At 70.6% G+C, this 56,387-nt stretch carries 56 protein-coding genes and 1 tRNA gene; 41 read left to right on the top strand and 16 right to left on the bottom strand.

Annotation, left to right across the window (positions count from 1 at the left end; translation table 11 throughout):
- Positions 1–135: 135 nt before the first annotated feature.
- The 10 genes from JK359_RS14150 (at position 136) to JK359_RS14105 (ending at position 11,640) form a co-directional block, all read left to right on the top strand.
- Positions 136–663 (top strand): copper chaperone PCu(A)C, encoded by a 528-nt coding sequence (locus JK359_RS14150; protein WP_201835540.1) that lies wholly within the window; start codon positions 136–138, stop codon positions 661–663.
- Positions 664–782: 119 nt separating this feature from the next.
- Complete coding sequence (locus JK359_RS14145; RefSeq protein WP_201835538.1) at positions 783–1,556, top strand: hypothetical protein; 774 nt, start codon at positions 783–785, stop codon at positions 1,554–1,556.
- A gap of 168 nt (positions 1,557–1,724) precedes the next feature.
- On the top strand, positions 1,725–2,339 hold the full coding sequence (locus tag JK359_RS14140; protein WP_201835536.1) for a sigma-70 family RNA polymerase sigma factor: 615 nt from the start codon (positions 1,725–1,727) through the stop codon (positions 2,337–2,339).
- A gap of 355 nt (positions 2,340–2,694) precedes the next feature.
- Positions 2,695–3,765: an ABC transporter substrate-binding protein gene (locus tag JK359_RS14135; protein ID WP_201835534.1), complete on the top strand. Its 1,071-nt coding sequence runs from the start codon at positions 2,695–2,697 to the stop codon at positions 3,763–3,765.
- Positions 3,766–3,767: 2 nt separating this feature from the next.
- Positions 3,768–4,844 carry a FecCD family ABC transporter permease gene (locus JK359_RS14130; RefSeq protein WP_201835532.1) on the top strand — a complete coding sequence of 359 codons (1,077 nt, stop codon included), beginning with the start codon at positions 3,768–3,770 and terminating at the stop codon, positions 4,842–4,844.
- Complete coding sequence (locus tag JK359_RS14125; RefSeq protein WP_201835530.1) at positions 4,841–5,647, top strand: ABC transporter ATP-binding protein; 807 nt, start codon at positions 4,841–4,843, stop codon at positions 5,645–5,647. Before JK359_RS14130 ends, JK359_RS14125 begins: the two co-directional genes overlap by 4 nt.
- Positions 5,644–7,389 carry an MFS transporter gene (locus tag JK359_RS14120; protein ID WP_236677834.1) on the top strand — a complete coding sequence of 582 codons (1,746 nt, stop codon included), beginning with the start codon at positions 5,644–5,646 and terminating at the stop codon, positions 7,387–7,389. Before JK359_RS14125 ends, JK359_RS14120 begins: the two co-directional genes overlap by 4 nt.
- Positions 7,390–7,403: 14 nt before the next feature.
- Complete coding sequence (gene asnB / locus JK359_RS14115) at positions 7,404–9,230, top strand: asparagine synthase (glutamine-hydrolyzing) (protein ID WP_201835529.1); 1,827 nt, start codon at positions 7,404–7,406, stop codon at positions 9,228–9,230.
- 81 nt (positions 9,231–9,311) lie between these two features.
- A complete protein-coding gene (locus tag JK359_RS14110) occupies positions 9,312–10,550 on the top strand; it encodes a cytochrome P450 family protein (RefSeq protein WP_201836026.1) in 1,239 nt (412 codons plus the stop codon).
- A gap of 136 nt (positions 10,551–10,686) precedes the next feature.
- Positions 10,687–11,640: an L-tyrosine/L-tryptophan isonitrile synthase family protein gene (locus tag JK359_RS14105; protein WP_201835528.1), complete on the top strand. Its 954-nt coding sequence runs from the start codon at positions 10,687–10,689 to the stop codon at positions 11,638–11,640.
- A gap of 7 nt (positions 11,641–11,647) precedes the next feature.
- Here JK359_RS14105 and fxsT read toward each other — a convergent pair whose 3' ends face one another.
- The 3 genes from fxsT to JK359_RS14090 form a co-directional block, all read right to left on the bottom strand.
- On the bottom strand, positions 11,648–14,113 hold the full coding sequence (gene fxsT, locus JK359_RS14100; RefSeq protein WP_201835527.1) for an FxSxx-COOH system tetratricopeptide repeat protein: 2,466 nt from the start codon (positions 14,111–14,113) through the stop codon (positions 11,648–11,650).
- Positions 14,110–14,526: a hypothetical protein gene (locus tag JK359_RS14095; protein WP_201835526.1), complete on the bottom strand. Its 417-nt coding sequence runs from the start codon at positions 14,524–14,526 to the stop codon at positions 14,110–14,112. Before JK359_RS14095 ends, fxsT begins: the two co-directional genes overlap by 4 nt.
- 116 nt (positions 14,527–14,642) lie before the next feature.
- Positions 14,643–16,124: an MFS transporter gene (locus JK359_RS14090; RefSeq protein ID WP_201835525.1), complete on the bottom strand. Its 1,482-nt coding sequence runs from the start codon at positions 16,122–16,124 to the stop codon at positions 14,643–14,645.
- Between the two features lie 486 nt (positions 16,125–16,610).
- Between JK359_RS14090 and JK359_RS14085 the strand changes: the two genes are divergently transcribed.
- From JK359_RS14085 to JK359_RS14065, 5 genes are all read left to right on the top strand, one after another.
- Positions 16,611–17,576, top strand: a complete 966-nt coding sequence (locus tag JK359_RS14085; protein ID WP_201835524.1) for a cyclase family protein — start codon at positions 16,611–16,613, stop codon at positions 17,574–17,576.
- Between the two features lie 111 nt (positions 17,577–17,687).
- Positions 17,688–19,268, top strand: coding sequence for a GMC oxidoreductase (locus tag JK359_RS14080; protein WP_201835523.1), 1,581 nt, complete (start codon positions 17,688–17,690; stop codon positions 19,266–19,268).
- Positions 19,269–19,468: 200 nt separating this feature from the next.
- Positions 19,469–20,308, top strand: coding sequence for an SDR family oxidoreductase (locus JK359_RS14075; protein ID WP_307788103.1), 840 nt, complete (start codon positions 19,469–19,471; stop codon positions 20,306–20,308).
- A gap of 40 nt (positions 20,309–20,348) precedes the next feature.
- Positions 20,349–21,791, top strand: coding sequence for a cytochrome ubiquinol oxidase subunit I (locus JK359_RS14070; protein WP_201835521.1), 1,443 nt, complete (start codon positions 20,349–20,351; stop codon positions 21,789–21,791).
- The gene (locus JK359_RS14065; RefSeq protein WP_201835520.1) at positions 21,788–22,828 is read left to right on the top strand and encodes a cytochrome d ubiquinol oxidase subunit II; all 1,041 of its coding nucleotides are present in this window, start codon (positions 21,788–21,790) and stop codon (positions 22,826–22,828) included. Before JK359_RS14070 ends, JK359_RS14065 begins: the two co-directional genes overlap by 4 nt.
- A gap of 12 nt (positions 22,829–22,840) precedes the next feature.
- On the opposite strand, the gene JK359_RS14060 is transcribed toward JK359_RS14065, so the two are convergent.
- The 5 genes from JK359_RS14060 to JK359_RS14040 all read right to left on the bottom strand — a co-directional run bounded on the left by JK359_RS14060 (position 22,841) and on the right by JK359_RS14040 (position 26,952).
- The gene (locus JK359_RS14060; RefSeq protein ID WP_201835519.1) at positions 22,841–24,679 is read right to left on the bottom strand and encodes a glycoside hydrolase family 15 protein; all 1,839 of its coding nucleotides are present in this window, start codon (positions 24,677–24,679) and stop codon (positions 22,841–22,843) included.
- A 108-nt stretch (positions 24,680–24,787) separates the two neighbouring features.
- Positions 24,788–25,420: an SUKH-4 family immunity protein gene (locus JK359_RS14055; protein ID WP_201835518.1), complete on the bottom strand. Its 633-nt coding sequence runs from the start codon at positions 25,418–25,420 to the stop codon at positions 24,788–24,790.
- 133 nt (positions 25,421–25,553) lie between these two features.
- On the bottom strand, positions 25,554–25,841 hold the full coding sequence (locus tag JK359_RS14050) for an SCO5918 family protein (RefSeq protein WP_201835517.1): 288 nt from the start codon (positions 25,839–25,841) through the stop codon (positions 25,554–25,556).
- 315 nt (positions 25,842–26,156) lie between these two features.
- On the bottom strand, positions 26,157–26,360 hold the full coding sequence (locus tag JK359_RS14045) for a cold-shock protein (protein WP_069779708.1): 204 nt from the start codon (positions 26,358–26,360) through the stop codon (positions 26,157–26,159).
- A 253-nt stretch (positions 26,361–26,613) separates the two neighbouring features.
- Positions 26,614–26,952 carry a MerR family transcriptional regulator gene (locus tag JK359_RS14040; protein ID WP_201835515.1) on the bottom strand — a complete coding sequence of 113 codons (339 nt, stop codon included), beginning with the start codon at positions 26,950–26,952 and terminating at the stop codon, positions 26,614–26,616.
- A 432-nt stretch (positions 26,953–27,384) separates the two neighbouring features.
- On the opposite strand from JK359_RS14040, the gene JK359_RS14035 reads away from it, so the two are divergent.
- The 5 genes from JK359_RS14035 (at position 27,385) to JK359_RS14015 (ending at position 32,957) form a co-directional block, all read left to right on the top strand.
- Positions 27,385–27,738, top strand: coding sequence for a WXG100 family type VII secretion target (locus tag JK359_RS14035; protein ID WP_201835513.1), 354 nt, complete (start codon positions 27,385–27,387; stop codon positions 27,736–27,738).
- Complete coding sequence (locus JK359_RS14030; protein WP_201835511.1) at positions 27,735–29,069, top strand: WXG100-like domain-containing protein; 1,335 nt, start codon at positions 27,735–27,737, stop codon at positions 29,067–29,069. The genes JK359_RS14035 and JK359_RS14030 overlap by 4 nt, the downstream gene beginning before the upstream one ends.
- Positions 29,066–29,944 (top strand): hypothetical protein, encoded by an 879-nt coding sequence (locus JK359_RS14025; protein WP_201835509.1) that lies wholly within the window; start codon positions 29,066–29,068, stop codon positions 29,942–29,944. Before JK359_RS14030 ends, JK359_RS14025 begins: the two co-directional genes overlap by 4 nt.
- A 447-nt stretch (positions 29,945–30,391) precedes the next feature.
- A complete protein-coding gene (locus tag JK359_RS14020; RefSeq protein WP_236677833.1) occupies positions 30,392–30,838 on the top strand; it encodes a hypothetical protein in 447 nt (148 codons plus the stop codon).
- 301 nt (positions 30,839–31,139) lie between these two features.
- On the top strand, positions 31,140–32,957 hold the full coding sequence (locus tag JK359_RS14015; RefSeq protein ID WP_236677832.1) for an NHL repeat-containing protein: 1,818 nt from the start codon (positions 31,140–31,142) through the stop codon (positions 32,955–32,957).
- A gap of 234 nt (positions 32,958–33,191) precedes the next feature.
- Here JK359_RS14015 and JK359_RS39835 read toward each other — a convergent pair whose 3' ends face one another.
- Positions 33,192–34,436 carry an alpha/beta hydrolase family protein gene (locus tag JK359_RS39835; protein ID WP_269139005.1) on the bottom strand — a complete coding sequence of 415 codons (1,245 nt, stop codon included), beginning with the start codon at positions 34,434–34,436 and terminating at the stop codon, positions 33,192–33,194.
- Positions 34,437–34,532: 96 nt separating this feature from the next.
- On the opposite strand from JK359_RS39835, the gene JK359_RS14005 reads away from it, so the two are divergent.
- On the top strand, positions 34,533–35,132 hold the full coding sequence (locus tag JK359_RS14005) for a TetR/AcrR family transcriptional regulator (RefSeq protein ID WP_307788102.1): 600 nt from the start codon (positions 34,533–34,535) through the stop codon (positions 35,130–35,132).
- Between the two features lie 145 nt (positions 35,133–35,277).
- Here the strand turns inward: JK359_RS14005 and JK359_RS14000 are convergent, their stop codons facing one another.
- Positions 35,278–35,820, bottom strand: coding sequence for a DUF4232 domain-containing protein (locus tag JK359_RS14000; RefSeq protein ID WP_201835506.1), 543 nt, complete (start codon positions 35,818–35,820; stop codon positions 35,278–35,280).
- A gap of 353 nt (positions 35,821–36,173) precedes the next feature.
- Here JK359_RS14000 and JK359_RS13995 point away from each other — a divergent pair, with 353 nt between their 5' ends.
- Complete coding sequence (locus tag JK359_RS13995) at positions 36,174–36,467, top strand: helix-turn-helix domain-containing protein (protein ID WP_236677831.1); 294 nt, start codon at positions 36,174–36,176, stop codon at positions 36,465–36,467.
- 246 nt (positions 36,468–36,713) lie between these two features.
- Here JK359_RS13995 and JK359_RS13990 read toward each other — a convergent pair whose 3' ends face one another.
- On the bottom strand, positions 36,714–37,280 hold the full coding sequence (locus JK359_RS13990; RefSeq protein WP_201835505.1) for a Uma2 family endonuclease: 567 nt from the start codon (positions 37,278–37,280) through the stop codon (positions 36,714–36,716).
- 211 nt (positions 37,281–37,491) lie between these two features.
- On the opposite strand from JK359_RS13990, the gene JK359_RS38980 reads away from it, so the two are divergent.
- Together JK359_RS38980 and JK359_RS13980 are read left to right on the top strand one after the other, a co-directional pair.
- Positions 37,492–37,752 carry a WHG domain-containing protein gene (locus tag JK359_RS38980; RefSeq protein WP_307788101.1) on the top strand — a complete coding sequence of 87 codons (261 nt, stop codon included), beginning with the start codon at positions 37,492–37,494 and terminating at the stop codon, positions 37,750–37,752.
- 540 nt (positions 37,753–38,292) lie between these two features.
- On the top strand, positions 38,293–38,880 hold the full coding sequence (locus JK359_RS13980) for a hypothetical protein (protein WP_201835503.1): 588 nt from the start codon (positions 38,293–38,295) through the stop codon (positions 38,878–38,880).
- Positions 38,881–40,014: 1,134 nt separating this feature from the next.
- Here the strand turns inward: JK359_RS13980 and JK359_RS13975 are convergent.
- Positions 40,015–40,755, bottom strand: a complete 741-nt coding sequence (locus JK359_RS13975; protein WP_201835502.1) for a hypothetical protein — start codon at positions 40,753–40,755, stop codon at positions 40,015–40,017.
- A gap of 524 nt (positions 40,756–41,279) precedes the next feature.
- A complete protein-coding gene (locus JK359_RS13970) occupies positions 41,280–42,377 on the bottom strand; it encodes a DUF1152 domain-containing protein (RefSeq protein WP_201835501.1) in 1,098 nt (365 codons plus the stop codon).
- 144 nt (positions 42,378–42,521) lie between these two features.
- On the opposite strand from JK359_RS13970, the gene JK359_RS13965 reads away from it, so the two are divergent.
- From JK359_RS13965 to JK359_RS13905, 13 genes are all read left to right on the top strand, one after another.
- Positions 42,522–43,262 (top strand): GntR family transcriptional regulator, encoded by a 741-nt coding sequence (locus tag JK359_RS13965; RefSeq protein ID WP_201835499.1) that lies wholly within the window; start codon positions 42,522–42,524, stop codon positions 43,260–43,262.
- Positions 43,263–43,537: 275 nt separating this feature from the next.
- Positions 43,538–43,978 carry an ATP-binding protein gene (locus tag JK359_RS13960; protein ID WP_201835497.1) on the top strand — a complete coding sequence of 147 codons (441 nt, stop codon included), beginning with the start codon at positions 43,538–43,540 and terminating at the stop codon, positions 43,976–43,978.
- An 86-nt stretch (positions 43,979–44,064) separates the two neighbouring features.
- Positions 44,065–44,793, top strand: a complete 729-nt coding sequence (locus JK359_RS13955; RefSeq protein WP_201835495.1) for a GntR family transcriptional regulator — start codon at positions 44,065–44,067, stop codon at positions 44,791–44,793.
- Positions 44,794–44,926: 133 nt separating this feature from the next.
- On the top strand, positions 44,927–45,277 hold the full coding sequence (locus tag JK359_RS13950) for an SCO3933 family regulatory protein (RefSeq protein ID WP_201835493.1): 351 nt from the start codon (positions 44,927–44,929) through the stop codon (positions 45,275–45,277).
- Positions 45,278–45,282: 5 nt separating this feature from the next.
- On the top strand, positions 45,283–46,656 hold the full coding sequence (locus JK359_RS13945; RefSeq protein ID WP_201835491.1) for an FtsK/SpoIIIE domain-containing protein: 1,374 nt from the start codon (positions 45,283–45,285) through the stop codon (positions 46,654–46,656).
- Positions 46,657–46,736: 80 nt separating this feature from the next.
- Positions 46,737–47,393 carry a DUF2637 domain-containing protein gene (locus JK359_RS13940; protein ID WP_201835489.1) on the top strand — a complete coding sequence of 219 codons (657 nt, stop codon included), beginning with the start codon at positions 46,737–46,739 and terminating at the stop codon, positions 47,391–47,393.
- An 18-nt stretch (positions 47,394–47,411) separates the two neighbouring features.
- Positions 47,412–47,603 (top strand): RING finger protein, encoded by a 192-nt coding sequence (locus JK359_RS13935; RefSeq protein ID WP_104783024.1) that lies wholly within the window; start codon positions 47,412–47,414, stop codon positions 47,601–47,603.
- Positions 47,603–47,794, top strand: coding sequence for a mobile element transfer protein (locus JK359_RS13930; RefSeq protein WP_201835488.1), 192 nt, complete (start codon positions 47,603–47,605; stop codon positions 47,792–47,794). Before JK359_RS13935 ends, JK359_RS13930 begins: the two co-directional genes overlap by 1 nt.
- Before the next feature lie 9 nt (positions 47,795–47,803).
- A complete protein-coding gene (locus tag JK359_RS13925) occupies positions 47,804–47,998 on the top strand; it encodes a hypothetical protein (RefSeq protein WP_201835487.1) in 195 nt (64 codons plus the stop codon).
- Between the two features lie 26 nt (positions 47,999–48,024).
- On the top strand, positions 48,025–48,282 hold the full coding sequence (locus JK359_RS13920) for a SpdD protein (RefSeq protein ID WP_201835486.1): 258 nt from the start codon (positions 48,025–48,027) through the stop codon (positions 48,280–48,282).
- Positions 48,283–48,412: 130 nt separating this feature from the next.
- On the top strand, positions 48,413–49,714 hold the full coding sequence (locus JK359_RS13915; protein ID WP_201835485.1) for a replication initiator: 1,302 nt from the start codon (positions 48,413–48,415) through the stop codon (positions 49,712–49,714).
- Complete coding sequence (locus tag JK359_RS13910; protein WP_199214848.1) at positions 49,711–49,923, top strand: excisionase family DNA-binding protein; 213 nt, start codon at positions 49,711–49,713, stop codon at positions 49,921–49,923. Before JK359_RS13915 ends, JK359_RS13910 begins: the two co-directional genes overlap by 4 nt.
- Entirely contained in the window at positions 49,923–51,089 is a 1,167-nt protein-coding gene (locus tag JK359_RS13905) for a tyrosine-type recombinase/integrase (RefSeq protein ID WP_201835484.1), read from the top strand. Before JK359_RS13910 ends, JK359_RS13905 begins: the two co-directional genes overlap by 1 nt.
- Before the next feature lie 79 nt (positions 51,090–51,168).
- Here the strand turns inward: JK359_RS13905 and JK359_RS13900 are convergent.
- Positions 51,169–51,242, bottom strand: a tRNA-Gly gene (locus JK359_RS13900).
- A gap of 280 nt (positions 51,243–51,522) precedes the next feature.
- Between JK359_RS13900 and JK359_RS13895 the strand changes: the two genes are divergently transcribed.
- The 3 genes from JK359_RS13895 (at position 51,523) to JK359_RS13885 (ending at position 52,932) form a co-directional block, all read left to right on the top strand.
- Positions 51,523–51,681, top strand: a complete 159-nt coding sequence (locus JK359_RS13895; protein ID WP_201835483.1) for a hypothetical protein — start codon at positions 51,523–51,525, stop codon at positions 51,679–51,681.
- A gap of 164 nt (positions 51,682–51,845) precedes the next feature.
- A complete protein-coding gene (dcd, locus tag JK359_RS13890) occupies positions 51,846–52,421 on the top strand; it encodes a dCTP deaminase (protein WP_201835481.1) in 576 nt (191 codons plus the stop codon).
- 13 nt (positions 52,422–52,434) lie between these two features.
- Positions 52,435–52,932: a phosphoribosyltransferase gene (locus JK359_RS13885; RefSeq protein WP_201835479.1), complete on the top strand. Its 498-nt coding sequence runs from the start codon at positions 52,435–52,437 to the stop codon at positions 52,930–52,932.
- A 93-nt stretch (positions 52,933–53,025) separates the two neighbouring features.
- Here JK359_RS13885 and JK359_RS13880 read toward each other — a convergent pair whose 3' ends face one another.
- Positions 53,026–54,060, bottom strand: a complete 1,035-nt coding sequence (locus JK359_RS13880; protein WP_201835477.1) for a Yip1 family protein — start codon at positions 54,058–54,060, stop codon at positions 53,026–53,028.
- Between the two features lie 130 nt (positions 54,061–54,190).
- Positions 54,191–55,672 carry a VCBS repeat-containing protein gene (locus JK359_RS13875; RefSeq protein WP_201835475.1) on the bottom strand — a complete coding sequence of 494 codons (1,482 nt, stop codon included), beginning with the start codon at positions 55,670–55,672 and terminating at the stop codon, positions 54,191–54,193.
- Positions 55,673–55,969: 297 nt separating this feature from the next.
- Between JK359_RS13875 and JK359_RS13870 the strand changes: the two genes are divergently transcribed.
- The gene (locus JK359_RS13870; RefSeq protein WP_201835473.1) at positions 55,970–56,296 is read left to right on the top strand and encodes an antibiotic biosynthesis monooxygenase family protein; all 327 of its coding nucleotides are present in this window, start codon (positions 55,970–55,972) and stop codon (positions 56,294–56,296) included.
- Positions 56,297–56,387: the final 91 nt, after the last annotated feature.

The following is a 56,387-nucleotide window of genomic DNA, read 5'->3' as shown; positions in this document are numbered from 1 at the left end:
GAGCGGGCGGTCGTGGGCTGAGGACCGTTGCGGAGGCGCGCGTGCCGACCATGCGGAGGCGGACGTGATGAGCGGGCGGTCGTGGTCTGAGGACCGCCCGGGGACGGACGTGACGACCGCCGGGAGGCGCCGCGGATGAGTGAGGAGCAGGGGCTGTGGCGGCCGTCGGGCCGGCGGGTGGCCGAGGCGCTGGTGGCCGCGCTCGTGCCGGTGGCCGCGTGCGGTGTCGCCCTGGGCGGGCTGACGGCCTGGGTGGGGGCGGGGAAGGCGGGCAGTCCGCCGCGGATCGCCGTCTCGTCCGGGCGGGTTCTCCTGCCGTACGGCGACAGCACGCAGACCGCGGCGTTCTTCGACGTCGCCAACGCCGGCGGAGCGGACGACCGGCTGGTCCGGGTCACGTCCACCGCCACGCGCGGCGGGATCGCGCTCAGCCGGCACCGCGCCGCCGGCGGCGGCGCGGCCGCGTACAAGGCCGACGTGGACTCCGTCCCCGTCCCGGCGGGCGGCACCCTGTCCATGTCCCCGCACGGCGCGGACGTGACCCTGCGGGCCGCGGCCGGCTGGCGGGCGGGCGACCTCGTGCCGTTCACACTGCACTTCGAGCACAGCGCGCCGGTCAGGACCTTCGCGGTCGTGGTCCGCCCCGGCGACCGAACCCGGTGACCGGCGCACGGCCGGCCCGGCCCGTGGTCCGGATCACAGCGCGGCACATGAGTGAGACACCCGGTGGATTTGCGTACCCACCCATGACGACCGCGCCCCGAATGCGAGGATGAGGCGCCATGACAGCAGGGTGGTGTGCGCGTACGACACGGGCCGCGGTGTTCGCGGCCGTCTGTGTGCTGCTCGCCGCCCTGGGCCACGTCCTGATGTCCGGCAGCGACGTGCCGGCGTGGGCGCTGGCCGCCGGCGCGGCCGTGACCGGTGCCGCCGGCTGGTGCCTGGCGGGGCGTGAGCGCGGGCTGCCGCTGATCGTGTCGGTCGTGGTCCTCGCCCAGACGGTGCTCCACGAGGCGTTCTCCTACGCCCAGTCGGCATCCGGCGGACCGGGAGCCCTCCCCCTGAGCGGCGGGGACCCCATGGACATGGGCTCCATGGGCTCCATGGGTTCCATGGGCGGCACCGGCTCCATGGGCATGGGCGACATGGGCTCGGCGGACATGAGCGGCATGGGGTCCATGGGCTCGAGCCATACGGGCATGAGCCGTACGGGCATGGGCGGCATGGGCGGCATGGGCCATACGGGCCACCTGAACCCCCTGCACCACGCCATGGACGGCGGTTCTACCGCGCTCGGCATGCTCGCCGCGCACCTGCTCGCCGCCGTGCTGTGCGGCCTGTGGCTGGCGTACGGCGAGAAGGGCGCCTTCCGGATCCTGCGGGCCGCGGCCGGCCGGCTGGTGGCGCCGCTCGGCCTGCTGCTCGCCCTGCCCGTCCCCCCGGACCGCCCGCGCCTGCGCCCGCGCCGCCGCCGCTCGGACCGGGCGCCGCGGCTTCTCCTGCTCGTGCACGCGATCACTTCCCGGGGTCCGCCGGTGGGACCGGCTGTCGTCTGAGGACAGCTGGTTTCCCGAGGCCGCCCGGGTGGCGCCTCGGGCCACGGCCGTACGACCGCACGGGCGCCGAGGCGCCGCCGCGCCGTAGGGCCGACTTCCCACTTCACCGGACCGGGCGCCGTCGTGCGCCACCGGTCCGGGTCACGGTCGACCCGAGAAGGACACCAGGTGATGACCTCTGCCCTGCCCATGTCGCGTGCCAGAAGCGACACGACGGCGGCGCCCGACGAAGCGGTCACCGCATGGGCGCTGGCCGCCCGAGGCGGTGACGCGGACGCCGTCGAGCAGTTCGTGGGCGCCCTGCACCGCGACGTCCAGCGCTACGTCGCCCATCTGTGCGGCGACCCCCAGGCTGTGGACGACCTCGCACAGGACACGTTCCTGCGGGCGCTCGGCAGCCTGCACCGGTTCGAGGGCCGTTCCTCGGCCCGCGCCTGGCTGCTGTCCATCGCCCGCCGCGCGGTGATCGACAGCTACCGGTACGCCGCCGCCCGGCCGCGGCTGTCCGACGTACCGGACTGGCAGCTGGCCGTCGAACTGGCCCAGCCGTGCGGGCTGCCCGGCTTCGACGACGGCATCGCGCTGCTGGACCTGCTGGCCGCGCTGCCCGCCGACCGCCGGGAGGCGTTCATCCTCACGCAGCTGCTCGGCCTGCCCTATGCGGAGGCGGCCGAGGTCAGCGACTGCCCGATCGGTACGGTCCGTTCCCGTGTGGCCCGGGCCCGCGCGACCCTGACGGCCCTGCTGGACGAGGCGGAACGACCGCCCGCCCTGGCCGCCTGACACCCCGGAAGGGTGCCGGCGCCGCCCCCGTCCGGCACCGGCACCGGCACCCTCCGCGCCCCCGCCCACCGAGTCCGGTCACGGCCCTGGCACCGGCCCTCCGCGCCCCCGCCCACCGAGTCCGGTCACGGCCCTGGCACCGGCCCTCCGCGCCCCCGCCCACCGAGTCCGGTCACGGCACCGGAACCGGCCCTCCGCGCCCCGCCCACCCCGGCCCCTCCGCGCCCCCCGGCGTCCGGGCCCGTCGTCTTCCGGCCGTCTCCCGATTGCCGGGAACTCGACGGCCGTTCGCCCCGACTTCTGGACCGGGTGACGTGAGGCTCGCCCGCGTACCGAGTGAATCCGGGAGTTTTCGATGCGTTCGCGTGTGTGGGGCGGTACGGCGGCCGTCGTGCTCGGTGGCCTGCTGGCGGCCGGCTGCGGCGGCGGGGAGGGGGACACCGGCGCGGGCGCGGGGCAGTCCGGACGCCCGGGTGGCCGCCCGGTCTCCGTCACCGACTGCACCGGCGCCAGGACGACCTTCTCGGCGGTGCCCGAGAGGATCGTCACCAGCAACGCCTCCGGCCTCGAACTGCTGCTGCGCCTGGGCGCCGGCGACAAGGTGGTCGGCACCGGCTTCCCGCCCGGCAAGGGCACGCTGCCCGGCCCGCTCGACGCGAAGGCGCAGCAGGTGAAGGTGCTCAGCCGGACCGTGATCCCGAAGGAGAAGCTGCTGGGCTCGGGCGCCGATCTGTACCTCGACACGTTCGCCTCCATGGGCGGCATGGGCGGCGGCGGAATGGGGGACGCCCCCACCGCCGAGGAGTTCGCGGCGGCCGGGATCAAGCACGTCTATCTGAAGTCCACCGCCTGCGCTGCCCAGCGCGGAACCCCGGTGACGGACCTGTCCGCGGTGGAGGCCGACATCACCACCCTCGGCGCGGTGACCGGCACGAGCGCGCAGGCGAAGAAGCTGGTCTCCGGGATGCGGGCGAAGGTGGACGCCGTCCGCGAGGCGGTCGGTGACACGCCGGAGAAGGAACGGCCGACGTACTTCTTCTTCGACTACGACGCCGGCACCGCCCGGCCCACCGTCGTCTGCGACCGCCAGATCGCCAACGCCGTGATCACCCTGGCCGGCGCGCGCAACGCCTTCGCCGACTGCGCCGGCGACCACCGGCAGGTCGGCTGGGAGGACGTCGTCGCCCGGAACCCGGACTGGATCCAGCTCGGGATCCGCGACCGGGGCAGCGAGGCGGCGAACGGCAGGGCGTTCGACGAGGCCGAGCAGTGGCTGAAGTCCAACGCGGCCACCAAGGGCCTCGAGGCGGTGAAGAAGGGCCGGCTCCTGCGGATCGGCTCGGAGCGCACGACCATCGCGGGCGTGCGGAACGCCGACACGGTCCGGGAGATCGCCGCGGCCCTGCACCCGGGCAAGGTCCGCTGACCATGCCCGCGACCCTGCTGAGCCGCAGGACCGGGGACGCCGCCGCGCGGGCGCGCAGTCTGCCCGCGGGCCCCGTGGCGGTGGCCCTCGCGGTGGCCCTGACGGCCGCGCTGACGGCCGCGGTGGCCTGGGGCTCGACGTCCGTACCACCCGGCGAGGTGTGGTCCGTGGTGTGGCGCCGGCTGTCCGGTGAGGCACCCCGGCCCGGCACGGTCGACCTGATCGTCTGGCAGCTGCGCGTCCCCCGCGCCCTGCTCGCCGCGCTCGTCGGCGCGGGACTCGGGCTCGTCGGCACGGCCGTACAGGCGCTGGTGCGCAATCCGCTGGCCGACCCCTATCTGCTGGGCATCTCCAACGGCGCATCCCTCGGCGCGGTCGCCGCCATCGTGCTCGGTGCCGGCGCGGGAGGAGCGCTCGGCCTCGGCCTGTCCGGCGCCGCCTTCGCCGGTGCCCTGGCCACCTTCGCCCTGGTGTGGGCGGTGGCCCGGCGGGGCGGGGGGTTCGCGCCGCTGCGGCTGGTGCTGGCCGGCGTCGCCGTCGGCCAGTTCCTGTCCGGCTTCACCAGCTACCTGGTGCTGCAGGCGGGCGACGAACAGCAGACGCACAGCGTGCTGTTCTGGCTCATGGGAAGCCTCGGCGGAGCGAACTGGGACCTGCTCGCCGTGCCCGCCGTCGCCGTACCCGTCGCCCTGCTCTGGCTGCAGGCGCGCGCCCGGGGCCTGAACGCCCTGCTGCTGGGCGACGAGACGGCGGCCGGGCTCGGCATCGACGTCACCCGGCTGCGCCGGGAACTGTTCACCGTCACCAGCGTGCTGACCGGCGTGCTGGTCGCCGTGTCCGGGGCGATCGCCTTCGTCGCGCTGATGGTGCCGCACGTGTGCCGTCTGGTGGTCGGCGGCGACCACCGGCGCCTGCTGCCGGTCTCCGCGCTGTTCGGTGCGGTGCTGCTGGTCGTGGTCGACATCGTCTGCCGTACGGCCATGGACACGCAGGAGCTGCCGGTGGGCGTGGTCACCTCGCTGCTCGGCGCGCCCGCCCTGCTGTATCTGCTGGACCGGCGGCTGGGGAGCGGCAGTTGAGGATCGACATCGAGGACCTGTACGTCGCCTACGCGGGCCGTACGGTGGTCGCGGGCGCGCACCTGATCGCCGCCGAGGGCGAGATCACCGGCCTGGTCGGCCCGAACGGCAGCGGCAAGTCCACGCTGCTGCGCACCGTCTACCGGCACCTGAGACCCAGCGCGGGGCGCGTCCTGCTGGCCGGCACGGACCTGCGGGAGCTGACCCCGGTCCGGTCGGCACGGCACGTGGCCGCGCTGCCGCAGGAGCGCGGCAGCGACTTCGAGCTGACGGTGCGCGAGGTCGTCGCGATGGGCCGTACGCCCTACAAGCGGGCGTTCGAGGGGGAGGGGGCCGCCGACCGGGAGGTCGTCGCCCGCGCCCTGGCCGACGTCGGCATGGAGGCGCAGGCCGGGCGCCGGTTCACGGACCTGTCCGGCGGTGAACGCCAACGGGTGCTGCTGGCACGGGCGTTCGCCCAGGACACGGACGTCCTGGTCCTGGACGAGCCGACCAACCACCTCGACGTCCGCCACCAGGTCGAACTGCTCGCCCTGCTGCGCGCCCGGCGCCGCACCGTCCTGATGTCGTTGCACGACCTCAACGCCGCCGCGTCCGTCTGCGACCGGCTGCACGTCCTGCACGCCGGAGCTGTCGTCGCCTCCGGCCGGCCGCGCGAGGTGCTCACACCTGAGCTGATGGCCGAGGTGTTCGGCGTCCGGGCGGCCCTGGTCGACCACCCCCTCACGGGCGACCCGCTGATCGCCTTCGACCACCGGGAGCCGGCCGCGGCCACCCCGCTTCCCGGGGCGGCGCGACGATGACCGGCGATCACATACGGGCCGGCGGGGAACGCTGGGGACTGGTGGCCGTGGCGGGCATCCTGTCGTTCGTCGCGATGCTCGACATGAACATCGTCAACGTCGCCCTCGTGGACATCGCCGACGGCCTGCACGTCTCCGCCGCGACCGCCCAGTGGGCCGTCCTCGGCTACCAACTCCCGGTGGTTGCACTGCTGTTGCCCGCCGGGCGCCGGCTCGACGGCGTGGACACGCGCTCCGCCGTGCTCGCCGCGACCACGGGTTTCGCCCTGTGCAGCGCGCTGGCGGCCGTCTCCCCCTGGGCCGCCTGGCTCATCGCCGCCCGCCTCGCCCAGGGCGCCTGCGGGGCGGTGCTGTTCGTCCTGATGCCGGTGCTCGCGATCCGCTCGGTACGGCCAGGACACCGAGGGCGGGCGATGAGCGTACCCGCGACCCTGGGCCCGCTGGGGGCGGTGACCGGTCCGGCCGTGGGCGGACTGCTGCTGGACCATCTGGGCTGGCCGGCGGTCTTCCTCGTCAAACTCCCCTTCTGCCTGCTCGCCGTGGCCCTGGTGCTGAGGGTGCCCCCGATCCCCGCCGGCCCGGACGCACGGACCACCACCCCGCACCCGCCGTCCCGCCCGGAACGGCGACCGGCGCCGGACACCCTCCCGAGCGAGCACACGCTTCCGAGCGAGCACACGCTTCCGAGCGAGCACACGCTTCCGAGCGAGCACACGCTTCCGAGCGAGCACACGCTTCCGAGCGAGCCACATCGCCCGGAACGGAAACCGCCGTCGGTCACCCCCCGAGGTGAGCTTCCCCGCCGGGACACTCCGTTGCCGCCGGGCGCACTCGCGGGTGAGGTGTCCCGCCCGCACGCGCCATCAGCACCGGGCGCCCTCGCGGGTGAGCTTCCCCGCCCCGGCACGCCATCGGCGGCGGACGCCCTTCCCGATGAGGTGTCCCGGACCGGCCGGTACCCGGTGGCGGACGTGGTGCTGGTGGCCGGTGGCGTGGCGGTGCTGCTGGTCGCGTTGACGCTGACCGCGGACCGTCCGGTCCGGCTGGTGCTCGCCCTCGCCGCCGTCCCGCCGCTGTGGTGGTGGCTGCGGGGTCCGGGCGGGCGTCAGGTGACCGGTGTGCTGCGCGTCCCTGGGCTGCTCCGGGCGCACGGCGCGGTCCTGGCGTCGGCGGCCGGCTTCGCCGCCATGCACTACGTCGTCGCCCTGCACCTCCAGCGCGACACCGGCGCCGACGCCACGGTCACCGGGCTCACCGTGCTCGCCTTCCCGCTCGGCATGGGCCTGGCCGGCCCGCTCGGCGGACGCCTCGCCGACCGGTACGGCGCCCGGCCGGTGGCGGTCGCCGGAGCCGCTCTCACCGCCGCCGGTCTGCTCCTGCTCGTACCGCTGGGAACCGGCTGGTCCCCGCCGGACGTGGCCTGGCGGCTGGCGCTCGGCGGTGTCGGCATGGGCCTCACCGGCGGCCCGGTGCAGGCCCTGGTCATGGGCGCGGCCCCGCCGGAGCGGGCCGCCACCGCCGGCTCCACCGTCCAGCTCGCCCGCAGCCTCGGCTTCACCCTGGGGCCGGCCCTGGCCACCGCCGCCGGGAGCCTCGCGGGACCCGGCGGTGCCGTGCGCGCCGGGCTCGGACTGGCCGCCGGCGCCGCCGCTCTCGCCGTACCGCTGCTCGCCCTGCCCACCCGGCACCCGGCCGCCGGGCCGGACCCGACCACCGGCGCGGCGCCCGCCGCCCGTCACTGACCGAGGAGCCCCCCATGTGCGGAATCACCGGCTGGGCGTCGTACCACGACGATGCCCGCACCCGGCGGCCGGTCATCGAGGCCATGACCGCCGCCCTCACGCGCCGCGGCCCCGACGCAGGAGGCGTCTGGGCCGGCGAGCACGCCGCCGTCGGGCACCGGCGGCTGGCCGTCATCGACCTGCCCGGCGGTGTGCAGCCGATGCCGGACCGGCCCGGCCGGCCGGACATCGTGCTCACCTACAGCGGCGAGATCTACAACCACCACCGGCTGCGCGCGGAACTGCGCGGCCGGGGCCATGAGTTCCGCACCCGGAGCGACACCGAGGTCGTACTGCGGGCGTACGAGGAGTGGGGCGAGGACGCCGCCGTGCGGCTGGAGGGCATGTTCGCCTTCGCCGTCTGGGACGAGCGCGTCCAGCGGCTGCTGCTGGTGCGCGACCGGCTCGGCGTCAAGCCGCTGTTCTGGTCCGCGGTCGACGGCGGCCTGGCCTTCGCCTCCGAGCCCAAGGCCCTCTTCGCCCACCCCGCCATCCGGCCCCGTGTCGACGCCGACGGGCTGCGCGAGGCGTACAGCCTGCTGTTCAACACCGGGCCGACCGTGTGGTCCGGGGTACGGGAGGTCGAGCCCGGCGGGCTGCTGGTCCTCGACCGGGACGGCATCCGCGAACGCCGCTACTGGCAGCTGACGGCCGGGGACCACACCGAGGACCGCGGGACGACGGTGGAACGGATCCGGGACCTGGTCGGTGCGGCGGCCCGCGACCAGTTGGAGGCCGACGTGCCCCTGTGCAGCCTGCTCTCCGGCGGCATCGACTCCACCGTCCTGACCGCCCTGCTCGCGGACGAACTACGGCTGCGCGAGGGCCCGGACGCGACCATCCGCTCCTACGCCGTCGACTACAGCGACCAGGCGTCCCGGTTCACCGGAGACGTGCTGCGCACGGGCCACGACACCCCCTACGCCACCGAGGCCGGCGCCTTCATCGGCACCGACCACAGCACCGTCGTCCTCGACCCGCGCACCCTGCTCGACCCCGAGCACCGCACGGCGGTCGTCGTGGCCCGCGATTCGCCGATCGGCGTCGGCGACATGGACACCTCGCTGTACCTCCTCTTCGGCGAGATACGCCGGCACTCCACCGTCGCCCTGTCCGGTGAGGCCGCCGACGAGGTGTTCGGCGGCTACCCCTGGTTCCACGACCCCACGGCGCTGGCCGCGCGGACGTTCCCGTGGCTGCTGGTGACCGGCGACGAGGCGGCCATGCCCCTGAACCCGGAACTCGGGCTGCGCATACCCGAGTTCCGTGACGACACCTATCGCAGCGCACTGGCCGCGGTACCGCACCGGGACGGCGAGACCCCCGCGGAACACCGGCAGCGCGAGCTGCAGCACCTGTCCCTGACCCGGTGGCTGCGCCAGCTCCTGCACCGCAAGGACCGGCTGAGCATGGCCCAGGGCCTGGAGGTGCGCGTGCCGTACTGCGACCACCGGCTCGTGGAGTACGCGTTCGGCACGCCCTGGGCGCTGAAGAGCTTCGACGGCCGCGAGAAGAGCCTGCTGCGCGCCATCGGCACCGGCCTCGCCCCGGACTCGGTCCTGCACCGCCCCAAGAACCACTACCCGGCCACCCACCACCCCGATTACAACCGAGGCCTGCAGAACCTGGCCCGCGACGCCCTCGCCGCCGAACAGGTCCGCGCCCTGGCCGACGAGACCCGCATCAAGCCGTTCCTCGACGTCCCGCCCGACCGGCTGGAGTGGGGCCACCGCCTACGTCTCGAACGCGTGGTCGACCTGGCCCTGTGGCTGGACCACTACCGCCCCGAACTGTCCCTCTGAGGAGCCCCCTTGACCCCGCCCCCACCCCAGCCCGCCCCGGTCCCCTCGCCCGCCCCGGACCTCCAGCCCGCCCAGGCCGCCGTGCCCGCCCCGGATCCCCTGCCCGACCCGGTCCCCCTGGTGGGCTGCCCCTACAAGAGCGACCCCTATCCCCTGTACGAGCGGATGCGCGAGGCGGGCCCGGTCCACCGGGTCCTCTTCCCCAGTGGGGTGCAGGCCTGGCTGGTCACCGGCTACGACGCCGCTCACTCCGCGCTCAACGACGACCGTCTGGGCAAGAACCACGACCGCGGAAACGACCGCTGGCGTGCCCGCGCCTCGATCATGCCCGAGCCCCAGCACTCCCAGCTCCAGGTCCACCTCCTCCACCAGGACCCGCCGAAGCACACGCAGATGCGGCGCCACGTCAGCGACGCCTTCGCCCCGCGCCGCATCGAGCGACTCGTCCCCCGTTTCCGGCGACTCGCGGACGATCTGGTCGACGCGCTCCCGGAGACGGGCCCCACCGACCTGGTCGCCGCGTTCGCCGCCCCCTTCCCGTTCCGGGTCCTGGCCGAAGCCATCGGCCTGCCGCAGGAGCTGGCCGACGGCTTCGACCGTGACTGGGGGAAGGTCGTCCAGCCCGTCGGCCCCACGGACCCAGGGCGCCCGCTGTACGAGGCCCGCCTGCACGGCCTGCAGAGCTATATCGCCGAGGTGGTGGCCCACAAGCGCGAACACGCCGGGGACGATCTGCTGAGCCGCCTCGTCACGGCCCGCGACCAGGGGGAACTCTCCCAGGAGGAACTGGACTCGATGGTCTTCCAGCTCCTGGTCGCAGGCCAGGAACCGGTCACCAACCAGATCACCACGTCCTTGATCGCCCTGTTCCGCGATCCGGCCGCGCTCGCCCGGCTGCGCGACGACGAGGCCCTGCTGCCCCGCGCGGTCGAGGAACTCCTGCGCTACGACAGTGCCTTCGAGCTGACCACCTGGCGTTTCTTCGACCGGGACAGCGATCTGCACGGCACCGGTGTCCCGGCCGGCGACTCGGTGATCGTCTCCCTGTGCGCGGCCAACCGCGACCCCCGCCGCTTCACCGACCCCGGCACCCTGGACCTCGACCGCTCACCCAACCCCCACCTGGCCTTCGGCCACGGCATCCACTTCTGCCCCGGAGCGGCCCTCGCCCGCGCCGAACTCCGCATCGCCCTGGGCACCCTGCTGAGGCGCCTGCCCGGCCTGCACCTCGCCGTCCGCGACGAGGACATCGAGTGGACCCCGGCGGTCCTGGGCCGCGGCACGCACCGGCTGCCGGTCGGCTACGACCGACGGATCTGAGACCCGCACCCCCGCACCCCCATCCCACGACCGACGCCACCCGGCCCGACAGGCCCCGGCGGGACGAACCCCTGCCGGCGCCCCGGCGCCCGGCGCCCCGGCGTCCTGCCCCCATGCCTTCTGGAGACCCGCTGCCATGCCGCCGACGACCGCACCGCAGACACGCGCCACGAGCACCATCAGCGCCGCGATCCTGGCGCTGCTGCTGCCGTACCACCGCACGACGGACCACGTACCGTCCCCGGCTTCACCGCAGGCATTCCCCCACCAGCTGCGCCGCATCGCCGGCTTCGTCCGGGCCGGCGCCCCGGTCGTCTTCACCCTGCCCGGTTTCCCCTGCAAGTCGCCCAACCCGGCCAAGGTCCTCGGCCACCTCCCCGACCAGGGCGAACGGCTCTCCCTCGGGTTTCTCCACACCCTGTGCACAGAGATCGAGCGCATCCACCCGCCCGGCGCCCGCGTGATCATCTGCTCCGACGGCCATGTCTTCGGCGACCTCATCCACGTCCCCGACGCCCACATCGACGCCTACGCCGACGAACTGCGCGCCCTCATGACCGGCCAGAGCCTGACCCGCCTGTCCCTCTTCGACCTGCGCGACGCCCTCGGCGACCTCCCGTACGACGAGGCCCGCGCCCGCGTCCACGACCACCACGCCCCCGACCTGGACACCCTGCGCGCCGAGGTCCGCGCCGACGACCACACCCGCGCCCTCTACCGTGGCATCACACGCTTCCTCCTCGAGGACACCGCCGCCTGGACCGGTACCCGCTCCGCACTCCAGCGCGCCTGCCGGCAGCGGGCCTACGGCGTCATCCAGCGCAGCCGGGCCTGGGGCGACCTGGTCGCCGAGCACCACCCGGACGCCGTACGCCTCTCCATCCACCCCCAGCCCGTCGGCGCCCCCAAGTTCGGCATCCGCCTCCTGGACGCCGCGGACGCCTGGACCACCCCCTGGCACTCGGCCGCCCTGCACCGCCCCGACGGCACCTGGACCCTGATGCCCCGCGCACACGCGTCCCGGCTCGGTCACCTGATCCGGCTCGACGGCAGACCGAGCCACTTCGAACAGCGGGAACCGACTCCATGAGCCCGGACTACCCCGTGCCGGCCTCCGCGTCCGGCCGCCGGGGGGCGGCCTCGCTCGGTGGGGCCGCGGTGCCGCCCCGCTCCAGGACTTCGGCCTCCCGGTAGGTGTAGTCGAGTTGTCTGCGGGTGACCTGGGTCTCGGGGTGGGTCTCGCCCATGATCTGGAGGCGTTGGGCGAGGGTGGTCTCGAACAGGGCGATGGCCCGCCGCAGGTCTCCCGTCTCCCGGTGGGCGGAAGCGAGGTTGTGCCGGGTGACCAGGGTGTCGGGGTGCGTGTCACCCAGGGTCTGCACCTGCTGGGCCAGGGTGGTCTCGTACAGCGCCATGGCTCGCTGCAGATCCCCGGCCTCCTGGTAGGTGACCCCGAACTGGTTGCGGGTGATCAGGGTCTCCGGGTGGGTGTCACCCAGTACCTGGACCCGCTGGGCGAGCGTGACCTCGAACAGGGCGATGGCCCGCTCCAGGTCTCCCGCCTCCCGGCAGGCGCAGGCGAGGTTGTGCCGGGTGACCAGGGTGTCGGGATGTGTCTCGCCCCGGGTCTGCACCTGCTGGGCGAGGGTGGCCTCGAACAGTGCCATGGCACGCCGTAGTTCCCCCGCCTCCTGATAGGTGGTGGCGAGTTGATTACGGGTGATCAGGGTGTCGGGGTAGGCGTCTCCGAGGGCCTGGATCTCCTGGGCGAGGGTGGTCTCGAACAGGGCGATGGCTCGCTGCACGTCCCCCGCCTTCCGGTAGGCGCAGGCGAGGTTGTGCCGGGTGACCAGGGTGTCGCGATGCGTCTCGCCGAGGGTGCGGACCTGCTGGGCGAGGGTGGCCTCGAACATCGCCATGGCCCGCTGCAGATCCCCCGATTCCTGGTAGGTGAGGGCGAGTTGATTGCGGGTGATCAGGGTCCCGGTGTGGGTGTCGCCCGTGACCCGGACGCGTCGGGCGAGGGTGTCCTCGAACAGGGTGACGGCTCGCCGGAGGTCTCCGGCCTCCCGGCAGGCGTAGGCGAGGTTGTGGCGACTGACCAGTGTCTCTTGGTGGTCCTGGCCCAGGGTCCGCACGTGGTGGTCGAGGATCGCCTGACGCAGCGGAACGGCCTGTGCCTCCCTTCCCTGCCGGTAGAGGTACTGCGCGGCGGCGTAGTACCCGTCCGTCGCCTCGGAGGACGGCAGGTGCCCGGGTGGCGCCGACTCCACGAGGGCCATGACGTGCGGCAGCAGCCGCTCCCACGGCCCGGCCTGCTCGGCCTTCACGTCCTGTTCCTGCGGGAGGATCCGGCAGACGGCCCGCTCCGCCTCGCGCCGGCCCCGCGGCCCGGTGCCGTCGCCGGCCACGGGAGCGTTGCGCAGCACGGCCTGCACCAGACGGTGCATGCTCGCGCCCCGGTCCTGGGTGAAGGACACCATGTTGTACGCGTGCAGGGCGCCCAGCGCCTTGCCCAGCGCCAGGGGGTCCGGCACCAGGGAAGCGAGGACGATGCGGGGGACGGCGTCGGGAGCCAGCCAGGCCATGGCGTGGAGCAGGGTGAGGGCCTGCGGGTTGCGGCGTTCGATGGCGGTCAGGGTGTGGCGCCAGATGCGGGCGATGGTCCGCTCGGGGTCGATGCCGCCGGCGGCCGTGTCCATGACCTGGCCCAGCATGTCGCGGTAGTCGGCCATCGAGGTGCCGGTCTCGAACAGGTAGGCGCCCGCCTGTTCCAGCGCCAGCGGCAGCCGGCCGAGGTCGGCGGCGAGCGCGGCGGCGTCCTGGCGCTGCCGCGCCGTGGGGACGTGCCCCGGCCCGAGGGAGAGGGTGCACAACAGGGTGACGGCCGCGTCGGGATCCAGCAGCCCCAGCGGCATGCTCGGGGCGATGGCGTGCCACCCGGTCGCGGTACGGCTGGTGGCCAGGTGGTGCCCGTCCGGGAGGGAACCGAGGTAGTGGCGCAGGTCGGCCGGGTCCTCCACGTTGTCGAACACGAGCAGCCAGCCGGGGTGCCACTGGAGCCACAGGATCGACCACGCGGCCCGCTCCTGCACGCCGGCGGTGGCCGCCCACTGCGGGCACAGCCGCGTGGCGAGGCCGGCCAGACCGGACACGATCTGCTCGGTGCTCACCGCGTTGATCCACCACACCAGTGCGTACGAACGCCGGAAGGTGTGCGCGTAGCGCAGGGCCAGCGTGCTCTTGCCGATCCCGCCGAGCCCGTGGATCGCCCGCATCCCGGACACCTGCGTGACCGCGGCCTCCCCGCCCGAGGTGAGCAGCCGGCGCAGCTCGGCCAGTTCGTCCCGGCGTCCGACGAACACGCCGGACGCGGATCCGGGAAGGTTCCCGGCTCCCGGCGGGGCTTCCACGTCCTTGGCCCAGCGCACCGCTTCGGGCGGCAGCATCACCACCTGGGCGCCGTCACCGGTGATCGCCACGCCCACACCGCCGCCCACCGCCACGGACCGCGGACCCGTCGCCCGGGGGTCGCCTTCCCCGGGCCCGTAGCCGTCCGTCATGGCCTGATCGTCGTGTTGTCCCCGGTGACGGCCGTACCGATGGTTTTCGCGGCGATGGCCCGCTCACCCGAAGCCGTCACGTTGACCGTCTCACCGGCGGGCAGTATCCGGGCCAGTTCGGCCAGCAGCTCGGTGTCGTCGCGGAGGGCACGCTTGATCTGCTGGCGCAGCGCGGCCGCCGCGTCCTCGTCGTCCGGCGCCTCGGCCGCGTCCCGCACGGCGGCCTCCAGCTCCGACCGGCCCTGCTCGTCACGACGACGCCACACCGCCTGCAGGATGCGCCGCCCCAGGTTCGCCGTGGCGTCCACGGCCGCGCTCTCGGCCCGGCTGAACACGGCCACTCCGTACGCGCTCGCCGCGGTCGTCAGATACGGCCCCGCCTGCTCCATCAACTGTACGATCTCGGCGCTCACTTGACCCCCCGGTACTCGCGTCCACCAAAGACCCAGAGTAGAAAGACTGCACCGCTCACATACCCCGAACGCCCGAACCGGTCACCTGCCCCGGCCGATCGGTCCCGGCGCGACCGTCACGGCCGCTCCTCGCCGCCACGGACCCGGGGGGCCCGGCCCCGGGCGACGGCACACGCCGGTACGGCCACGGCGGCGCCGATGTACAGCAGCGCCGGGTAGTCCAGGGCGTGCACGATCTGCCCGCCGACGGCGCCGGCCAGGGAAAGGCCCGTGAACAGGGCGCTGTTGTTCCACGACAGCACGGCGGTCGCCCGCTCGGGGAACATGTCGACCAGATGGCGCTGCTGGGCGGGGAAGAAGGCGTAGGCGGCCGGCGCGAACAGGCCCAGCGCGCAGGCCAGCGCCCAGCTGACCGGGAACACCAGGGCCACGACGGCTTCCAGTACGGCCGTCAGTGCCAGTGCCGCCCGGGTGACCCGTACGGGATCGGCCCGGTCCGCGAACCGGCCGCCCAGCTGTCCGCCGACGACCGCACCGACGCCGTAGACGACCAGCAGCCACGTCACCGTGCCGGCTCTGCCGTCGGCGTGCAGCGCGACGGCCAGGAACGTGTAGAGGCTGTACACGGAGAAGGCCCACAGGGCCGTGACCGCGACGGCGAACACCGCCACGCCCGCCCCCGGCGCGGCAGCCCCGCCCCGGCCCGTCCCCGGCGCGGCAGCCCCGCTCCGGCCCGTCCCCGGCGCGGCAGCCCCGCTCCGGCCCGCCTCCGGTTCGGCAGCCCCGCTCCGGCCCGCCTCCGGTTCGGCAGCCCCGCTCCGGCCCGCCCCCGGTTCGGCAGCCCCGCCCCGGCCCGCCCCCGGTTCGGCAGCCCCGCTCCGGTCCGTCTCCGGCGCAGCAGACCCGCTCCGGCCCGTCCCCGGTTCGGCGGGCATCACCGTGCCCGTCCCGGGACGCCCGGTCCGCTCCGGTGTTGCGTGCGGCGTGGGCACGGTCGCCGGGGCCGGGCCGGTCCGCCAGACGAACGCGTGCGGGAACGCCACCAGGAAGGTCCCCGCAGCCAGGATGACGAAGGCCGCCTGCCACCCCACGTACCGTCCCAGCAGCGACCCGGCCGGCGCGCCCACCCACAGGGCGGTCAGCAGTCCCGACCCCACCACGGCCAGCACCTGCGCCCGGCTCCGGGGGCGCGCGCGGGTGCTGACCAGGGCGTACACGGTGGGACCGGTCGCGGAGGCCGCGATGCCGGCCACCACCCGTGCCACCAGCAGCACACCGAAACCCGGTGCCAGCGCGGTCCCGACGTTGGCCGCCGAGAACAGCACCAGGGCCGCCACCAGGACCGTGGCACGGTCCCGTCGGTCGGAGAGCCGGCCGGCGAGGGGTGAAGCCACCACGTAGGCGATCGAGAAGGCCGTGACCAGCAGGCCGGTGTCGGCCGCGGAGACACCGAACGACGCGGCGATACGGGGAAGCAGCGGCGCCACCACGAACAGGTCCGTACCCACCAGGAACTGGGTCAGCCAGGCCAGCGCGACCACCCCGGCGGACAGGCCGGGCACCGTGCCGTCGGCCGGCTCGCCGCGGGGCGCGTACATGGTCCGACGCTAGGGCCTGGGCCGGGACGCGGCCATCGGGCACGAGCGGGGGTTTGAAGAGCACCCCTCACCCGAGCCGCTCACCGGCCATGCCCGGCCCCGGAGCGAGGTGCGGCCCGTCCGGCCGTCGTCGGCCGCGGGTGCCAGGATGCCCGGCTCCCCCCGACTCCCAAGCGTGTGCGGAGCGCACGCCACAGGGCCAGGGGGCCTGTCAACCGCCGTTCTGTGTGACGGGGAGATGGGCCCGACTGGCCCCACGCCGAGCGATGCCACGCCCACCTGGCCTCCTCCCCCCCCCCGAGCGATGCCACACCCACCTGGCCTCCTCGCCCCGAGCGATGCCGCGCCCCACCTGGCCCGCACGCCGAGCGGCCCTGGGGCCGAGGCCGGCCGGGTGCGGCCGATCGGCGCAATCCGTCCGCGCCCGGCGTGTGGCCCGGCCCTCCCGGTGATTCGGTGTCGGGGGATCACTTTGGAGGTTTCCCGATGGCCTCGGACCAGCAGCCCGCACCCTCGCGTCCCACGCCCCCGCAGACCCTCTCCGAAGCGGCGTTCCGTGACCTGTACCGCAGGTTGCGGGACCGGGCCCAGGGGGGTGGGGAGGACCGGCGCGGTGCACTGGACCTGCTGACGCCGGAGCGGGTCGTGGCGGCCGCCGCCGAGGTCCGGTGCGGGCGCACCGTGTCGCTGGCCGCGCCCATCGAGACCCTGCCCGGTCCGGACAGTCCGGAGCCCGCGTCGCACCGGATGACGGCTCCCACGCACCGGGAGGCCGGCGCACCCGGGCTCGCGTTCGCCCGCGACCGGTTCGCCATGAACGTGCACGGTGACGTCGACAGCCACCTCGACGCGCTGTGCCACGTGATCTACGACGGCGAGCTGTACGGCGGCGTCCCGTCGAGCACCGTGACCCCGGACGGCGCCGGTGCGCTCACCGTCGATCTGGTCCGTGACGGAATCGTCGGCCGCGGTGTCCTGCTGGACATCCCGCGCCTGCACGGGGTGCCCTGGCTCGATCCCGGCACCCAGGTGACGGCCGAGGACCTCGCCGCGGCCGAGACCGCCCAGCGCACCGAGGTCGGACCGGGCGACCTGCTGTTCGTGCGGGTGGGACACCGTCCGCGGCGCCGGAGCCTCGGGCCCTGGGACGTGACGCGGGCCCGGGCCGGCCTGCATCCGACGGCGGTGGACTTCCTGGCCGAGCGGCGCGTGCCGGTCCTGGGATCGGACGGCAACAGCGACGCCGCGCCCAGCGCGGTCGCCGAAGTCGACTTCCCCGTGCACGTGCTGGCCGTCAACGCCATGGGGCTGCATCTGCTGGACTACCTGGACTTCGAGGAGCTGGTACCGGTGTGCGAGGAGCGGCGGCGCTGGCACTTCCTGTGCGTGGTCGCCCCGCTGCGGCTCCCGGCGGCGACCGGCTCCCCGGTGAACCCGATCGCCGTTCTGTGACGCACCGGAGCGGGGCCCGTTCCAGGTGCCGTGCCCCCGTACGACGCGTAGGTTCGAAGGAGGGAGACCCGCACCGGCCGCGGACGAGGCGACACAAGGACGGTGGTTGCGATGGACGCCCTGCCCCCCTATGACGTCATCGTCATCGGCACCGGTGCCGGCGGCGGCACCCTGGCCCACCGGCTCGCCCCGTCCGGCAAGCGGGTGCTCATCCTCGAACGCGGTGACTACCTGCCACGCGAACGTGACAACTGGGACTCCACGTCCGTGTTCGTGAAGGCCAAGTACCGGGCGCCGGAGTTCTGGCTGGACCGGCACGGCGACGAGTTCCCGCCCGAGGTGAACTACTACGTCGGCGGAAACACCAAGTTCTACGGGGCGGCGCTGTTCCGCCTGCGCCCCCAGGACTTCGGCGAACTCCGCCACCATGACGGCATCTCGCCCGCCTGGCCCATCGGTTACGAGGACCTGGAGCCCTACTACGCCCAGGCGGAACACCTCTACCTGGTGCACGGCCGGCACGGCGAGGACCCCTGGGAAGGGCCGTGCAGCGCCCAGTACGCGTACCCGCCGGTCGAACACGAGCCGCGGATCGAGCAGTTGAGCCAGGACCTGGAGAAGCAGGGCCTGCACCCCTTCCACCTGCCGATCGGAGTCAACCTCACCCAGGACGAGGACGGCCGGGCCACCCACTCCAGCGTCTGCATCCGCTGCGACCGCGTGGACGGCTTCCCCTGTCTGGTCCGCGCCAAGTCCGACGCCCAGGTGATCTGTGTCGAGCCCGCGCTGGAGCACCCGAACGTGGAGATGGTCACGAACGCGCGGGTGACACGGCTGGAGACCGACGCCACCGGACGCAGCGTCACCACGGTCGTCGCCCAGCTCCCCGGGGAGCGTGAGGCCCGGTTCTCGGCCGACGTCGTGGTCGTGGCCTGCGGGGCCGTCAACTCCGCCGCGCTGCTGCTCGCCTCGGCCAACGACCGGCATCCGCGCGGCCTCGCGAACAGCTCCGACGTGGTCGGCCGGCACTACATGCGCCACAACAACCTGGCGCTGATGGCCGTCTCGAAGGAACCCAACGACACCAAGTTCCAGAAGACCCTCGCCCTGCACGACTGGTACCTGGGCGCGGACGACTGGGAGTACCCGCTCGGTGGGATCCAGATGCTCGGCAAGTCGGACGCCGAGCAGATCCACGGCGAGGCCCCGCGATGGGCCGGAGCGGTCGCGCCGGACATGCCGTTCGAGGTCCTGGCCCACCACGCCGTCGACTTCTGGCTGTGCGGGGAGGACCTGCCGCAGCCGGACAACCGGGTGACCCTGGAGGACGACGGCCGCATCCGGCTCACGCTCGACGAGGACAACAACATCGCCGGTCTCAAGCGCCTGCGGCACAAACTGCAGCACATGCTCGGCCACCTCGGCATGCACGAGCACCGTCTGCTGTCCCACAGCATCTACCTGCACAAGGGCATGCCGATCGGCGCCACCGCACATCAGGCCGGCACCGTGCGCTTCGGCACCGACCCGGCGTCATCGGCCCTGGACGTCCACTGCAAGGCACACGACCTGGACAACCTCTACGTCGTCGACACCAGCTTCTTCCCGAGCATCGGCGCGGTCAATCCGTCCCTGACGGCCATCGCGAACGCCCTCCGCGTCGGCGACCACCTGCTGGAGCGGCTGGGCTGAGCCCGCGGCACCGACTGCCCACCTGGCCCACCGCGGCCTGGGCCGGCGCGCGGAGCCCGACCGGGGGAAGATCCTGCGCCGGCCAGCGCAACGCGGTACGCCACGGCATGCCGCCGCCCCTCCCCGGTGCTTGTCTGGTGCCCGGACCGCCGGGCCGCGGGTCCGGCGGAAGCGGGCACGCAGTGGAGGAGCAGGACATCGTGAGTTCCACCCAGGGGACAACTCAGGGCGTGATCCCCGCCCAGCTGCTGCGCGGGCAGAAGGCGCTCGTGACCGGCGCGAACTCCGGAATCGGCAGGGCGACGGCCGTCGCCCTGGGCCGGGCCGGGGCCGACGTCGTGGTCAACTACGTGACGGGCGGCGAGGAGGCCGAGAAGGTGGTCGAGGAGATCACCGGTCTCGGGGTCCGGGCGGCCGCCTACGAGGCGGACGTCTCCGACGAGCAGCAGGTCGTCGCCATGATGGACCGGATGGTCCGGGAGTTCGGCACGATCGACATCCTGGTCGCCAACGCGGGCCTCCAGCGGGACGCCCCGTTCACCGAGATGACCCTCGCCCAGTGGCAGAAGGTCCTCGACGTCAACCTCACCGGGCAGTTCCTGTGCGCCCGGGAGGCGACGAAGGAGTTCCTGCGCCGCGGAGTGGTCCCGGAGGTGTCACGCGCGGCCGGGAAGATCATCTGCATGAGTTCGGTGCACCAGATCATCCCGTGGGCCGGGCACGTCAACTACGCCTCCTCCAAGGGCGGGGTGCAGATGATGATGGAGACGCTGGCCCAGGAGCTGGCCCCGAAGAAGATCCGTGTGAACGCGATCGCCCCCGGTGCCATCAAGACCCCCATCAACCGCAGCGCCTGGGAGACGCCCCAGGCCCGGGAGGACCTGCTGCGGCTGATCCCCTACGACCGCATCGGAGAGCCCGAGGACATCGGTCACGCGGCCGTGGGCCTCGCCTCCGACCTCATGGACTACGTGGTCGGCGCCACCCTGTACGTCGACGGCGGGATGACGCTCTTCCCGGGATTCGCCACCGGCGGCTGACCCCCCCCACCCGACCGGCGCGGCCCCGGAGAGACGACACATGCACACGGTCCTGCTGCTGGCGGACGCACCGGCGCAGACGCTGCCTGCCAGATCGATGATGGCGTTCACCCTGGCCTCCCACATCATCCTGGTGCCCCTGGGCGTGGCGCTGCCGCTGATCACGCTGGTCATGCACGGCTACGGCCTGCGTCGTGCCGACGCCGACGCACTGCTGCTGGCACGGCGGTGGTCGGCCGTCATGGCGGTGCAGTTCGCGATCGGCGTGGTCACCGGCACGGTGCTGTCCTTCGAGTTCGGACTGCTGTGGCCGGGCATGATGGGCCGGTGGGGCGATGTGTTCGGCATCGGCTTCGGGGTCGAGGCGTGGGCGTTCTTCCTGGAGGCCGTCCTCATCGCCATCTACCTCTACGGCTGGCGAAGGCTGCCCTCCCGGATCCACTTCCTGCTCGGACTGCCCCTGCCGTTCGTGGCCCTGCTCGGCGCCTTCGGCATCCTGGCCGCCAACTCCTGGATGAACACACCGCGCGGCTTCACCCTCGACCCCGCCGGCAACCCGGTCGACGTGAAGATCTGGAAGGCCGTCTTCACCCCCATGTTCGGCCCGGAGTACTGGCACTTCGTCTTCGCGATGTTCGTGACGGCGGGATACGTCGTGGCCGGGGTCTACGCCGTCGGCCGGCTGCGCGGCCGCCGGGACCGCTACCACCGGCTCGGCTTCACGATCCCCTTCACGTTCGCCGCCGTGTGCACGCCCGTGCAGTTCGTGCTCGGCGACTCCATCGCCCGTCAGGTCTTCCACAAGCAGCCGGTGAAGTTCGGCGCCATGGAGATCGTCTGGAAGACCGACACCCACGTCCCGGAGTACCTGTTCGGCCGCCTGCACCCGGACGGGACCGTCTCCGGCGGCATCAGGATTCCGCAACTCGACTCCATCCTGGCCGGCTTCCGCCCCGACACGCAGGTCACCGGGCTGACCTCGGTCCCCGCGAGCGACCGGCCGACGGCCACCCAGGCCACCGTCGCCCACTGGGCCTTCGACACCATGGTCGGGATCGGCTCGGTGCTGCTCCTGCTCGCCCTCTGGTACGGCGTCCTGTGGCTCCGGCGCCGCCGGCTGCCCGAGTCCCCGTGGTTCTTCCGCGCCGCGGCCTGCGCGGGCGTCGCCTCCGTCCTGGCCGTCGAATGCGGCTGGATCACCACCGAGGTGGGCCGCCAGCCGTGGATCGTCTACCAGAACATGCGGGTCGCCGAGGCGGTGACGGCGACCCGCTCCACCAGCCTGTGGATCATGTTCGCCCTGGTCGTCGTCGTGTACGTCTTCGTGTTCGGCTCGTTCCTCGCGGTGCTGCTCAGGATGCGCTCACGCTGGCGGCTCGCCGACGAGCAGGGCGGGCCCCGGCCGGCCGAGGGGGCACCGGGGCCCGACACCCCCGAGACGGACACCCCGTACGGGCCGCGCTCGGCCGGGAGCCGACTGTGATCGCCGGGGTGATCGCCGTCGTCCTGCTGCTCGCGATCGCCGCCTACGCCTGCGGCGGCGGCACCGACTACGGGGCCGGCTTCTGGGACCTGGTCGCGGGAGGCGCCGAGCGCGGCGACCGCCCGCGCCGGCTGATCGACCACGCGATGGAGCCCGTCTGGGAGGTCAACAACGTCTGGCTGATCTTCGTGCTGGTGATCATGTGGACGGGTTTCCCCGTCTTCTTCCAGCAGGTCTTCACCACCATGTGGCTGCCCCTGGCGCTGGCCGCCGTGGGCATCGTGCTGCGCGGTGCCGGGTTCGCCCTGCGCAAGCCCCTCCGGCGGCCGGCCGGCCGGCGCCTGTACGGGGCGGTCTTCGCCGTCTCCTCGCTGCTGACGCCGTTCTTCCTCGGGGCCGCGGCCGGCGGGGTGGCCTCGGGCCGGGTGACCGCCACGACGACGGCGTCCACGGACGTCTGGGCCAATCCCACGTCCCTGCTGTTCGGCCTGCTCGCCATCGCGGCCACGGCGGCCCTCGGCGCGGTCTTCCTCGCCGCGGACGCCCGGCGCTTCGCCGCACCGGACCTGGACCGCTACTTCCGCCGACGGGCCCTGGGCGCCCTCGCGGCCGTCGCCGTGCTCGCCGTCGTCACCCTGTTCGTCACCCACGGGGACGCACCCCATGTGTGGCACGGCCTCACCCATGGCGTCGGCCTCTTCTTCGTGATCGTGGCGGTGCTGGCCACGCTCGCCACCGCATGGCTGCTGAACCGCCCCTCCGGCGCCTGGTCCCGGGTCACGGCGGTCGGTGTGGTCGCCTCGGCCGTCATCGCCTGGGGCATGGCGCAGCGCCCCTATCTCGTGCCGACCTCGCTGACCGTCGCCGAGGGCGCCGGCGCGCACACCACCCTGCGCTGGCTGGCCTTCGTCACCCTCGTCGCCCTCGTGCTCGTGATCCCCGCGGTGGCCCTGCTGTACTGGCTGGACACCCACGGCGAGCTGGAGGGCCTCACCGACGCCGATCTGCGGCGGGGCGGCGCCGGGGACGAGGGCTGAAGCGGTCCCCGGCTACTTCCTGTCCAGCGCCTCGTTCAGAGTGATGGCGGAGTCGATGAGGGCGAGATGGGTGAACGCCTGCGGGAAGTTGCCGAGCTGCCGGCCCGTCGGGTCGATCTCCTCGGAGTACAGGCCCAGATGGTTGGCGTACCCCATCATCTTCTCGAACACCAGCCTCGCCCGGTCCGTCCGCCCCGCGCGCGCCAGGGCGTCGACGTACATGAACGTGCACAGCGAGAACGTGCCTTCCGAGCCGCGCAGGCCGTCGGGCGAGGCACTGGGGTTGTACCGGTAGACGAGGCTGTCGCTCACCAGTTCCTGTTCCATGGCGTCCAGGGTCGCCTTCCACATCGGGTCCCCGGGGGTGAGGAACCCGACCGTCGCCATGCGCAGCAGCGAGGAGTCCAGGACGTCGCTGCCGTAGTGCTGCACGAAGGCCCGCCGGTCCTCGCTCCACCCCTTGGCCATGACCTGCTCGTAGACGGCGTCCCGTTCGGCCTGCCAGCGGCCGGACGAGGACGGCCACCCTTTCGCCTCGGCGAGTCGCAGCCCGCGGTCGAACGCCACCCACGACATCACCCGCCCGTACGTGAAGTCCTGGCGGCCGCCGCGGGTCTCCCAGATGCCCTCCTCCGCCTGGTCCCAGTGGTCGGCCAGCCAGTCCAGGTCCGTCCGCAGCGAGGCCCATCCGCCGTGCCCGACCTGGAAGCCGTGCCGGTGCGCGAAGTAGATGCTGTCCAGGGCCTCGCCGTAGATGTCCAGTTGGAGCTGGGTGGCGGCACCGTTGCCGATCCGTACCGGGGCGGAACCCGCGTAGCCCTCCCAGTGGCCGAGGATCTGCTCGGTCAGGTCGGAGGCGCCGTCGACCTTGTACATGATGTTGAGCGGGCCCGTGTTGCCGTCGCTGCCGGCCCGCTCGTCAACCCGGTCGCCCAGCCAGATGATGAATGCCCTGGCCTCCTCCGTGAAGCCGAGGCCCAGCAGCGCGTACACGGAGAAGGAGGCGTCCCGGATCCAGGTGAAGCGGTAGTCCCAGTTGCGCTCACCGCCCAGTTGCTCCGGGAGGGCAGCCGTCGGAGCGGCCACCAGGGCGCCGCTGGGCGCGAAGGTCATGAGCTTCAGCGTGATCGCGGAACGCTCCACCACCTCCCGCCAGCGCCCGGTGTAGCGGGACTGGGCCAGCCAGGAGCGCCAGAAGGCCACCGTCTCGTCGAAGAGCCGCCGGTGTTCGTCGCGGCGGACCTCCGCGGGCGGTCCCTCGGCCCCCAGGTCCAGGATCAGCCCGCGCTCCTGGCCGGCCCGCAGGGTCAGCGTGAGCTGCACGTCGCCGTCCCGGTTGGTGAGCGCCTCCGCGAGCCGCTCGTCCTCCGGTTCGCGGATGGGGTGCACGGTCAGTTCCGTGCCGTCCTCCGCGACGAAGACCGCTCCGTGCGGGGTGATGCGCAACTGGTGCTTGCTGCGCCCGTAGTCGAACCGGGGGGCGATCTCCACGTCGAACGTCATGGTGCCGCGCACACACCGGACCAGACGGACCAGCCGGTGCCGGTGCGTGGCCGTCGTACCGGTCACCGGCATGAAGTCGATCACCTCACCGGCACCCGCCTCGGTCATGAAACGGGTCACCAGGATCGCGGTGTCGGGCAGGTACAGCTGCTTGGTCGAGTGGGTCCGGTGCACCGGCCGGACCGTGCAGTGTCCGCCGTTCCGCTTGTCCAGGAGCGCCCCGAACACACTCGGCGAGTCGAACCGCGGGGCGCAGAACCAGTCGACCACGCCCTCGGTGGTCACCAGCGCCGCGGTCTGCAGGTCGCCGATCAGCCCGTGGTTCTCGATCAGCGGGTAGTCGTCCATCGGGGCGCCCCTTCCGGTGTGCGATTCACCCGAATGCACCCCCTCGGTCAGCGTAAGCCGCGCCTCCCGCTCAGGCTCGTCGGGTGCGGCCCCACCGCCCCCTGGCGATCATCCGTAGAGCGAGCGGGCTCCCGGGCTGTTGCCCTCGAAGCGCTGGCCCATGGCGATCTCGTCGCCCACTACGGACCAGACGGTGTCGTCGTCCTGGAACGGGAGCGGGTCGATGCCGCTCGTCTCCGCACGGATGCGGCCGACCTCGCCGTCCAGGCGCTCGAAGCCGGCTTCCTCGTCGTCGCCGCCGTCCCTGTCACCGCCGTCGCCGAAGGTGAACTCCTCCAGCAGGCGCTGGAAGCGGAAGGTGACCTGGACGAGGGAGGAGACGTCCGTGTGGAGTTCCCGCACGGCCTCCTCGTCGGGGTCGAAGGCGTGCACCGTGCCGGACACGGGGTCGAGGGCGAGGTGCGCGTTGAGCAGCCAGCCGATGACGGGCCAGTCACCCGCGCCGGCCGGGGCGTCCTCGAAGTCCTCGATGTGGACGACGTCCTGTACGAGGGGCAGCAGGCCGTCGTCCTCGTGGGGCTGACGCAGCAGGAGCGTCCCGGTGGGGACGCCTACGGTCTGCAGGAGGCGGGCGCCCTCACTGTCCGCGGCGGCGGGCGGGAAGGCGGTGGCGGGCACGGTCGCGATCCGGTCCTCGCCGAAGACGTCGGCGAGTTCGCCGCGGGTGACGTCGAAAAGCACAGCCGGAACTCCGAACTCGGCGTGGCACAGGGCCCAACGAACTTGCGGTCCGAGGGTATCGGGGCTGCCGACCGGTGCGGACGTGGACCGTTCCTGCACGTGCCGCGCCCGCGATTCGTCGCTCCGGAAAGCGTCACCAACCGAGCGTGTTCTCGTCAGCTCGTGTGTCCGGGGCCGGCATGACCGGGCGCGCGTCCTGGCAGGTGAAGCCGAGGCGGGTCAGTGCCCGGCGCATCTCGCCCGTCGTGAAGTCGCGTCGGTTGAGCCTGGTGATCACCTGCCCGACCTGCATCACGGGGTAGACCTGGCGGCCGATGGTCACGGACACACCGGTGACGGGTTCGGGCGTGACGCCACTCATCGACTGCTCGACCTCACTCTTGATCAGGTCGAAGGGGAATCTGGCGATGACACAGCGCATGGATGCCTCCACAGGGGCGGGGACGGACACCGGAGAACCGGCCACGTGACGGTGGCCGGACGGCGGTCAGGGGGCGAGAGCCAGGACGCCCAGGGCGTAGCCGTGCTCCAGTCGGCGTGCTGGGGAGAACCGTCCTCGAGGCGGCATGTCGAGGAATTCCGGCCGGCGCGGGCCGCCGCGCGAGGAATCACGAGATTGAGCCGAAGAGAAATGCGAAAATCCGGGTAAAACAATGGGCTGGGGCCCGCACCCCAAGAGCGCGGGCCCCAGCCGCATGCTGCGCGAGACCGGTGGCTCGCGAAGTTCGCGTCAGCGTCAGGCGGGAACGATGTTCTCGGCCTGCGGGCCCTTCTGGCCCTGCGTGACGTCGAAGGTAACCTTCTGGCCTTCCTGAAGCTCGCGGAAGCCCTGGGTGGCGATGTTCGAGTAGTGGGCGAACACGTCGGCGCCGCCACCGTCCTGCTCGATGAAGCCGAAGCCCTTTTCCGCGTTGAACCACTTCACGGTGCCAGATGCCATATTGAATCTCCCTTGGGGGGCAGTGCCGGTCTCCGCACTTTACGAAGCCGAGTCGCCGCGATGATCACCCCTCCGGAAAGATCCGGAAAGCTATGCAAAGAAAAGAATCTCTGGTAACCAAAACTGCAACGGGTATCACGCTAACACAGTCGACCGGAAGTGGCTATGTGCTTTCCGGGAACGCCTGCTGATTCTCATGCCGCCGGAGTCCGTATATCTGTATTGGCGGAACCAGGTATTCGCACGGGCGGGACTAGGTGTCCGCGCCGCGCCCGTCCAGCTCGCGGCGCATCTCCCGGTTCAGCCGGAGGGCGTCGTCGAGCCGGTTCTCCAGGGTGATGATGCGGCACGCGGCCTCGACCGGGGTGCCCTGGTCGACCAGTTCCCTGGCGCGGGCGGCGATGCGCAACTGACGGCGGGAGTAGCGGCGGTGACCGCCTTCCGAGCGCAGGGGCGTGATCAGCCCGGTCTCGCCGACGGCCCGGAGGAAAGCGGGGGTGGTGCCGAGAACGTCTGCCGCCCGGCCCATGGTGTAGGCGGGATAGTCGTCGTCGTCGAGGCTGCCTGCGGCAGGGGCGTTCTCAGCGGGCATGACACCTTCGTTCCGGGGGACGCGGCGAGGGACCCGGGAGTGCCTGGCACCCGGCTCCGAAGGATCCGGCGCCATCCGCGTCGTGCGACAACCCTATCGCCGGCGGGCATGGAGATGTGGGTTCGCCGTGACAGATATGCCTCTCGGGGCGCAGGCTCTTCGCTTTGAGCCGGCGACAGTTCGCGCGGGGGCGGACACGACGTCTTTGCTCGTGCGCATGAGGGCAGGTGAACACCGTCGCCGGCGTCAGGCCGCGATGCTCCGCCGGCTGCCGAGGCGAGCCTGCTCGCACCGCCCACCCCGGCGCAAGTGACTGAGATCACGGCCGTCCGTCACGCCTTTGCTGGACCTTTGCACAGTGCAGGGCTGTGAAGTGGTGACGATCATTAGGGTCAGGTGTTCGGGTAGCAGACGGAGGGGGAGCGTCAAGTCATGGGCGACAGCGGCGAGATACTCGACATCAAGATCGCCGATCTCAAGGCGACGGCACCGCACTTCCATGATCAGAGCGTTGCCCTCGCGCAAGCCCTCACGAAGCTGAGAAGCGGGCTGTCCGCGGCCGGCTCCCCCTGGGGTGACGACGAGCAGGGCGAGAAGTTCCACAAGGCCTACGGCCCACACGTCAAGCAGATCGAGCAGTCCACCCAGATCCTGGCCGACGGCCTGGCCAGCATCCGCGAAGCCATGGTCGACATGGCCGACGGCCACATCGAGAACGAGAAGCTGGTCCGAAGCATGTTCAGCCGGATCCACGTCGGTCACGACACCAAGGGCGACGGCAAGTGAGCGTCGCGGACAAGGCCCGCAAGGTCGTCCAGGACCTGACGGGCATGTGGTGGCCCGACGCCGACGAGGACGGACTACGGCGCGCCGCGAAGACGTGGAGGGACTTCGCCGACGACGTCGACGACGTCACCTCCGCCGCCAACAAGGCGGCGCGCTCCATCATCGAGCACAACAAGGGCGAGGCCATCTCCGCCTTCGACGACCCGTACTGGCGTCGCTACCACCACGACGGGCACGGCTGGCTGAAGGATCTGGCCACCGCCGCCCGGGACATGGCCAAGGCGCTGGACGCGTACGCGGACGCCGTGCACAGCGCGAAGAAGAAGCTGGAACACGAGCTGGAGATCGTCGGCGCCACCCTCGTCGCCGGTACCGCCCTGGCCATCTTCACCGCGGGCATCTCGGAAGGCGCGGCAGCGGCGGCCGCGCTCACTGTCGCGGACATGGCCGCCGGCCTGGGCATCGCAGTGACCGAGGAGATCGCCACCATCGCGGGCACCACCCTCGCCACGGCGGCCTTCGCCGGTGTCGAATCCATCACCGTGGACCTGGCCGTCACCCAGCCCATGGCCATCGCCCTGGGAGAACAGAAGGACGGACTCAACCTCGACGAGGCCCGCCAGGCCGGTGTGTACGGAGCGCTCCTGGGCGGCGGCTTCGGCGGTGCGGGCGCAACGTACCGGGCTGCCCGTGCCGGCGGCCTGAGCAGCTTCTTCGACAGCATCGACATCAATCTCCCCGGGCCTCGCATGGCCATCGCCGGGGTTCCGGGCGAGCTGGGGGGCGCCTCCGGCGACCTCGCGGCGGGTAACGGCTACGCGATGCGGACCGGCGGCTCCGAGGCCGGGGGTGCCGGGGCCGGGGGTGCCGGGGCGGGGAAGGGACCATGGCCTGCGGTGAGCGGCGTCGAAGGACCCGCGGGCGGTAAGACTCTCCGGCCCCCGAACGCCCGGCACACCGTCTCGGGTGCCGCCCACAGCGGCCGCAACGTCAGGGAGGCCAACAGCGTCGTGCTCCGCGGCTACGAGCAGGACATCCACCAGGACATCGCCGACATCGCGGCCGGCAAGGGCGCCTGGGACGACGCCACCAGCCGTTACGAGATCAACGGGCGTACGTACGGCGTCGAAGACACGGGCACGATGTACCCCGACAGTGGCACGGGCATCGTCAAGCTCGACCGGAACGAATACGCCGCACTCCAGCAGATCTCCAAGGCCAAGGGCGATATCGGCGCGGCACCGCAGCTGACCCGGAACCCGCGCTTCACCAACAACCCAGAGGCCGTCCAGAAGGCCCTGGACATTTACAACGGGACCTACTCACCATGACGTACAACCTCCTCACCGTGGAGCCCCTGACCCTCGACGCCGTCACGGCCGCACTCGCGCAGTGCCTGCACGTGGGCGTCCAGGAGGTGGACGTCGCCGACGAGAACACGGACCAGGACCTGCGCAACTGGGACGCCCTGGTGCTGTGCGAGACGGTGACCGTCCTGGGCGACGTGTCCACGTCTCTGGAGATCTATGTCCATGAGTCGGTGCAGCCACGACCCGGCGAACGCGAGATGGCATCCGCCTTCGCCCGGGCGGCAGGTGCCCTGGTCCTCTTCCCCGCCGAGGAGGCGCTGCCGAGCGCGTACTGGCTGGCCACGGAGAGCGGACTCGTCACCCGGTCCCGTGTGTACGAGTCCGACGACGAAGAACTCCGCTACACGATCGACAGGGTCGAGGCACCCGTCGACCGGCTCCCGCATGTCACGGTCGCGCGCATCCCCGAGGTGGTCCGTGAGCTGAAGATCGCCACCCCGCTCGGTGACGTCTTCGCCGCGCACCTGCACCGCATGCACCCGGAGGAGACCGGCACCCCGGGAACGCCGTTCTGGACGGCGAGGAGTTCCCTGGCCGCATGGGAGAAACTCGTCCGCCAGATGGAAGCCGCCTGGGCCCCCTCCGGCTGGTATCCGTCCGACCTCTACGCCGAACGCCTCGCAGCACGCGACAAGCTGGAGCACCTGCGCAACCAGCTCCCCGAGAACGTGACGGTCCTCCTGCAGAACGCCCTCGAGCCGCTCGACGCCCTCTTCGCCGCCCTGACGGTCGACGACACGGACGGCCTGCTCGGCAAGGAGCCGCTGCCCGGGGCGGACACCGCCGCACCCCACGGATGGTGGTGGACCCGCCGCCCGGATCCCCTGCCCTGGTGAACCGGCGCCGACCGGCTCTCACGTGCGGCGATCCCGGCGGCCGGCCGGTGCGGTACCGCAGCCGCTCACCAGCGGTGGTGAGCCGCGCCGAGCGGGTTCACGATGGAGGAAGCGGCGGAGTCAAAGCCGAAAAGTGATCAGGGCGCTGGACCGGTCGCCTCAGGGGCGGAGTCCGTCCCGCTCATACACGGGACACATGGGATACACGGGATACACGGGTTCCCGCGCGAGCACGTGCCCCCGCCGTCACAGGGATGCCCGCGGGGGATGCCCGCGGGGCGGATTCCGCCGTATCCGTGCCGGGGGACCGCCGCCTGCCGGGCCGCGAGGGGAAGCCGCGGATTCACAGGTCTGCGCAAACGACTTCCTCACCTCCGTGTCGAAATGTCGGAATACGTCCGGAAATGTGGGAGCGGGATACCAGCGACGACCAGAAGGAAGATCGTGATGCCTGCCGACAGCGAGTTGCTCAGGTCCGACGACAAGCGGCTTGAGGAGTTGTTCCGCAAGAGTCCGGCCGGTGAGATCCCCAAAGGCCCGATGGAGGGTATGGCGATCCTGCCGGGGGCAGGCACTGCGGCGGCGCAGCTGCTGGCCGGTGTGGTGCATCTGCTCTTGTGGCGCGGGAAAGTGTTCAGCCCGGACGGGTACCTGAGCAATCGACTCTCACCGCTGGACATCTCGTCCATCGTCGCCATGGTCGGACCCGGCCCGAGCCGCCTGGACGACCAGGAGTGCATCGTCATCGACTACTCCCACACGTCCCTGCTGTTCGGGGGCGTACGGGACGAGATCCGCCAGGTCGGTCCGCACCTGTACCTGGGCCTGATCTGGCTGGCCGGCCGCAAGGTCGGCTGGTTCTCGCTGCGCGAACCGGAGAGCGGCGACCAATAGCCCGATCGCGGCCGAACTGTGAAGCCCGTTGGCGCCTCAGGCCCCGGCCCCCGGGCGGGGGTTCTGCCTCGTGCTGCCCCGACGAAAGGCCCCGACCTTGTTCACCCCCCGGACAGACACCCGCAGAGCAACGCCCCGAACCTCGGGCGTCACCGGCAGGACCAAGCCGCCTCCCGCCCTCGCAGGCATCGCCCTGGCCGCGTCGGCCACCATGGCACTGGTCGCGGCGACTCTTCCCGCTACGACGCCTCCCGGCACCCCGCCCCCGCTGCACGGGACCGTCACCAGCGCGGGAAAGCCCTTGGCACACGCCGATGTCACGCTCTTCGCCGGAGACCGGCAAGGGGCCCGGGAACTGGGACGCGCCACCACCGACGCCAACGGAACCTTCCGGCTCCGGACCGACCAGCGCACGGGCTCCGTGCTGTACGTCGAAGCCGTCCCCTCCGGGGACCGGTCGCTGCGGCTGCGCTCCGTCATGGGATTCGGACCGGACGGCGGGGTGCCGCAGCGCTCCGAATCCGCTGTCACGGTCAACGAGTTCACCACCGTCGCCGCCGCCTACGCACTGGCGCAGTTCACCGACGCGCACGGCATCGCCGGTCCGAGCCCCGGCCTGGAGAACGCCGCGGCCACGTCCTACAACCTCGCCGACCCCGCCACGGGGAAGCCCGGCAAGGTCGTCACCGACCAGAACAACGGCAGCAAGAACGACACCCTGGCCACCCTCGGCACCCTGGCCGACCTCGTCTCTCTCTGCGCGCCGGGAGCAGACACCGGGCACTGCCGGGACTTGCTGCGCCTGGCGACACCACAAGGCGGGGGCGCTCCGGCGGACACGGCGCAAGCAGTGCTCAACCTCGCCCGCAACCCGAGACTGGCCACCGGCGAGCTGTACGCCCTGGCCGGACAGGCACACACCTACACCCCTACGCTCGCCGGGGCACCCACGGCCTGGGTCCTGGCCCTGCACTACACCGCTCCCCAGGTCTACGCCCCCGGCCGTATCGCCCTCGACGCCAAGGGCAACGTCTGGGCCGCCAACAACTGGCTGCCCGGGACACGGAATCCCAGCCCTTACGTCACCGTGCAGGACCCGGTGGGCAACCCGGCCCTGAACAGTCCCATCAGTGGCGGCGGCATGAAGGCAGGCGCCTGGGGCATCGCCGTCGACCACGAGGGGTTCGTGTGGGTGCCCAGCTACGCCGGCAACGCCATGTCCAAGTACTCGTCGACCGGTGAGCCGCTGTCACCCGACACAGGGTTCAAGAACGGCGACCTCAACCACCCCCAGGGCACCGCGGTCGACCAGAAGGGCAACATCTGGATCGCCAACTTCTACGGTCTCAAGGGAAATCGCGGCCAAGGAAGCGTGATCGTCTACCCCCACGGTGACCCCTCCAAGGCGATCACCATCACCGGCGGTGGCCTCGACCACCCGTTCTCCGTCCAGATCGACGGGTACGGCCGGGCCTGGGTCTCCAACGCCCGTCTCGACGGGGCGAAATTCATGGACACCCGTGTACCCGAGGGCCACGTGGGCGGCAGCGTCACCGTCATCGGTCCCGACTTCAAACCGACCTCGTTCTCCCCCATCAAGGATCCGTCGTTCGACTGGCCCCTCGCGCTCGCCGTCGACTCCGGGAACAACGTCTGGGTGCCCAACTTCGTCAGCAACTCGGTCACTGAACTCGGGCCCGACGGAAGGGTCGCGGGCGTGTACAAGCTGCCCAAGCCCATCGGTCCCTGGTCCATAGCCATCGACGGGTCGGACCGCGTATGGGTCGCCGGCTTCGCCGGCCCCTCCGTCTCCGTCCTGTGCGGCGCGGACACCAGTGCCTGCCCGCCCGGCTCCACCACCGGCTCCGTGCTGTCACCGCCCAGCGGCTACCGCAGCAAGTCGATCCAGCACCTCACCGCCGTCCAGCTCGACCAGTCCGGCAACGTCTGGCTGGCCAACAACTGGTCCGAGTTGGTCCCGCCCACCGGCGGCGTCGGCCTGGTCGAACTCGTCGGAGCCGCCACACCCGTCTGCACACCCCTCACCCCCGTACCCGCACGCCCGGCGACGACCGGCTCAACCGCCTGCCCGTCCCAGACCAGCACGCAGCCCAGATGACGACAGAAGGACGTACCGCCCGGGGTGCCCGACGGCGTGCGGTGGTCAGCGGGCGCTGCCGAGGCTGCGGTCGGCGTCGGACCCCTCGAGCATCAGGGTGGTCTTCGGTGAGGGCGGCCTTGACGCCGGTGCGGGTCATGAGAGGTCCTTCGAGTGGATTCGGACGAGCGGATTCGGACGACGAGCGGATTCGGACGAGAGGGGATGCGCGGCGGAGCCAGGCGGGCCGGGGCCTCAGGTGCCGGTGCCGGTGCCGGTGCTGGTGCCGGTGAGGGTGTCGTCGAGCCAGTCGTAGATGCGGGCGAGGGCGAGACGCATGGCGCCGGGGTGGCAGTGGGCCCCTGCGCCTTCCTCGCCGGTGAACACCATCAGGGTCCTGGGGCAGGTGAGGTGGTCGTAGAGCTGTTCGGGCTGGCCCTTGAAGAACTCGTCCTCGGCGGCGTCGCAGACGAGGGTGGGGCACCGGATCTTCTCGGCTATGCCGCCTGCGAGGGTGTAGTCGAGGTAGGAGGTATTGAAGGCCCGCGGGGTGTCGACGCCCATGACGTACATGCCGTGGTTGATCGCCCAGCGCGCGGTCGCGTCCTTGGCCATGATCTGCTCGAACGCGGCGTCGAGTTCGGGGGCGGATTCGGCGCGCAGGAGACGTTCGGCCGCCTTGCGGTCGCCGGGGATGTTACGGACGGATATCTGGCCGAGGTCGTACACGCCGTCGACGGCTATCAGCGCGGCCAGGCGGTGTTCGAAGGCGGCCGCCCGCGGTGCGAGGACGCCGCCCATGCTGGAACCGAGGAGTGCGATGCGGTCGTTGTCGACCTCGGGGAGGGTTTCGGCGAAGTCCACGACGGGGGTGATGACGTTCTCCCAGTCGGGGCGGAAGACCAGGTCCTGGTGGTGGCGGGGGCCGGGCTGGCCGGGTCCGTCGAAGACCAGCACGGTGTAGCCACGCTCGGCGCCGGCCAGTGCCCCGAAGAAGTGCATCTCCTCCGCCGTGCCGTCGAAGCCGTTGTGCATGATCAGGGTGGGCCGGGGTGTCCCTGAGCCGTCGGCCCGGTAGAGGTAGCCGGGCAGGGCGGTGTCCTCGTAGGGGATGCTGACCGGTTCGATGACCGGGGTGAACAGCGCCGCCGCGGCCCGGAAGCAGGCCACGCTGCGGTCGTAGGCGTGGTCGTGGCGGGGGTCGCAGGGGTGACCGTGCAGGAAGAACTCTGCCGACCGGTAGTAGTTCGAGGCACGCAGGAAACCGTCCCGGGCGCTGACCGTGTGGCCGGCCTCCAGCGCCTTCTCGGCCTCGCCGGACACGCGGTCGGCGGTCGCGAGCCACTCGGTGTGCCAGCTGTCGTAGTCGCCCTCGACGATGCGCTCACCGGTGGCGACGACCTCGCCGAAGTCGGCGCCGCCGTAGGCGATGTGGCTCATCGAGCGCAGGGTCTCGTACCAGAACTGGGGGTTGTCGGGAAACAGCAGGTTCTTCATCATGCACTCCCCTCACCGTAAGCACGGATCTGTGCTTACGGCTACGACTGTAGACCTTCAGGGCGCCCATAAGCAAACATCTGTGCTTACGATGTAGGGGTGACTTCGAAGCAACCGACCTCGCGCATCCGCAAGAGCCCCGAGCAGGTCCGCTCGGCCGTCCATCAGGCGGTCATCGACCTGATGTCCGCCCCCGGGGGCGTGGAGCTCACCATCCCCGCGATCGCCCACCACGCCGGGGTCAACCACACCAGCGTCTACCGGCGTTGGGGCAGTCGTGAGGCGCTCCTGGCCGACGTGGTCACCACCCGCCTCGAACGGGACTGGCCGTTGCACGACACCGGCACCCTGCGCGGGGACCTCACCGCATGGGCGGAAGCGGGGGTGGCGAGCATCCGCACACCCGAAGGCCGTCTCCTCGTACGAGCCGTCGCCCTGTCCATGCCGAGCAGCGCCCACACGCAGGCGGAACGCGCGCAGCACTTCCAGCGCCGGCTCCACTCCATCGAGCGCATCCGCGAGCGGGCCGCAGCCCGTGGCGAGAACCCCCCGCCCGTGGAGGAGATCCTCGACCAGCTCGTCGCACCGCTCTACCTCCGGGCGATCTTCGGCATCGACCCACCGGCCACCGGCTATCCGGAACTCCTCGTCGACAGACTGCTCGGCAACACGCGTACGCCGGGCACGGCGGAAGCGTGAGCAACCTCCGGCACCGGGGCGCCCACGGCCCGGAGGGCGTCGCGGAGGGCCGCGGACGCCGGCCCGTCCGGCGGCACCGCACCCCCGGTGAAGGCGGGGCTCCGGTGCCACCGGACGGCGGCTGTGCCGTGGGAAGCCGGGGCGGTTACCAGGAGAGGGCGTCCGCCGCGTTGTCCTGCCAGTAGGTGACGACGGCGGCGCTGTTGAAGAAGACACCGCCGTTCGGCAGCTTCAGGGTCTTCTCCTCGCCGGTCGCCGTGCCCGTCCGGTCGGCGAAGATCACGCCCAGCGTCTTCTCCGTGCCGCCGCCCTCGCCGTCGGGAGTGGACGTCGTGATGCCCGCGTACGCGGACTGGCCGGGCTCGAGCGTCACCACGGCCTGCGGCGTGGTCTCCTCGGCCCACGCCAGCGGGGCCTGGGCGTCGGCGCCGGCCCTCAGGTAGGGGGAGCTGTAGGCGTAGCAGGGCTTGGTGCCGGTGTTCGTGGCCTTGAGCAGCAGGTGGTTGATCGGGCGGGACACCTCGGTGACGGTCAGCTTGGTGTTCGCCGTGGTGCAGGTGGTGACCGAGGGGGCCGTCTTCGTGGCGGCGGAGGCGGGCTGGGCGGCCTGGAAGCCGACGAGCGCGAGGGCGGCGACGGCCATCGAGGAGGCGGCCGCGCGGGAGACGGAACGAGTGGCGATACGCATGAAGGGACTGCTTTCTCCGGGCATGCGGAAGATGATCTTCCGAATGTCGATCGTGCCGGTCGGTCTTGTCCTGGCCGTGCAGCGCGGGGCGCGGACGACGCGCCGTGAACGCGGGCCGCGGACGCGGAGTTGAACGAGGTCGATCACCGTGTCCGACAAGGCGCCGTGCTTGGGATGACCCAAGCCTGCGCCATGCGGCGTCCCATACGCCGTTCCCTCGGCATTTTTGGGACGCTGGGATGCGCGAACTGGCTCTGACCTGGGGGAACGTGACCTCTCTGGGATGCCGAACGGAATGGAGGACCGGTGGGGGCGGCTGAGGAGATCGCTGATTTCCGGCGCCGCTGCGCGAGTTGAAGCAGCGGTCCGGGCTGAGTCACGAGGCTCTGGCGAAGCGGGCGCACACGAGCACCTCGACGCCGCACCGGTACTGCAAGGGGGACGGAGCGCCGGCCGACAGCGCGGCCGTCTCCCGCTTCGGCCGGGTGTGCAAGGAAGGCGACTCCCGAGGAGCTGGTCGAGCTGCACCGGCGCCTTCCGCACCAGCGGCAGTCAGGGCCGTGCCGTCTGCGAGCACCTGGTCGGCGGCTCCGGCTGGTACAGGGTGGCGGAGAACCGATCCCAGGATCCCGACACCGAGGGCATGAACCGGTGGTGGTGTGGTCCTTCGGGACGCACTGCTGCTGACCGTGGTTGTCCGCCCTGAAGGACACACGGTGGGCACGACATCGCCGAGGGGTCCGACCAATGGCACGGAGGCGTCCGCCCAGGCTGTACGCCCCCGTGTTCGGGTCCGCACGAGGGGCCTCGGTCGCTTCCGCACACGATCCGCCGGAGGCTGCCAGCGACTACGTCGCAGCCCGGGCAGCCCCTCTGTCTGCGGTGCGACCGGTTCAGGCCTGGCCGAGGTCGATCTCTGCCGCGAACGGGGCGGTGACCTTCAGGACGCCAGTGAACACGTCCCCTTCTCGGTAGGTCATCGTCGCGGGGTCCAACAGGTACGTGTACACCAGCGGCGTACCGGTCGCGGCCTGCTCGATCCGCCAGTAGAAGCCGATCCCGGCCTTGGCGTACTGGTCGACCTTCACGATCCGGTCGGTGGTCTCCGAGCCCGGCGACACCACCTCGGCCACCAGCAGTACGTGCTCAGGCCGGGTGGGCGTGATGTCGATCGTGTCCGCGCGGTAGACGATGACGTCGGGACGGCGATTGGTCAGCGGGACGTCCTGCAGCCGGACGTCGAAGTCCGTGTCGGCGTTCCAGTCGGGTCCGGCGGCAGCATCCAGGGCGTTCGCCAGGATCCGGGCCAGCCGGTTGTGCCGCTTGGACGCGCTAGGGCTCACGACGACCATTCCGTCCACGATCTCGATGCCGGCGCACTGCTCCTCGGACCACGAGTCGTACTCCTCCGCCGTGATCTGCTCGTGCATCCACGCCGGGGCCACCATCTCGGCAGTCATGACATGCCTCCCGGGCACTGTGCCGCGGGCCCGATCCCGCTGCACTCACAGTACTGTCTCCCACTCGCCGGGCCGGCTCGGAGGCCGTGGCCGATCTCAATGCCGTACCTGTAGCGCAACCGCTCACACCCGGGGATTCCCCCACCTGCACGCCGCCGCCTGGACCGCCGTCGCACCCGCCCTGCTGGCCGGCGCCCCTGCCGACGCTGCTGTGGGCAGTCCCGACGAGGCCGGTCTCGACGAGTCCGGTCTCGAAGCCCACCCGGCTGAGCGCCGGCAGCGGGCGGCCGACCATCCCGCAGCCCGGCCCGCCCTGCGCCGCGCACTGTTCTTCTGGACCCGTCTCCACGGCATCCCGTCCCTGGAACTGGCAGGCCACTTCGCCGGCCTGGGTTTCCACCCGGCCGTGCTCTACGACACCGAACTGCAACAGCTCACACGACTGTCCGCGACATCCACCTCGCGGCGGTGAGAGCCGACTTGATGACATGGGCCGCGCCGACCGGGAGCGTGACCAAGCGCAGCAGGCCGTCTCGGGAAGGCAGGTCCCGCTGCCTGCGTGAGGGGGCGATTCGGGCGGGCCGGGCCCTCGTCCGGTGAACCAGCCAGGTGGTGTGGTCGGCCGTAGTGGTGCGGTTGCCGGTGCGCGCACCGGCAACCGGTCCAGACAATGAAGAACCCCCGGGTCTATGACCTGGGGGTTTCAATCTGGAGCGGGTGACGAGAATCGAACTCGCGCTCTCAGCTTGGGAAGCTGAGATCATTTGCGGTCGATTCAGACGCTGACCTGCGCTGATGATTGATCTGCGCCGTCGTCGGCGCCGCTGGTCTTCACCGTGGTTTCCCGCTGTTCCCCGTTCGATCTGGTGCGCTTGTGGTGCGGCCACAGGAGCCCAGCTCCGCACGGCCTCCTGCCCGGGGTGGGTACCGGAAGGCCTGAGGCGGATGCAGACCACCGGCTCTTGTCGCCGATTCGTCTCGTCGACGCTGGGCGTCGTGCCACAGTGCACCCATGCGCGCATTCATCAAGGGGATAGGTAGCCTCGCAGTCCTTGCCGCCCTGCTGTTTGGTGCGGTGGAGGGCGTAGCCTTCTTGGCGAGGTACGTGGGGCGACAAGTTTTCCATGGCGTGAACCCTACGGTTGCTGCTGCAGCCGTAACGGCGATGGCGACGGTTCTCGTAACCGTTGCCACGTTGGTTATTGGACGCTACCTCGAACGCCGGAAATCCGTCGAGGCAGAAATTCGAGCCAGTAAAATCCCCGTCTACACTAGGCTCGTAAGTGGACTCATGAGGACGGTCATGAACCCCGACTCTTCGAACGCAGATGAAGTGGCACAGTTCCTGCGGGAAATCACGCCGGATCTAATTACGTGGGCCTCCGACGACGTTCTGCTTGCCTGGTCAAAATTCAAGAGGGAAGCGCAAGTTCTCGCAGCTGAGGATACGATATTTAGCTTCGAGGAACTTTTGTCCGCAATTCGCCGAGACTTCGGGCACAGTGGCAGGCAGGTGAAGGAGGGGGACCTCCTCGCTCTCTTCATCAATGATATCGACGAACAGTTGACCCGGCGGCGCGCCCAGAGAGGCGCCGTGTGAGCACTCCGAGCTGGTGTTAGGCAGCGGTTGCGCCAACACGCTTTCCAACTGTGTTGGTGAGGTTGCGGGCGTCGTTCGCGGCCGTTCACCTGCGTTCATGACCGGCCCGTTGGACTGCCAGGAAGAATCGATGGCCTGTCCTGAACGGCGACGAACGAAGATGAATGAGACGGAAATTGAGACGGGAGCCGGCTCGCTGCGAGCAGCCTGTGCGGGTTCTGCCTGCGCCACACGCAGCCTTGAGGTTGTCAGCGCTTGATGCGTCCGCGTACGGCCAAGACGGCCAAGACACGCCGGCGACGAGGGTAGCCAAGTAAGCAGTTCGTTCGGCGTCAGTGATATGAGCCAGACATGCAGTGCACCCACGGACACGGATTCCGCGGCAGCGGCCTGGGAAGGTGGCAGGGTCGCTGCGCCCGCAGCGGGTCGAGGAGGGCGCTGTCATGAAGGGCTCCCGACATCACGCGTTATACGTCAGGCGACACGGTATAGGGCAGATCACATAAAACTATCGTCCGACTGTCGGCCAACGGGGTCATCTTCGACAGCTCTTGGCGGGCGGGTAATGTACGCGACCTCGTCAAGGACGAACAGCACTCGGACCCTGAGCGTGGGAAGCTGGGCGGCTGCTGATCTGACCTGCGGTGGATCGGCCAAGGAGCCTCACTGACCGGCGGCCTAGACACCGCTATTCGCCGTGGTTCCCCGCACTATCTGGCACGCATCTGGCATTGGCGTGGCCTCATCCGTGCGTCTGCTCTGGCCCACGGGTTATTCGTAGGTGGGCGCAACTCGCAAAGCGAGTGCGAAGAAGGTCCAGTCACCGTGACCGATAGGTCCCGGCTGGCGTTGCTGTACCAGCCGTCCGCGTCACCGATCCGTGCCGCTAGGGCTTGCAGGAAATTACGAGGTCCGCGTTCTCCAGTGGGTGGCCCGCACGGTGTGGCTTCGATGGAGGGCACGGACGAAGCCATCTTCGGATATCGGGATCAAGAGAAGTGGTCATGAGCGGCACTTTAATTGGCACGCTGACGGTAGGAAGTTCACCTTAGTGAACACTGCTTTAGGGAGTCTGTTACTACGAAAAATTTGCCCCAGGCGCAAATCGTTCCCACGTCGCCGCAAGAAGTTCCGTTATTTCTTCCCAGTCATGTCGGAATAGGCTGAAATTAGTGTCCCCACAGCGGCGGCTGCGGCTATTACGGCTCCAGCAAGGCTGATTTTTTCCATGGCATTACGCCTGCTCCACCAGTTCTCATGAGGCACTTCGCCTGTCGGGTTGAGGATCGACCTATTTACGCTAGCGGTGGCCGTGAGTCCGCTAATCGTGGCAATTAAAGTTCCCGCGATAACTCCAGTCATGAATCTCCCCGGCGTTCCTTCATCGAGTGCCAATTCGGCTCCGGCGAGCATGGACAGGATAATCAGTAATCCGAGCAAAGCCATGCTGATTAGCCCAGCGAAGGTGGCCGTTCGGCTTGCCCGCTCTGCGGGTGCCCTCTCATCCGCGACTGCCCGCAGTATCGCCCTCAATCGAGCAGCCTGCCCATAGACCCAAGTCGGATCCGTCGCTGAAACCGAGACTGACACGTCATATCGAGTGAAACGGACTGATACATCCCTAGTGCCCTGTGTTGCCCTAAAAGACAGGTTTGACCAGTTCGGATTACCTGGCACTAGTGAAGCAACACCAGAGACCAGGGAAGCCAAGGTGTCGCGCCGTAGAGACGTATCACCCTGGGTGGTTTCGAATATGATCGATTCGGCGTCAAATCCTTCGCTTGCGATGCCAAAGAGGCGGTCGAGTTGCGACATGCCTACTCGATAGTTGTAGTAGGTTCCGACACTAGTGATCCGGTTCTCGTGTACAGTCACGCATTAAATTGTGCACGAGATCGGCTCACTAGAGGGTGACGCAGGGAATCTCCATGTCAGCGGTCCGTGATCGTTTTCCTTGAAGGGCAGCCGCGAGGCGCGGACTGGGCGACTCGTCCAAGCCATGCGTTTCAACTCACCACTACTTTCGTGAGTGATCAGCGTCTGAGGCAAGCGGTGACTATAGGGCGGCGTAGCGGCTTTGGGCTGGAGCTGCTTTGGCGCGAGTGATCATGGCCCCGTAAGCTTGCGGCGCGTCGGGCAGTCTGTGGACCTGCCCGGTAAAGCACGACGTTGGGGCCATGATCTTCGAGGCTCGCGCCAAAGTGGCTCCGTAAAGCCGTGGAGTCGACCGCCCCAGCCACGACGTGCCCCTTCTCTGACGTCAGATGGCTGCACACTTTATGCGCGGCACGGGCGCCGGCCGGGCTGGAGCGGGGCGGAGACAGGAGCGCAGGCCCGGCCGGGGGCCGGGCCGCGCGCGGTGAGCGGAGCGAGCCGCCTTGAACCCGTGAAGAAGGTTGTTACTCAGTAGCGGCTGTGATGCGCCACAAGGGAGCGTCGTACTGCTGCGGACGGCCGTTGATGAGCAGTTGGCGCAGGTCCTCGCGCAGGGAGCCGTTGAGGTTCAGGGCCTCTGTGAGACGGCGGAAGGTCGTGTGGGTGATTCCGCGGCTGCGGGCCTCGGCTTCGAACTGGTCGAGCTGAGACAGTACGGCCTCATGGTCGAGCTGCGCTGGTGGTTGGTCCTTAAGCCACGCGGCCTTGTTGCGCTCGTAGTCGATCTCCGAGTAGCCGCAGATTTCGCGGCTGTGTGCCTCGACCTCGTCCAGGGTGGCGGTCGTCAGGATGGCGCGGGCCAACTCGTTGCGATTCAGCGCCTCGTCCAGGTCGATCTCATGGACCGCCGGTCCTTCGTTGGTGAGCGGGACCGGGAGGCCGGCGTCTCGCATCTCGCAGGTGCCGCGTACGCCTCGGGCTGTCGCCGCGAGCATCCCGGTCGCCTCAGACGGGTGCCACTCCAGGACCGAGCTGATCGGCTCGATGTCTTTCGCTGTGAGGGTGTGGATGAGCGGGCCGAGCATGCCGCGTAGTTCGTCGAGAGGGAGTTCGCCATCGAGGCCGGGGCCCGCCACCAACAGGCGGACGGGAGCGTTCACCTGGCAGCACGCGGCGAGCGTGACGGCATCGGCAAGCGGGCTCTTCAGCGTCGGTTCATCCCCGCGGGCGAGGATGTCACCGCCCACGTCCAAGAGGTCGATCGACTCTGGCGACAAGCGGTCCACCAGCTCTTCGAGTTGGCGGGTGATGCCCTCGACCCCGTGGCGTGGATCGATCAGCGCGAACGTGTGCCAGAGCTCTGCTGCAAGTCGGGGGAGTGTCGAGCCTGCCGGAGCGATCGGACGGGCCTCGGCCGGCACTGCCCAGACTGCTGGTGTGAGGGGTTTGAGGCCGGTGAAGTTGTCTGGTCCTCGGGGACCCGGAACGGGGTCGATCAGGAGGCGGTCCCACGCGTACGTGAGGATCACCGCCTGGTCCTCGTCGCCGTAGAGGGCGGCGTGAATCACTGCGGCGGCGACTGCGTCGCCCCCTCCTCCTGCTGCGACGATCAACCGCGTCATGCGTCTCAGCCTACGGGGTGGGGGGTTGACCACTCACCCTATAGTGGCTAGAGGCCATAGCCACTTGTATCGAGAAGCAGGCCTCAGCTCGGTAGCGGGGTGCCCGACTACTCGCCTGGGGCTCGCCTTGGGTGAGGAGGACTGATGCCGCAGATCGAGGAGGCTCAGCCGAAGTATCTCCAGATCGCGCACTACATCCGTGATCAGATTCTTCGGGGTGACCTGCGACCGGGGGACGAGGTGCCGTCCGAACGGCAGTTGGCGGCTGACTGGAAGGTGTCCCGGCCCACGGCTGCACGGTCGTTGGAGGCGCTGAGTCATCAAGGGCTCGTCGAGAAGCGCCAGGGATCGGGTACGTACGTGCGGAGTCTGGAGGTCAACCGGCGGGCTCGTGAGTTGTACGGCCGCGCTCGGCAGACCGGGAAGATCTACACGTCTGGTGAGTACGCCGTGATCACCTCTGCCGGTTGGCTGGAGGCGCCGGATCATGTGGCTGAGGCGCTGGGCCTGGTCAAGGACCGTCGGGCGGTGCACCGACGGCGGGTGACCAACAACCAGGACGGGCCGATCACGCTGTCCACCTCGTGGTTTGCTCCGGATGTCGGTCAGCGTGCGCCGAAGCTTCTGGAGCCGGAGCGGATCCAAGAAGGGACGCTCCTGTACGTCGAGAACATGACCGGACGGCAGGGGAGTTACGCGGAAGATCGCATGTGCGCGCGTGAGGCGACGGAGGAAGAGGCCGAGGACCTGCAACTTGCGGCCGGCTCCGCCGTCCTGATTGTGCACCACGTCGTCTTCGACCTCCAGGACCGGCCGTTGGAGTTCGCTGAGGCTACCTACCCGCCGCATCGCTGGGCCTTCGAGCAGGGCTACCCACTGACCTGAGGGGGCCAGTTGCTGCGAATCGCTTGCGCCTCACAAGTGGCTAATGCCACTATCCGGGAAGTGGCTAAGGCCACTTCACTGGGAGGAGGCGCGGTGTGACGAGTCAGCGGCCGGAGCAGGGCACGCAGTTACCTTGCCCGGGGTGCCGGGGGCGCGGCTGGAAGCGTGTCGGCTCGCGTACGACCCTGGCGCTTGCCACCGCCGCAGATCGCACCCGCGCCACATCGAAGCGGCGCTGCCTTGACTGCGACGGTAGCGGCAGGAAGTGAGCACCCATGGCCTACATGATCGACCGCTACCCGTCTGAGGAATCACCGCGTCTCGGTGCGATGACCTTGCACCCTGTCGCTGAGTCCGTACCGCGGGCTCGGCGCTGGTTCCGCAAGTTCATCGCCCCGTACAACCCGGCCTGCTCCGTCGACGACTGTGTGCTGATGATCTCGGAGCTGGTGACCAACGCCATCGCTTACGGCCGGTCGGACGACCCCTGGCTCGTCCGGGTCGAATGGTTCCGTGAGGGGGATTCGCTTCGGGTCGACGTACACAACCCTGGCTTTCCGGCGAACGTACGGCTGAGGCACCCCGACGCCGACGATTCCCACGGGCGTGGACTGCTCCTGGTCAATTCGCTGGCCGAGTCGTGGCACGCCGCACCGAGCCGCTTCGGCGGAACCGTCGTCTCCTTCGTGATGGCCGATGCCTGGCCCGGAAGGTAAGAGTTCGCTCCGCTTCTACTTCGACAATCGAAGATTCGCTAGTCTGGTTGACCAGTTGACTTGGCCAATCTCGACGGGCGGCGTTCATGGCGTATGAAGTGGAGCCACCGAAGTACGTGCGCCTCGCGCAGACGATCCAGCGCCGTATCGAGGATGGCACGTATGCGCCCGGCACGCGGGTTCCCAGTGAGAACCAACTGGTGCAGGCCTTCGGGATGTCTCGGCCGACCGTTGTCCGGGCGCTGGAGCTGCTGAAGCGTGATGGCTGGGTGGAGTCCCGGCAGGGTTACGGCACGATCGTGCGGGGGCGCCCGGCCGTCGTCGAGCAGAACGACCGCCGGGGTAGTGAAGTGCTCGCGCGCGACGAGTCGCAAGCGGCAGGGCGGTTGGTCGAGGTCAGCTACGTCCCTGTTCCGGCGCGGGTCGCTTCCGCGCTCGGGCTGCCCAAGCGGGCCAAGATCCTCATGCGTCGATTCCTGGTCGAAGACGACGGCGAACCGGCTGAGCTGGTGTCGTCGTACTTCCCCGCCGGCCTGGTCGAGGGCACTGAGCTGGAGAGTGCCGAAGCGCTGACGGGTGGCACCCGCGCACACCTGGAGGCGCGCAAGAAAGTCCGCTTCGACCATGTGACGGAACGGATTTCGGCCCGTCTGCCCGAGCGCGCCGAAGCGGAGCTTCTGGAGCTCCCTGAGGGGGTTCCGGTCCTCAGCGTCCTGGTCGTCGCGTGCGACGCTTCCGGCCAGGCGCTGCAAGTCTCCGACGTGTTGCTTCCTGCTGACCGGCAGGAACTGGAAGACACCTACCGCCTGAACTGAACCCGAATAACGGCCAGTTCGCCGCCGGCCCCACCCGATTCGCACTTGACAAGTCAACTTGGCGTCTCTAGCTTCGAACTTGCTAAGTCAACTTGTCAGGCTGGCGGGTTGATCGACTCAGGAGGAGAAATCTGTGCGTGTGATTCGTATCGACGCCTCGGCCGCCACGATCCTGCTCACCGAAGCGCCGGCGCCGAAGGTGCGTGACCGGCAGACCGGTGAGATCGCCAAGGACGCCGTGAGCGGTGAGGCACTGATGACGGTCGGCGTCGTCTACATCGACGAGGGTGAGTCGTCGCTGATCCAGGTCACCGTCCCCGAGAGCGGTGTGACGGACGGACTGACCGTCGGCGCCCCGGTCTCGCTGCCGGGGCTCATCGCCCGGCCGTGGGAAAGCGTCTTCAACGGCCAACAGCGGCACGGCATCGCCTACCGCGCGACCGCTGTCGCTCCTGGTGCCTTCTCGATGGAGCAGGCGGGCTGATCGTCATGACCGACCTGGTGACGTGGGCCGAGCTGGGCGGGTCGCTCGCTGCGATAGGCGGCGCGGCCTACGCCCGGCACGCCCATCCGGCGGCGTACTGGTCCGTGGTCGGGCTGCCCGTCTCGATGGCCCGGCTGCTGGCCTCGTACACCTCCACCATGGACGCGTGCGGCCTGACGGTCGAGCCGCCCCGGTGGCGGGCCCTGGCCGTCAAGGCCACGACTCGCCGTGAGGTCCGGCCGGTGCCTCCTCGCCGGGGCATGATCCGGCCCACCTCGACCGGTCTGCGGCTCCGGCTGCGGCTGGCTCCGGGCCAGGAACCGGCGGACGTGGCGGCCTCGGCCGAACGGCTACGGCACGCCTGGAGCGTTCACGCCGTGTACGTGCGGGACGTCAAGCCCGGTGTCGTGGAACTGCGGCTCGTCGGCTTCGACGTCCTGCGGAAGGTACGGATGCCCCGCCGGGCCGACGTCGGTCCGCTCCGCGTGCCGGTGGCTCTGCGCGAGGACGCAACCGCCTTCGTCCGGGACTACCGGGCCGTCCCCCACGAACTCGTGCTCGGTGCCACGCTGTCCGGAAAATCCATGTTCCTGCGGAACCTGCTGGCCGGGCTGGCCGCTCAGCCGGTGGTCCTGGTCGGGATCGACTGCAAGCGCGGGGTGGAGCTGGCGCCGTTCGCTCCCCGGCTCTCGGCGCTGGTGACCGATCCGGAGCAGGCGGCCGAGCTGCTGCCCGTGCCCGTCAAGGAAATGGAGGACCGATACGACCTGATCAAAGCGCGACAGGGCATCGCGCCAGGCACCCCGGATGAGCTGATCACCTCGGACGTCTGGGGCCTGCCGGAGGACGAACGCCCCGCTCCCATCGTGCTGTTCGTCGACGAGGTGGCGGAACTCTTCCTCGTCGCCACAAGGAAGGAGGAGGAACGACGGGACGAGATGGTCACCCAGCTCATCCGGCTCGCCCAGCTCGGCCGCGCGGCCGGCATCTATCTGGAGGTCTGCGGGCAGCGATTCGGGGCCGAGCTGGGCAAGGGAGCGACCATGCTCCGGGCTCAGCTCACCGGCCGTGTCTGCCATCGGGTGAACGACGAAGCGTCCGCAAAGATGGCGCTCGGGGACATCGCCCCTGAGGCTGTTATGGCCGCCTGCGCCATCGCGGCCGAGTTGCCCGGCCTCGCCGTCGTCGGCGACACGTCCGGTGGATGGTCCCGCATCCGCACCCCTCACCTGTCCCTCGCCGACGCTGCGGTCACCTGCCGCGAGACGGCACACCTCGCACCGGATATTCCGGCGCTCGCGCCGTTCCGGCCTCACGTTCCACCCGTGCCGGTGATGGAGTGCGGACCTCTGGCCACTCCTCAGCCGATCACCGAGTAACCGACCCACTCCCACGGTCGGCGCGGCCGTCCCGCGCCAAGTCCCTACCCCACCCATGCCCGGAACTGGAAGGAGTGGCCGTGCGCGCCCTGCCCGTCCGTGTGGACGCCGTACTTGTCCAAGCGCTGATCGCCGCCGCGCTGTCCTTTGCTCACCTGCATGACCTGGCGCTGGCCGCCGGACAGGACGGCTGGAAGGCGTGGGCCTATCCGGTCTCCGTCGACCTGCTGTTGGTGGCGGCCTGGCGGCGCCTGCGCTCCGGTGAGGCGAAGACCGCCGGGTGGTGCTGGTTCCTCGTCGCGCTGACGGCGTCCCTCGGCGCCAACGTCGCCACCGCCGGACTGCTCGACTTGGAGAACGTACCGGCCTGGCTCCGCATCCTCGTCGCCGGATGGCCCGCGGTCGCCTTCCTGGGCGGCACGCTGCTCGCCCACGGAGCAACGAATCCCAGCAAGGACCCGGCGACGGCACCGGAACCACCTTCAACGGCACAGACGCCGGAACCGACCGCCGCAGACGTCGAGCCGCCCACGACTGCGCCCGAACTGATGGCTTCCTCACCGGAGTCGACGCCGCTGCCTCCGTCCCCGGTCCCTCCCGCGCTCGTGACCCTCGCCCGCAAGGTCGCCGACGAACACCGCGCCCGGACCGGGACCGACATCGACACCTCGACCCTTTGCGCCCGGCTCGGTGTGCCCATGCCGCTCGCCGAAGCCATCACCACCCAACTCACCTGACCCGGAGGAATCTCCCCCTTGCGCCCGTCCACGCTCCGCGCGCTCAAGCGCGCCGCAGAGCTGACCCGACAGAACCGCCTGACCGAAGCCGTGCTGATCGCCGAACCGGTGATCCTCGCCGCCGACAGCTACGAGGGCGACGAGATCTTGCGCTGGCTGGCCGACCACGTCACCGACTTCACCGGCGAGACCGACAAGGAGATGCCCTGATGTCCGCCAACCGCCGTTTCCGCCGCGTCGTCCGCATCGGCCCCGTCCAGATCGGCACCTACTACGACGGCCGGGGCCGCGAGAAGCACACCGCCGCCTGCACGGCTCCGCGCTGCGGCTTCGCCACCGACTACGACAGCCGCGCCGCCGCCGAGCTCGCCGCGCGCACCCACCGCTGCCGCGTCCGCTGAGGAGCTCCCATGACCGTCTCGCTGCCGCTCGTCTTCGTCCTGGGCGTCATCGCCTCGGCCGCGATCAAGTTCCTCGGCATCCGCCTCTGGGTCGCCGTCGTGATCGCGCTGTTCGGCTTCTGGCTCTCACACACCATCCTCGCCCCGGCCATCGAGTCCGGCACTCGCTCCGGAGTCGACGTCGTCAACGGCACCCACGAATGACACCCCGACCGACAAGGAGTCCCGCGATGTTCCGCCCCAAGCTGCCCGACACCCCGCACATCCAGAGCATCACCAGCCACATCCCGCAGGACCATGCCCCGGCTCCCTCCGCCGGCCGCTCGATCGCCCCGTTCGTTGGGGTCGGCGCCGGTGCGGTGGCCGCCGTGGTCGTGGTCGGCGTCGTCCTCACCGCGCTCCTGGCGGCGGTCGCCGTCTCGGCCGTGTCCGTGGCCATCGCCGCCGTGGTCCTGCGCTCCCTCGTCACTGGCGCCAACAGGCGCTGACCGGCCGCCGGGGCGGCAAACGCCGCCAAGCATCCCGCCGCCCCGGGGCCATCCCTCCCAACCGCCGAAACAGCCGAAAGGAAGACCCATCATCACCCGGCAGACTCCGCCACCGCTGGCGGAACTCTCCATGCTGGCCTCCCTCGGCACCATGCCCGAGCTGGCCCGCCAACTTTCCGGCCTGGGCGGCTGCACCAACCCCGTGCGCCTCGACGGCCACCGCACCGAGTACGCGGTCGACCGGACGACCGGAGAGATCGGGCGCGTCCTCCACCACCTCGACTCGTCCTCCCTGCCCGCCGGAAGTCTCCTCGTCCGCTGCAACAACCGTCGCGCCACCCGCTGCGCGGCCTGCGCGGAGGTCTACCGCCGAGACACCTTCCACCTGATCACCGCCGGACTCCGCGGCGGCAAGGGCACCGCCGAACAGGTCGGCACGCACCCGCGCGTCTTCGCCACCCTCACCGCACCGAGCTTCGGCCCCGTCCACAACCGCCCTTCCAGCGGGCGGCCCTGCCGCTGCGGTGCCCGGCACGACGACACAGACCCGGCCCTCGGCACGCCCCTCGATCCGGACGCGTACGACTACGAAGCGGCCGTGCTCTGGAACGCCCACGCCGGAGCCCTCTGGCGGCGCTTCTCGATCTACCTGCGCCGTGAGATCGCCAAGCGCGCCGGACTCACCCAACGCGCGTTTCGGCATCACGCACGCGTCTCCTTCGCCAAGGTCGCCGAGTACCAGAAGCGGGGCGCCGTCCACTTCCACGCGGTCATCCGCCTGGACGGCCCGGAGGGCGGCGACACGGCCCCTCCCGCCTGGGCCTCCGCCGAACTGCTGACCGACGCCGTCCATGCCGCAGCCACCGCCACACGCGTCAGCGGACCGGACGTCGACGGCCGCGCCCACACCTTCACCTTCGGACGTCAACTCGACGTCCGCACCATCCGCTCCGCCGACTTCGACGGTGGCCAGGAACTGACCGAACGGGCCGTCGCCGCGTACATCGCCAAGTACGCCACCAAAGGCGCCGAGACAGCGACCGGCACCCTGGACCGGCCGATCCGCTTCCTCGCCGAACTGGCACAGGCCCGGATCACCGACCACGCCCGCCGCATGATCCGCACCGCCTGGACCCTCGGCGCACGCAAGGACCTCGAACACCTTCGCCTGCGTGCCTGGGCCCACATGCTCGGATTCCGCGGCCACTTCTCCACCAAGTCCCGCCGCTACTCCACCACCCTCGGCGCCCTCCGTGACGCGCGCGCCGCATGGCGCCGCGCCCAAGCCGCCACGGCCGCTCCCCAGGACGGCGAAACCACGCTCGTCCTCGCCCACTGGGCTTTCGCCGGAACCGGCCTCAGCACCGGTGAGCAATGGCTGGCCGCGTCCCTCGAACCCGCTCCCGGAACGGAAGGAGAGCCCACCACATGAACGACCGCTACCTGTCCGTCGACCAGGTCGCCGAGCTGCTCGGCACGACTCCCCGCTTCCCCAGGCGGCTTATCGAGGAACGGCGCATCCGGTACGTGAAGGTCGGCCGGCATGTGCGTATCCCGGAGAGCGCCATCGAGGAGTTCGTTCGGTCCAGGACCGTCGAGCCGGTCAAGCCCCGTCGCGCCACACTTCGGAGGGCTGCCTGATGGCGAACAAGAAGGGGAGGCGTCGCCGCTTCGGTGCGGTGCGCCAGTACCGGTCCGGACGCTGGACCGCGTCATACCTCGGGCCCAACGGTGAGCGCATTCGCGCGGAGGAGACCTTCGACACCAAGAAGGACGCCGAGATCTGGCTGTCCCAGGTAGAGGCCGACCTCAGCCGCGGGGACTGGCGCGCCCCTGATGCCGGAGCCGTCAACTTCCGCGTGTACGCCGAGAAGTGGGTTGAAGAGCGGGAGCTGTCCGTCCGCACCGACGACCTGTACAAGCATCTCCTGCGCCTATACATCCTCCCGACCTTCGGCACGCTCGACCTGTACGAGATCACCGCTCCCCGCGTCCGCGAGTGGCGAGCGGAGCGACTCCGCACCACCGGGGCCAAGACGGCCGTAGCCAAGGCGTACCGCCTCCTCAAGGCCATCCTGGAGACGGCTGTGGACGACGACCTGATCAGCCGCAATCCGTGCCGGATCAAGGGCGCGGGCAAGGAGTCAGCCGCCGAACGCCGTATCGCCACCGTCGCCCAGGTCGACGCTCTCGCCGATGCGATCGGCATCCGCTGGCGCCTCATGGTCTACCTGGGCGCGTACGGTCCGATGCGGCCGGAGGAACTGGCCGGCCTTCGCCGCCGAGACGTCGACCTGGACAACCTCGTCATCCGCGTCCGCGTGGCTGAGCCCGAGCGGACGAACGGTAGGCGCGCCCCCGGCGAGACCAAGTCAGACGCGGGCGTTCGCACGATCGTCCTCCCGGCCTTCCTCCACAAGGAGGTGAAGCGACAACTTGCTTGGTACGCCGAGAAGGGGCCGGATGGTCTGGTCTTCGTAGGGGAGAAGGGCGCGCCCTTCCGGCGTACCTCCTTCGGTCGGAAGTGGCGCCGTGCTCGCGCGGTCGCCGGTCTCCCGGACGGCTTCCGCTTCTACGACCTCCGCCACACCGGGCACACCCTCTCGACCCGCTCCGGCGCCACCCTCAAGGACACGATGGTCCGTGCCGGGCAGTCCTCGGAGAAGGCCGCGCTGATCTATCAGCACTCCGACGAGGAGCGGCAGCGGGAGGTGGCCGCCGGGCTCGACGACCTGGTGCGGGTTGAGCGTGCGAAGTGCAACACGGACGACCCTACGCACCACAGCGAGGAGGCTGCCGAGAGCTAATGGTGCGGTTATTGTGCGCGACCGGGCCACCGGTCTAGACAACAAAGAACCCCCGGGTCTCTGACCTGGGGGTTTCGCATGGAGCGGGTGACGAGAATCGAACTCGCGCTCTCAGCTTGGGAAGCTGATGTTCTACCATTAAACTACACCCGCGTAAGTACGGACGGTCCCGGGGAACCGGTGTCCGGACGCTCGCTCACTTTACATCATCGCAGGCCTCCGGTGCTCGGACCCCGGGGGTCTGAGTCTGTTTCAGGGGTGGGATCCGGCTGCGGGTGGCTGGAGTTGGGGCGTACCGTGGAGGCGTGGGAGCGGGCTCCGGCGAGGCCGGAGTGCCGCCTGGAGAGTCGTCTCTTTGATCCCGTAATGTGGCTTTTGCCGTCCGGGCAGCAACGCCGGACGGGGCTCTTGGGGAAGGGACTTGAGGGACTTGATGGAACGCACCGTCGTCCGATGCGCGGATGGTCACGTCTTCAGCACCGCCACGTTCCCGATGCAGCAGGCCGGCCGGCTCGGCCCCGGCCGGCTCGTCCGGTGCCCGCGCTGCGCCCGGCTGCGCAGCGCCGTACCGGTGGCCCTGCAGAAGCGGTAGGCAGGGGCGGTAGACGGAAGCGGTGGACCGAAGCGGTGGACCGAAGCGGTGGACGGAAGCGGTAGGCGGAGGCGAACGGGACTCGTTGTAGTCGAAAGGTGACAGCAGGCGCGCGGAGCCGTCACGATTGCCCAGGCTCCGCGCGCCTTGCGTATCCTCGCTACGTGCTTCTCTCAGACAAGGACATCCGGGCCGAGATCGACGCCGGGCGGGTACGGATCGATCCCTACGACGAATCCATGGTGCAGCCGTCGAGCATCGACGTCCGGCTGGACCGGTACTTCCGGGTGTTCGAGAACCACCGGTACCCGCACATCGACCCCTCCGTCGAGCAGGCGGACCTGACGCGGCTGGTGGAGCCGGAGGGTGACGAGCCCTTCATCCTGCACCCCGGGGAGTTCGTGCTGGCCTCCACCTACGAGGTCATCACCCTCCCCGATGATCTCGCCTCGCGGCTTGAGGGCAAGTCCTCGCTGGGCCGGCTCGGGCTCGTCACGCACTCCACCGCCGGGTTCATCGACCCAGGCTTCAGCGGACACGTCACCCTGGAGCTGTCCAACCTCGCCACGCTCCCGATCAAGCTGTGGCCGGGCATGAAGATCGGGCAGCTGTGCATGTTCCGGCTGTCCTCCCCCGCCGAGTTCCCCTACGGCAGTGAGCGCTACGGCTCCCGCTACCAGGGGCAGCGCGGGCCGACCGCCTCGCGGTCCTTCGTCAATTTCCATCGGACCCAGGTGTGAGGGCAGCAGCGGCATGAGTGACGTGCGGGAGAACCTGACGTACGAGCGGTTCGGGACCGCCATCCGTGAGCTGGCGCAGACCATCGCCGACGACGGGTACGTGCCCGACATCGTGCTGAGCATCGCGCGCGGCGGCGTCTTCGTCGCCGGCGGGCTCGCCTACGCCCTGGACTGCAAGAACATCCACCTGGTCAACGTCGAGTTCTACACCGGTGTGGGCACCACCTTGGAAATGCCGGTCATGCTCGCGCCCGTGCCGAACGTGATCGACTTCTCCGACAAGAAGGTGCTGATCACCGACGACGTCGCCGACACCGGCAAGACGCTGAAGCTGGTGCGCGACTTCTGCCTCGACACCGTCGCCGAGGTGCGCTCCGCGGTGATCTACGAGAAGTCCCACTCCCTCGTGAAGTGCGAGTACGTCTGGAAGCGCACCGACGACTGGATCAACTTCCCGTGGAGCGTCGAGCCGCCCGTCGTGGAGCGGGCCGGACAAGTCCTCGACGCCTAGTCCCACGCCGGACCCACGCCGGTCACGACGGAAACGCCGAAGGGCCCCCGGCTGCTCGCGCCGGGGGCCCTTCGCGTGTGCCGGGGCCGGGCGCTAGAACGTGCCCAGCTTCACGATCGACAGCAGCGCGATCAGCTGGATGGCCGAGGCACCCAGCGCCTTCGGCCAGGGCAGGTCGTGGGAGCGGGAGACCATCAGGGTCAGCAGGGCGCCCGCGCCGATCCAGGTGGCCCAGCCGAGGATCTGGACGAAGCCGGCGTCGCCGCCGAAGAACATGGCGACGACCAGGCGGGGGGCGTCGGTGAGGGCCGTGATCAGCATGGAAAGCCCCACCGTCGGCTGCCACGCGCCGTCGCCGCCGAGCTGGCGGGCCAGGGTGTGGGTGACCACGCCGAGGATGAACAGACCGATCACCATCACGACCGCCGTCACCAGCACGATCGGCACCGCGTTGGAGAGCGTCGCGGTGATCACGTCCTCGCGGGCGCCGTCGAAGCCGAAGACCGCGAGCAGGCCGTAGAGGAAGGTCACGATGAGGGCGGGGGCCCACATCGTGTAGTCCCGCATGCGCAGGAACGTCTGGTCGGGGGAGAGGATGATCCCCTTCAGCAGTTCCTTCCAGTGCAGGGGCGGGCCGAGCGGTGCGGCCGGCGCGGCGGCCGCACCGGCGTGGTAGGTCGCGCCCTGGGTGTAGCCGGCGGCCTCGTCGACCGAGAAGGCCTGGGTGTGACCCGGGTTGTTGGCCGCGTAGGGGTCGTGTCCGCCGTGCCCGGGGCCTGTGGGGCCCGGGTAGCCGCCGTCGCCGAAGTACTCCGGACCGTCGTCGGCCGGGCCCGGATATCCGTACTGCTGTCCCTGCTGCGGGTACGGCGGCTGTGGCGCCGACGGGTAGCCGCGCGAGGGGCCCGACGGGCCCGGCCGCCCGTACGACGGCCCTCCGGGCCGACCGGGTCCCTGCCCGTGCCCGTACGAGGGTCCCTGCGGCGCCTGCTGTCCTTGGGGGGTGCGGTTGTCCCGGCCCCCGCGTCCGATCCTGAATCCAGCCACGTCATCGAACGTACCTGGTCCGGACGGCCGATGTGCCGGGCCCGGCGGTCCGGGCCCGGCTTTGCGGCTGACCTGTGACATCCCCTAAGGGACCGTCAGGCACGTCACCGGGTGTTTCTCAGGGTTCCGCACGTCGCTCAGGCAGCGGGGCGGCTCGGCCCCCGGGCGGAACCCGGTGATGCGGGGGCGGCCCGGAGCCGCTCCCTACGCCTCAGTCCGCGATGACGGCGCCGAACTGCGGGGTGCCGGTGGTGGAGACACCCACGGTGGAGGCGCCGAAGGCCCGCGCACCGGTGGTGGTGATCTTCGAGCCGTCGGACGGGAGGTAGGTGACCGCGCCGTCGCCGCTGTTCTCGTACGAGCTGACGACCAGGTCGGCCCTGCCGTCCCCGGTGACGTCGTCGAGTTTGACGTCGGTGCCGAACAGGTCGGACTTCTCGTCGCTGCCGGGGACGCCCGCGGTGTTCTGGGAGAAGGCCTGAGTACCGGAGGTGGTGTTCACACCGGAGGCGGAGCCGTACAGGACGGTGACGCTGCCGGCGTCGGTCACGCTGCCGATGTTCTCCTGCGGGCTGCTGACGACGAGGTCCTGGTAGCCGTCGCCGTTGACGTCACCGAGGTCCAGCTCGTAGCCGAAGGCGTCGCCCTTCTCCGAGGTGCCGGGCACGTTGCCGGTGTTCTGGGTGATGCCGGCGGTGGCGGCCGGGCCGGAGGCGGAGCCGTAGGTGACGTTCACCCTGCCGCCGTCGGTGGCGCCCGGGTTGGTGGTGCCGTCGGCGTCCTTGGCGTCCCAGTCGGCACCGCTGACGATGTCGCCGAAGCCGTCGCCGTTGATGTCGCCGATGGCGGTGATGATGCCGGGCTTGAGGGCCTCGGCGGAGGAGCCGCTGAGGCCGCTCGCGGTGCCCGGCAGCCAGTAGTTGGTGTTCCAGCCGTACTGCGTCTCGGTCTCGTAGCCGTCGACGACGAGGTCGGTGCGGCCGTCGCCGTTGACGTCACCGGCGGTCAGGTTGAGCGGGCCGTACGGGTAGTCGTTCGTGCCCGACTGGATCGGCGGCTTGACGGTGGTGCGGCTGCCGTAGGCGCCGGCGGTGGTGAAGCCGCCCTTGTACAGGTACAGGGTGGCGGCCGAGGCGCCGACGGCCAGGTCGGCCTTGCCGTCGCCGTCGAAGTCGCCGGCGGCCAGGGTCTTGCCCCAGAAGTCGTGGGAGGAGGGGGCGGGGTCGGGCACGTCGATGCCCTTGCCGGTCAGGCCGCTCGCGGAACCCCACAGGATGGCGAGGCCGCCGCCGTTGGTGTCGGTGCCGACCTTCTCGCTCATGGCCCCGACGGCGAGGTCGTCGTAGCCGTCGCCGTTGAAGTCGGCGTACGCCAGGTCGCCGCCGAACAGGTCGCCGGCCTCGGCGGTGCCGGGGACGCCGGAGGTGTTCTGGCTGATGGTGGTGCGTTTGGCGGAGGAGACGCCGGTGGCCGTGCCGTACGTGACGACGACCTGACCGGCGCTCCGGTGGCCGCTGACGTAAGCGGTCGCGGCGGACGTGGCGATGTCGCCGATGCCGTCGCCGTTGAAGTCGGCCGTAGCCACCTTGAAGGAGTCGGCGGCGGTGGCGGGCGACGCGGCGAACGTGAGCAGACCGCCGGTCAGCGCGGCGGCCACGGCCGTCGCGAGGGCGAGTCGCGGGTGGGTGTGCATGCGGTCTCCTGCGGCATGCGGGGGATGCCTGGCGGGGCATCCACAGACGATGGGGGGGCGGACCGCCCGTGTTCGTCGTGGGTTGTCCCGCAGTTCACCGGGCGGTCGGCGATGGGGAGACATGCCGTGGGGAGCAAGGGTTGTACGTGAGTTCGGAAACGATATGAGATCACTGTGCCTGGAGGGGCCCGTGTGTGGCCCTGCCGGGAGCGGTCGTGCGCCGGGTACTGGTCCTCTTGGTGTACGCCTTCACCACCGGCTTCCGAGAACGGCTGCCGTGTGGGCCAGGATGGGTCCATGAGCGTAGTGAAGATCAACGTGCTGACCGTTCCCGCCGAGCAGCGGGAGACGCTGGAGAAGCGGTTCGCTTCGCGGGCCCACGCCGTGGAGAACTCCGACGGCTTCGAATGGTTCGAGCTGCTGCGGCCCGTCGAGGGCACCGACCAGTACCTCGTGTACACGCGCTGGCGCGACGAGGAGTCCTTCCAGGCGTGGATGGAGGGCCCCATGAAGGCCGCGCACCAGGGCGGCGGCGAGGGCGCGGAGCGCCCGAAGCCGGCGGCCTCCGGCTCCACCCTCTGGTCCTTCGAGGTCGTGCAGCAGGCGGCCCCGAAGAACGCCTGAGCCCGGCCGCCCGGACACGACGGCGCCCCCTGCCTGTGCGGGTCAGGGGGCGCCGTCGGGTCTTTCAGCGACCGGTCACTTCACCGGCTCC

The sequence above is a fragment of the Streptomyces actinomycinicus genome (genome assembly GCF_016741775.1).
Classification (GTDB): Bacteria; Actinomycetota; Actinomycetes; order Streptomycetales; family Streptomycetaceae; genus Streptomyces; species Streptomyces actinomycinicus.
This window is presented reverse-complemented; position numbering and strand designations above follow the sequence as displayed.

Coding starts and splice junctions, on each gene's coding strand:
- JK359_RS14045 (WP_069779708.1), bottom strand. CDS start 26,360: ATGGCATCTGGCACCGTGAAGTGGTTCAACGCGGAAAAGGGCTTCGGC.
- asnB (WP_201835529.1), top strand. CDS start 7,404: ATGTGCGGAATCACCGGCTGGGCGTCGTACCACGACGATGCCCGCACC.
- JK359_RS14070 (WP_201835521.1), top strand. CDS start 20,349: ATGCACACGGTCCTGCTGCTGGCGGACGCACCGGCGCAGACGCTGCCT.
- JK359_RS13925 (WP_201835487.1), top strand. CDS start 47,804: ATGACCGTCTCGCTGCCGCTCGTCTTCGTCCTGGGCGTCATCGCCTCG.
- JK359_RS13885 (WP_201835479.1), top strand. CDS start 52,435: ATGAGTGACGTGCGGGAGAACCTGACGTACGAGCGGTTCGGGACCGCC.
- JK359_RS13955 (WP_201835495.1), top strand. CDS start 44,065: ATGGCGTATGAAGTGGAGCCACCGAAGTACGTGCGCCTCGCGCAGACG.
- JK359_RS13980 (WP_201835503.1), top strand. CDS start 38,293: ATGCGCGCATTCATCAAGGGGATAGGTAGCCTCGCAGTCCTTGCCGCC.
- JK359_RS14035 (WP_201835513.1), top strand. CDS start 27,385: ATGGGCGACAGCGGCGAGATACTCGACATCAAGATCGCCGATCTCAAG.
- JK359_RS14050 (WP_201835517.1), bottom strand. CDS start 25,841: ATGCGCTGTGTCATCGCCAGATTCCCCTTCGACCTGATCAAGAGTGAG.
- JK359_RS14105 (WP_201835528.1), top strand. CDS start 10,687: ATGCCGCCGACGACCGCACCGCAGACACGCGCCACGAGCACCATCAGC.
- JK359_RS13915 (WP_201835485.1), top strand. CDS start 48,413: ATGCTGGCCTCCCTCGGCACCATGCCCGAGCTGGCCCGCCAACTTTCC.
- JK359_RS14080 (WP_201835523.1), top strand. CDS start 17,688: ATGGACGCCCTGCCCCCCTATGACGTCATCGTCATCGGCACCGGTGCC.
- JK359_RS14060 (WP_201835519.1), bottom strand. CDS start 24,679: ATGGACGACTACCCGCTGATCGAGAACCACGGGCTGATCGGCGACCTG.
- JK359_RS14085 (WP_201835524.1), top strand. CDS start 16,611: ATGGCCTCGGACCAGCAGCCCGCACCCTCGCGTCCCACGCCCCCGCAG.
- fxsT (WP_201835527.1), bottom strand. CDS start 14,113: ATGACGGACGGCTACGGGCCCGGGGAAGGCGACCCCCGGGCGACGGGT.
- JK359_RS13945 (WP_201835491.1), top strand. CDS start 45,283: ATGACCGACCTGGTGACGTGGGCCGAGCTGGGCGGGTCGCTCGCTGCG.
- JK359_RS14025 (WP_201835509.1), top strand. CDS start 29,066: ATGACGTACAACCTCCTCACCGTGGAGCCCCTGACCCTCGACGCCGTC.
- JK359_RS14135 (WP_201835534.1), top strand. CDS start 2,695: ATGCGTTCGCGTGTGTGGGGCGGTACGGCGGCCGTCGTGCTCGGTGGC.
- JK359_RS13990 (WP_201835505.1), bottom strand. CDS start 37,280: ATGACTGCCGAGATGGTGGCCCCGGCGTGGATGCACGAGCAGATCACG.
- JK359_RS13930 (WP_201835488.1), top strand. CDS start 47,603: ATGTCCGCCAACCGCCGTTTCCGCCGCGTCGTCCGCATCGGCCCCGTC.
- JK359_RS13965 (WP_201835499.1), top strand. CDS start 42,522: ATGCCGCAGATCGAGGAGGCTCAGCCGAAGTATCTCCAGATCGCGCAC.
- JK359_RS14090 (WP_201835525.1), bottom strand. CDS start 16,124: ATGTACGCGCCCCGCGGCGAGCCGGCCGACGGCACGGTGCCCGGCCTG.
- JK359_RS39835 (WP_269139005.1), bottom strand. CDS start 34,436: ATGATGAAGAACCTGCTGTTTCCCGACAACCCCCAGTTCTGGTACGAG.
- JK359_RS13895 (WP_201835483.1), top strand. CDS start 51,523: ATGGAACGCACCGTCGTCCGATGCGCGGATGGTCACGTCTTCAGCACC.
- JK359_RS13880 (WP_201835477.1), bottom strand. CDS start 54,060: ATGTCACAGGTCAGCCGCAAAGCCGGGCCCGGACCGCCGGGCCCGGCA.
- JK359_RS13870 (WP_201835473.1), top strand. CDS start 55,970: ATGAGCGTAGTGAAGATCAACGTGCTGACCGTTCCCGCCGAGCAGCGG.
- JK359_RS13875 (WP_201835475.1), bottom strand. CDS start 55,672: ATGCACACCCACCCGCGACTCGCCCTCGCGACGGCCGTGGCCGCCGCG.
- JK359_RS14130 (WP_201835532.1), top strand. CDS start 3,768: ATGCCCGCGACCCTGCTGAGCCGCAGGACCGGGGACGCCGCCGCGCGG.
- JK359_RS13920 (WP_201835486.1), top strand. CDS start 48,025: ATGTTCCGCCCCAAGCTGCCCGACACCCCGCACATCCAGAGCATCACC.
- JK359_RS13960 (WP_201835497.1), top strand. CDS start 43,538: ATGGCCTACATGATCGACCGCTACCCGTCTGAGGAATCACCGCGTCTC.
- JK359_RS13910 (WP_199214848.1), top strand. CDS start 49,711: ATGAACGACCGCTACCTGTCCGTCGACCAGGTCGCCGAGCTGCTCGGC.
- JK359_RS14120 (WP_236677834.1), top strand. CDS start 5,644: ATGACCGGCGATCACATACGGGCCGGCGGGGAACGCTGGGGACTGGTG.
- JK359_RS13905 (WP_201835484.1), top strand. CDS start 49,923: ATGGCGAACAAGAAGGGGAGGCGTCGCCGCTTCGGTGCGGTGCGCCAG.
- JK359_RS14150 (WP_201835540.1), top strand. CDS start 136: ATGAGTGAGGAGCAGGGGCTGTGGCGGCCGTCGGGCCGGCGGGTGGCC.
- JK359_RS13970 (WP_201835501.1), bottom strand. CDS start 42,377: ATGACGCGGTTGATCGTCGCAGCAGGAGGAGGGGGCGACGCAGTCGCC.
- JK359_RS14000 (WP_201835506.1), bottom strand. CDS start 35,820: ATGCGTATCGCCACTCGTTCCGTCTCCCGCGCGGCCGCCTCCTCGATG.
- JK359_RS14020 (WP_236677833.1), top strand. CDS start 30,392: ATGCCTGCCGACAGCGAGTTGCTCAGGTCCGACGACAAGCGGCTTGAG.
- JK359_RS14040 (WP_201835515.1), bottom strand. CDS start 26,952: ATGCCCGCTGAGAACGCCCCTGCCGCAGGCAGCCTCGACGACGACGAC.
- JK359_RS14145 (WP_201835538.1), top strand. CDS start 783: ATGACAGCAGGGTGGTGTGCGCGTACGACACGGGCCGCGGTGTTCGCG.